The organism is Pannus brasiliensis CCIBt3594, from assembly GCF_036688125.1.
Lineage (GTDB): Bacteria > Cyanobacteriota > Cyanobacteriia > Cyanobacteriales > Microcystaceae > Pannus > Pannus brasiliensis.
Genome location: NZ_JBAFSM010000027.1, coordinates 1 through 57102, shown reverse-complemented (window position 1 = coordinate 57102; position 57102 = coordinate 1). Strand labels below are relative to the sequence as shown.

Here is a 57102-nt window from a genome sequence, read left to right as displayed (position 1 = left end):
CTTCGGAAAATCGATATACCCTTCCTTCTCGAAAGAATACCAATCCTTCATATCCGCGGGAGGATTCAACGGCCAATTATTGGCGAACCGTTCCACCAGATCGGGATTACTAATATAGTCACGACCGAACGCGATCAGATCCGCGTCTCCCGATTGAATCATCTCCTCCGCCGTTTCTTTCGTGTAGCCACAATTGCCGATAATCGCGTTCTCGAAAACCGATCGGAACTCCGCGAGCGTCATCGGTTCACCCTTTTCATGAAACCCGAAAGCCAACCCGTCGAGTATATGTAAATACCCTAACTTACACTCGTTTAACCGTTCCGCCACGTAAAGGAAAGTTTCCCGGAAATCGTCCGAACCCATGTCATTGTAAACCCCGTTCGGAGAGAGACGAACCCCGACCCGATGCGCGGGAAAAACCGTCAGAATCGCTTCGACAATTTCCTGTAAAAAACGGTAGCGATTTTCCAAACTCCCGCCGTAGATATCCTCGCGATGGTTGGTCGAAGATTGGAGGAAAGTATCGATTAAATACCCGTTCGCGGCGTGAATTTCCACCCCGTCAAAGCCCGCCTCTTTCGCCCGTTGTGCCGCGCGCCGGAAATCCTCGACAATCGCGGGAATTTCCGCGGTTTCTAACGCTCTAGGAACCTCGTGGGGCTGTTTCCCGATCGGGGTGTGAATTTCCCCAGAAATGGCGATCGCCGAAGGAGCCACCGGTAACTCGCCGTTATGAAAACTACTATGAGAGGCGCGGCCGCAGTGCCATAACTGGCAGAAAATCGGCGTTCCTTTCATCCGGGTCACTTTGGTGACGATTTTCCACGCTTCCGCCTGTTCGTCCGTGTAGATCCCCGGCGTATTCAACCAACCGATACCCTGTTCGGAAATCACCGTCGCTTCGGTGATTAATAGGCCCGCGCTCGCCCGTTGTTTGTAATACTCGGCCATCATCTCGTTCGCGAGTCGTTTTTCCCCGGCCCTAGCGCGGGTCATCGGCGCGAGAACGATACGATTCTCTAAAGATAGGTCTCCTAGTTGAAATTGGCTCAAAAGAGTGAGCGAGGCGGTAGCGCTAGTCATGTCGGTTACGGATAAAAGGATTAGGGGGATTTTACGTCCCCTAGCTAAAATCGTACATCACGCGCGCGGGTGATCCGTCCGGCCGGTTGAAACGTCGGGTACTGACCGATAGAATGATAGGGTATTTCCCCGATCGCCACAGAGCGAGGATTCCCGCGATGGATACCCGAACCGAAATAGAGTCGAGACCGGAGATTGAATCGGAACGACCGAGTTCGCTAGAATACCCGAATGCCGACGACTACCGGATTACCGAACTCGTACTCAGTGGCGAGGACGCGGAAAGGTTTCTCGAAACGGTTTTCAATCCCCCCCCTCCGAATGAAGCGTTTAAAAAAGCCGTGTTAAACTATAAAAAATTCCTGCGGGGAGAATTGCCGTAATCATCGAACTTTTCGATAATTCTCGACATCAGCGATCGAAATCTTCTCGCGATCTTACACCATTCTCTACAGATAGATTTTTTTCGGTACTTTTTATAGACACATTAGATGAAGAAGCCGTCATATTTTATCGAAAATATCGAGCGCGTTTTGCTCAGAATTTTCTGACCGAAAAGCTCGATTTACTATTCAAGAAGATTCAAGAAATAATTGAGAGTGAATTACATGGTTAAAATTATCGATCGAAAATCGTTAGGCGTTCAACCCGTGTACGATATCGGGGTCGAGACGGATCATAATTTCCTGCTCGCCAACGGAACGATCGCTTCCAATTGTTTCAACAAATCCCACTCGACCGCCTACGCTTACGTCACCTATCAAACGGCGTACTTGAAAGCGAATTATCCGGTCGAGTACATGACCGCCCTGCTGACCGCCAGTAGTGACAATCAGGACAAGGTGGAAAAGTACCGGGAAAACTGTCAGAAAATGAACATTGTTGTCGAGCCGCCCGACATCAATCGATCGAATAAACATTTTACCCCGATCGGCGAGAGTATTCTCTTCGGGTTATCGGCGGTGAGAAACTTGGGCGAGGGGGCGATCGATGTGATTTTACGGGCCCGAGAGGAAGCGGGCGGAAAGTTTGAATCCCTCGCGGATTTCTGCTCGCGGGTCGATCTGCGCGTGGTCAATAAACGGGCGTTAGAAACGTTAATTTATTGCGGCGCGTTCGATAAAATTCAACCGAACCGAAATCAACTCATTCACGACATCGAACTCGTGGTCGCCTGGGCGCAAAAACGCGCCAAGGAAAAAGAAAGCGGTCAAATGAATATCTTCGATATGTTAGGGAGCGCGGACGTTGCGGAAAATAGCGGGGAATCGGAGTTTGAACAGGCTCCGAGCGCGCCACCGGTCGAGGATTTTTCCCTACAGGAAAAACTGAAGCTAGAGAAAGAGCATTTAGGGTTTTACGTTTCCGAACATCCCTTGAAAGCGGTACAGAAAGCGGCCGGTTTGCTCGCTCCCATCAATCTCGCGGATCTAGAAGAACACAAATCGAGAAAAAAAGTCAGCGCGATCGTTTTATTGGCGGCGGTGAAGAAAATCATGACCAAAAAAGGAACCCCGATGGCTTTCCTCACCGTGGAAGACGCGTCGGGACAGTCGGAAGCCGTGGTGTTTTCCGATACCTACGAGCGGGTTCAGAAACTTCTCGTCGATGACGCGCACCTGATCGTCTGGGGCAAGGTCGATCGCCGGGAAGATAAAGTACAGTTAATTATCGAGGACGCGGAACCGATCGAGACGGTGAAAATGGTCCTGGTTAACCTTTCCCCGGCCGAGGCGCTCGATCCTCACCGTCAGAATCACCTGAAAAGTATCCTTCAATCGGGCGATCGTCAAAAAGCGAGAGTTCCCGTGATCGCCACCATCGGCTCGGGAACCCAGCGTCAATTTATACGGTTAGGGCAAAATTACTGGGTTCAGGATGGGGGATCGACAGAAGAAGTCTTAAAGAGCGCGGGCTTTGACGCGACAACTCAACCCCTGGTCGGCAAGTAAATCCCGCTCTTCCAGCACCCAGAAGCCATTGCGCCGCCAATACTGTTCCTGTAACGCGCTTTCGATCTCTTCTTCCGGAACCAATCCCCTCTCGATCAGGATCTCGCCTAATCTTTTGGACTGGCTCTCTTGTAGGCGAATCCCTTCCGCTAACTGCTCGGAAGAGATGGCGTGGTTTTTCACGAGAATTTCACCTAACCGCATAGGGATGTTCCAAATGTCAACTACCTTTTTACAGGATACTATAGGTACTCATCCTATAGGATGATGATCGCGGAAAATGTGCCGGGGAATTCTGTAAAGATTTTTTTAGCTTTATCGGTATGACGGATCTCGATCGCCTGTTCCGAACCATTGAAACCCTTGTCCTGTGTCACTCTCCTAGTGGTGTGGAGGGGGAGATCGATCGCTTCCTACTCGATCGATTCCGCGAACTCGGATTAGAAACCCGGCAGGACGCGGCCGGGAACGTGATATCCCGTATACCGGGACGCGACGCGAGCCGGAAAATCGCCATCACCGGACACAAGGACGAGATCGGGGCGATCGTCAAGGAAATTCAAGCGGACGGCACGATACAGGCGCGAAAACTGGGGGGATCGTATCCCTGGATCTACGGCGAGGGAGTGGTGGATATTCTCGGCGATCGGGAGACGATATCGGGGATACTTTCTTTCGGATCGCGCCACGTCTCCCACGAATCGCCGCAGAAAGCCCAGCAGGAAAACACCCCCGTCACCTGGGAGGACGCGTGGATCGAGACGAAATGTAGCCCGGAAGAATTGGCCGCTTTCGGGGTGCGTCCGGGTAGTCGGGTGGTGGTCGGAAAACACCGCAAACGACCGATCCGCCTCAAAGATCATATCGCCAGTTACACCCTCGATAATAAAGCGTCGGTGGCCATCCTCCTCGCGCTCGCGGAAACGGTACGGGAACCCGCGTTCGACGTGTATCTCGTCGCCTCCGCGAAAGAGGAAGTCGGGGCGATCGGGGCGTTATTTTTCAGCGCCAATCAGCGACTAGACGCGTTAATCGCGCTGGAAATCTGCCCCCTTTCCCCGGAATACCCGATCGAGGACAGTACCGCCCCCGTTTTACTATCTCAAGACGCTTACGGGATTTACGACGAGGATCTGAATCGGGAATTACGGACGGCGGCGGAACGGACGGGAATCCCCCTACAATTAGCGGTAATTAGCGGGTTCGGGAGCGATGCCTCGATCGCCATGAAATTCGGTCACGTCGCTCGGGGGGCCTGTTTAAGTTTCCCGACCCAAAATACTCACGGGTACGAGATCGCGCCCCTCGGTTCGATCGCCAATTGTGTCGCGATTTTACAAAGCTATTGCCGGTCATCTCTCTAAAATCTATCTAGAGAAAGCACTGGAAAGCAATCATTCGTGGTAAGCTACGCGAGAAAGTTCCGTACCCGAAATCGCTTCTGACCTAACCCGATAAAAGATTTATGCTAGTTATTCCCACCGAGATTCCCGATGTATTAATCATCGAACCGAGAGTGTACGGGGACGATCGGGGGTTTTTCTTTGAAAGTTTTAACGAGAGAGCCTTTCAAGAAAAGACCGGTATTCGCTCCCCCTTCGTGCAGGATAATCATTCCCGTTCCCTAAAAAACGTGGTTCGGGGACTACATTACCAGATTCAAAACCCGCAGGGCAAACTCGTTCGCGTCGCGATCGGGAGTGTCTTCGATGTGGTGGTCGATCTCCGTCAAAGTTCCCCCACCTTCGGGCGATGGGTCGGTTGTCTACTCAGTGCCGAAAACAAACGTCAGCTATGGGTTCCCGAAGGATTCGCCCACGGATTTTCCGTTCTTTCAGAATACGCCGATTTTTTATATAAAACCACGAATTATTACGCCCCGCAGTACGAACGGACGATCGTTTGGAACGATCCCGATCTGGGAATCGATTGGAAACTCGACGGGGAGCCTCTTTTAGCGGAGAAAGACCGAGCGGGACAGGCTTTTCGATCGGCCGAGGTTTTCCCGTAAACATCGCGATTCACCGTTAGCTTTCCCGACCGAGAAATTATCTATGCCTAAAATTTTACTCATCGGCGCGCGGGGACAGGTGGGGCGGGAATTACAGTTCACCCTACCCCCTCTCGGCGAGGTCATCAACATCGGACGCGAGGAACTGGATCTAACCGACGGCGAGGGAATTCGCGCCCTCGTCCGGGCTACACGGCCGGAGATTCTCGTCAACGCCTCCGCTTACACCGCGGTCGATAAGGCCGAGAGCGAGGTAGAACTCGCTTATGCCGTCAACGCCGAGGCCCCGAAAATCCTCGCGGAAGAGGCCGGGAGATGCGGGGCGAGGTTCCTGCATATTTCCACCGATTACGTTTTCGACGGTCGGCAAAACACCCCGTATCGGGAAACCGATCCCGTTAACCCCTTAAGTGTCTACGGAAAAACGAAATTACAAGGGGAAGAATTTATCCGAGAGATCGATCCGAACTCGATCGTTCTCCGTACCGCTTGGGTATACGGAATTCACGGGAAAAGTAATTTCGTCAAGACGATGATCCGTCTGGGCAAAGAACGGGAAGAATTAAAAGTAGTGATGGATCAGGTGGGAAGTCCGACGCTCGCGAAAGATATCGCCGACGCGATCGCCGTTCTCTTGAAAAATACCGACACTCCGGGGGGGATCTATCACTTTACCGATAGCGGGGTCGCCAGTTGGTTCGATCTGGCGCGGACGGTTTTCGACGAGGCGAAAACGTTGGGAATCCCGTTAAAAATTCAGCGGGTTATTCCCATCACGACCGCCGAATACCCGACTCCCGCCGTCCGTCCCGCCTATTCCGTCCTTTCCGGTCAAAAAATCCACGATCGACTCGGGTATATCCCCCCCTACTGGCGCGATTCTTTGACATCGATGATGGCCGGGTTCGCGACCCTCTAGGAGAAAACGATCGAAGGATACCGAATCAATACCCGCGAATTTCTTCTATCTAAATTGTATTCCTACCCGCGAGAGTTTATGAAAGCACTGATTTTATCCGGTGGAAAAGGTACGCGTTTACGTCCCCTAACCTACACGGGCGCGAAACAATTAGTCCCGGTCGCCAACAAACCGATTCTCTGGTACGGTATCGAGGCGATCGTCGCGGCGGGAATCACCGATATCGGTATCATTATCAGCCCGGAAACCGGCGATGAAATTCGCGAGAAAACGGGTGCGGGGGAACACTTCGGGGCGAAAATCACCTATATCCTTCAAGAACACCCCGCGGGACTCGCCCACGCGGTGAAAACGGCCCGATCGTTTTTAGGCGATTCGCCTTTTATCATGTACCTGGGCGATAACCTGATCGAAGATCCCCTGACTCCCTTCCTGGAATCGTTTCACGAACAATCCCTCGACTCGTTGATCCTCCTGCGGAAAGTGTCCGATCCCGGTGCCTTCGGGGTGGCGAAAGTGGATGAAACGGGAAAAGTTTTACAGTTAGTCGAGAAACCGAAGAATCCCCCGTCCGATCTCGCGCTGGTGGGGATTTACTTTTTCGCGCCGACGATTCACGAGGCGATCGACGCGATTCAACCCTCCGCGCGCGGGGAGTTGGAGATCACCGACGCGATTCAGGAGTTGATCGTTCTAGAGAAATCGGTAGAGGCATTACAGTTAAGCGGCTGGTGGCTCGATACCGGGAAAAAAGACGATCTTTTAGAGGCGAATCGGATTATTCTCGATACCCGTCTCGAAATTTCCGTCAACGGTCAGCTAGGCGATCGGAGTCAGGCGATCGGCCGGGTACAGATCGGCGAGGGAACTCGGGTAATCAATAGCACGATCCGCGGCCCGGTGATCGTCGGCGATCGTTGCCACATCGAGAATTGTTTTATCGGCCCCTACAGCAGTATCGCCGACGGGGTGAAACTGATCGACACGGATATCGAGCATAGCGTGATTCTGGAGGGGGCGATCGTCACGGGAATCCATCAACGTATCGTCGATAGCGTCATCGGACGGCGCGCGAAACTGGAAATCGCCCCGCGACGGCCGAAAGCGCTCCGTTTTATGATCGGTGACGATTCTCACGTCGAGTTAGTGTGAGATCGATAAACAACCTCTGCCGATAGTCGATCGGAAAATCTCGCCGGAAACCGAGCGAAAAACTTTCGGGAGAATCCTTCCCCCCTCGGAAAAAAACAACGATCCCGGACTCGATCGGGGTAAGAACGCGGGAAAACCCCGATCGAGAGAATTTTTTATCGCCCCGGTTTTCCCCGTACCCCGATCGTTGTAGAATATACTCATCAGCTTCCGGGAGACAGTTATCGGTTAATCCCTATCTCCTCACTCCGGGAACCGGCGGGATTTCCTGCCAAGCTGAAAAAAAAGCTTACGTTACCTTCTATCTTACGCGCTCCTTTGACGGGGGGCGTGTTTTCGCTCGCGAACGCGAACGCCCTCGCGAGCGATAATGGGAGGAAATCCCGGCGCGTCTCGCTCGCGCTCAGTCTATGAAACCACGATTTAAAAATCGCCTCGCCTGGGAACAGGCAGAACGATTGATGCAACCCGCGTTTATTCGGGTTCTGGATAATTTACGGAAACAGTTGGAAAATTCCCCGTGGGCAGGCACTTTTCAAGAGATCGAGACTCCTTACCCCGGTTATCGGCTCTGTTTGACGCGCGGGGAACACTCGACTACCGTAGATCTCTGGGATCTCTGTTTCCGGATCTGTTTTCTCGATTATCCCGCGGACGAGAGCGGGGAAAGCCAGGAGATCGACATCGATACGGCTTTACTCGACGAGACGGGAGAGGTGGACTGGCACGGTCTAGAAACGAAAACCGATCGAGTGATCCGACAGCTATTCGCGAATTTACCCACGGATGAAGTATGAAAGAACAGTTACGGGAAGTTCAGGAGAAATACGGGGCGATTTTTCGGGAAAATCACGACGTTCCAGAAAGTTTTAACCGAGATCGGGACGCGCTTACCGCCGATCCCCTACTGATCGATCGCTCCGATCTCGGTGTCCTCTGGATGACGGGAAGCGATCGCCTGCGTTTCCTCCATAACCAAACCACCAACCGGATCGATAGTATCCGACCGGATCGGGGCATGGAGACGATTTTCGTTAACTCTACCGGGCGAACCCTCGATCTGGCGACCGTTTACGCCACCGAAGACTCGCTCTTGATTCTCGTCGATCCGAACCGTCGCTCGTTTCTCCTCCCGTGGATCGATCGCTACATCTTCCCGATGGATAAGGTGGAAATTACGGACGTTAGCGACAATTTTGGCGTTTTTACCCTGATCGGTGATAGAAGCGGGGAATACCTACAAAAAATCGGGGTTTCCGAGGAGATTTTAGCGGGGGTGGAGGGGGATCATCGAGAGGTTTCCGTGGCGATCGGCCCGATCCGCGTCGCGGTCGGGACGGGATTGGATCTGCCCGGATACACGCTGATCGTTCCGGTGGCGATTCTCGCACCGTTTTGGGAGGAATTGGTGAAAATGGGAGCGATTCCCGCGGGATCGACGGTTTGGGAGACTTTACGCGTCCGACAGGGAAGACCGGCGGCCGATCGAGAGTTAACCGAGGACTATAACGCGCTGGAAGCCGGGCTATGGCGGGCGATTTCCTTCGAGAAGGGCTGTTATATCGGACAGGAAACGATCGCCCGTCTGAACACCTATAAAGGGGTGAAACAGCGGCTGTGGGGAATCCAACTCGATCGACCCGTGGAAGTGGGGACGGCGATCGAGGGAGAAGCGGGGAAAATCGGCGAGATTACCAGCGTTGTCGATAATTTCGCGCTGGGATACGTGAAAACGAAAGCGGGCGGCCCCGGATTAGCCGTGAAGGTCGGCGAGGCGAAGGGGGAAGTCGTCGCGGTTCCCTATTTACGGCACGAGTACCTCTAAAACCGCACGAGGGAATATAACCAGTCGGTAATCAGGCGAGGACAGTTCTTTTTGAACCAACGCAGGGCGAAAACGCGGAAAACCGGTTTCGAGGAACGGGCGATCGCTTTGGAGAGGCTTTTTAAGGGACGGGTGGGAACTTTGCTGTTGATCAGATTCACCGAACCGATATCGTAGAGAGAATCGAGGATGAGTTTAGCCGTGGCTTCCTCGCGCTCGAAAAGATTCTGGAGGAGTAGGAGGATATTGTCTAGGCGTTCCTGTTCGGCTCGTTGTTCTTGGAGTTTTTGTGGGGGGTAGCTACGGGTAGCTACGAGTTGATTCTTCGAGTTAGTCATCGGGATTTCTCGATCGGGGCTGATGCTTTTAACTCTAACCCCGATCGCCGCGGGCGGGTATCCCGAATTTCCTCGATCTCTCGTTTCCGAACCATTATCCCCCGTTCTCGCCCTTTCTCGCCGCTCGGTCAGCGGGCCGAAAGCGGGTTATTGTAAGAGAGTGCGATACGTGTAACGGAGGAACGATCGATGGACATCCTGATTGTCGAGGATGAGATGGAGATCGCCCGCTTGATCCAGCAGACTCTAGAGAGAGAATCGTTTTCCTGTCATGTCGCGCATAACGGGCGGGTGGGATTGGAACTTTTTTACCAAAAACAGCCGGAATTGGTAATTCTCGACATCATGTTACCGGAGTTGGACGGGTTGGAAGTGTGCGCGCGTATCCGGCAGAAACCGGGGACGAAAGATCCCTATATTTTAATGTTGACGGCGCGGGGGGAGGAGATCGATCGAATTATCGGCCTGTCCACCGGCGCGGACGATTATCTAGTGAAACCTTTTAGTCCGCGGGAATTGGTGGCGCGAGTCCGGGCCCTACTCCGGCGAAGTCTCCGTCACGACGCGGGACCGCGCCAACTGCATCGTACCCGTCATTTCTCGATCGATCTCGACGGACATCAAGCCATCCGACAACTCGACGGACAGACAGCGGAAATCCTCGATCTCACCACCCTAGAATTCAATCTCCTCGCCACTTTCGTCAGTTATCCCGGTCGCGTCTGGAGTCGTACCCAGTTGATCGATAATTTGTGGGGAAATGACTTTTTCGGCGATGAACGGGTGGTAGATACCCATATCCGCCGTTTACGGGTGAAAGTGGAACCCGATCCCGCCAATCCGATGTTTATTAAAACCGTGGTCGGCGTGGGTTATAAATTCGAGGACGAGACGGGGTAAATGGTTTTCGGAATTGCCGGTTTCCCGTCGCAATAGGAAGGGATTTTCACGCGATCGCGAAGTCGGTAAATTGTCTCACGTCCGGCGGTTGAAAAGCTAGAACGATCTCGCTATTGGGAATCCCTAATCGCGTGAGTTCGTCGGCGATTCCTTCTTCTGTATAGTCTTCTTCAATATAAATTTTTTCGTTTTTGATGCGAACGTGAACGTGAGTATATCGTCGCCGTTTACTTCCCTCCCAGTCCAAGGTTAACCAAAGATAATGATCGCGCGTTTCATCGAATACTAGGCACGTTTCTAGACGATGATTCGGCGACTGTCGGACTAATCGATCGTATTCCGTGAGAATTTTTTTAATACATTCTCGATAGTGATTTAATTTATCCATGATGCGATCTTCTCTCTTTCATCATTAAAAACAATAAATTTTACACCGTGACGTTTAACAATAGCTTGAATAGCATCTTTTTGAAAGAAATCTTCAAATATCGTGTCACGAATGGCTAAGTAAATTTCATAATTTTGATTAGTTAGTTCTAAAACATCCCTATATATGAGATACTGCCCCAACGCATTTTGAAGATCTCGAATCAGTGAAAAGCTAATAAAACTTTTAATCTCAACCACTATTGTATTCCCTCGTTTTTCAGCGAGCAAAGGTTTTTCGACGAGTAGATCGGCGAATAGATCGACATCCCCAAATTGTAAAAAATAAGGATCGGCAAGGATAACCCAACCATCTTTAATCAAGGCATTTTTAACCGCGTCGTGATAAATATCTTTTGCTGGCATAAATCGATATCGTGTTCGGTGTAAAAGTGAGAGGGCGGAACTGGATTCCGCCCCGTATTCGGAGACTTACACCCCGATCGCCTCGCGTTCGATCGACTGAACCCGATCGAGATACTTCTGTAACTCCTCACCCTCGATTACCTCTTTATTGAGGATTTCTAGGGCGATTTCTTCGAGAAGATCGCGGTTTTTATTGAGGATAGCGAGGGCGGTTCGATGTCCCTCTTCCACGATATCCTTAACCTCTTCATCGATCGCCCGCGCCGTGTCATCGCTAACCATACGACGGGGGTTCATCATGCCATCGCCGAGGAAATTATTCTGTTGACCTTTCTCGTAGGCGAGAGGGCCGAGAACCTTACTCATTCCGTAAGTTGTCACCATTCGTTCCGCGAGATCCGTGGCGCGTTGTAAATCGTTCGCCGCGCCGGTGGTGATGCTACCGAAGACAATTTCCTCCGCGGATCTTCCCCCTAATAATGTCGCGATCTGATCGCGTAATTCCGATTCATCCATTAGGAAACGGTCTTCCGTGGGCATCTGTAACGTATACCCTAGCGCCGCCATCCCGCGGGGAACGATCGAGATTTTCGCCACCTTCCCGCCACCCGGCATAACCGCGCCGACGAGGGCGTGACCTACCTCGTGATAGGCGACGATTTTCTTCTCTTTATCGGAGAGAACGCGGCTTTTCTTCTCTAAACCCGCGACCACCCGTTCGATCGCCTCGTTAAAGTCCTCTTGGGCTACCGTGTTCCGCTGTTGACGCGCCGCCAGTAACGCCGCTTCATTGACGAGGTTGGCTAAGTCCGCGCCCGCGAATCCGGGAGTCCGGGTAGCGATCGCTTTCAGATCCACGTCCGGGCCTAATTTCACCTTACCGGCGTAAATTTCGAGAATTTTCAGGCGGCCGGCGAGATCCGGGCGATCCACGAGTACCTGGCGATCGAACCGTCCCGGCCGTAATAACGCGGGATCGAGGGTTTCCGGGCGGTTCGTCGCGGCGAGGACGATTACCGTCGCGTCTCCGGCGTTGAATCCGTCCATCTCCGTGAGTAACTGGTTGAGAGTCTGCTCGCGTTCGTCGTTCCCGCCGATAAAACCGCCATTCGCGCGGGATTTCCCGATCGCGTCCAGTTCATCGATAAAGATGATACAGGGGGCTTTTTTCTTCGCCTGTTCAAACAGATCGCGAACCCGCGCCGCGCCCGCGCCGACGAACAATTCCACGAACTCGGAACCGGAGATACTGAAGAAAGGAACGTTCGCTTCGCCCGCGACCGCTTTCGCGAGTAGGGTTTTTCCCGTCCCCGGCGGGCCGACTAATAACACGCCCTTGGGAATGCGTGCGCCTATATTGGCGTAACGTTGGGGATATTTGAGGAATTCGACGATTTCCGCGAGTTCGACTTTCGCTTCTTCTACACCGGCCACATCTTGGAAGGTCGTTTTCGTACTATCGCCTTCCACGTAAACTTTAGCGCGGCTTTTCGTGATCGAGAGCGCGCCCGCGGGGCCGCCACCACCGCCGCGATTGAGGAAAAATTGCCAGATAGCGACAAAAATCAGCGGGGGAATCACCCAACCGAGGATACTACCGATCCAGCCGTTTTTCGGCGGGGGCGCGGCGGCGAACTCGACCCCTTTGGCTTCGAGGCGTTTGGGCAATTCTAGGTCAAAAATCGGCGTTGTGCTGTAAATCGGGCCGTATTGCCCCTCTTGGTCGCTTTTCATCTGATAGCGGATCTCGTTCTGTCCCACGGATGCCCGCGCTACTTTCCCGTCTTCCACCTGGTCGATGAAGAGGCTGTAGGGAACTTTCGGGACGGGGGAACCGAAGATCTGCGGGAAAAATAAATTCACCAGCAGGAATAAACCGCCGATCGCCAGTAAAATATTGCCGATCAGCCGGGATTGTGAGGGAGGTTTGCTTTTTACACTCATCGTTACGCCAAATTGATTAAAAGTGGTCTCTACCTCTCTCTATTGTAGGGGTACGGGATCTTCCTTTATCCCCCGCGCGGGGGAACGGCCGGGTAGGGATTCCCGCCATCCGGAAAAAATTTTTCGCCCGATCGAGGATAGATCCCCTACAATACAGACAATTTATCGATACCCTCGAATCATGCTGACTTCCCGGAATAATCCTCTCGTCTCTCTACCGAAAGTAGTACCCGCCATCTCGGAAGACGATCGCTTCAAACAACAACGGATGACGGAAGTTTTATTATTACTCGATAGTTTATTCGAGCGCGAGGAGGCGACGGTAAAAATGATCCTCGATTGTCTCTACGATGTGGGTTCGATTAATTTAATCGATAAGAAATTTCGACGGCGACCGTTAAATCGAATTATGCGGGCGATCGCCCGTCTTTCCAAACCTATTTTTAAGATCTACGCGCTCTATTGGTTTAAAAAGAATTGTCCGAAATTAATCACCAATTGGCTCGGTAATAAAGTGAAATTCAAGTGAGTTTTAGCGGGTGAGATAACTTTCGTCTAATGCCTGTTCCACGGTGACGATCGGTTCTTCGGGAAAGGTATCGATCGATAGTCCACTGGTATCGGCTAGAATGTCTCTCGCGTTTCGATAACATTCAGGGAATACCTCGATCAGATAGTTTTTTAAACTCGGACTCGCTTTAAGCTCATCCTTAATTTGTTGACGAAAATTCCGAATTTCGCCTTTCCATTTATTGGCATTGTACTCTCGTTCTGATTTCCAATAGCCTAATTTCAACAAATGCTCGAAAAGACGGGTTAAAAGATTTTTGACCGCTCTTCTGTCGCTTCTTCCCACGCTTTCTAACTCCTCGATCACATTTTCCCAATCCACTACATCAAATTGTTTCTGTCGTAACTTCTCGATCGTGGTTTCTAGCCAGAGGCAATAATCCCGAGCGTATAAAATATCCGTTTTCGCGGTTTGTATTGTCATGGTTTTCCTCGAAATCTAGAGAGTAAAAATTCGGGACAGATCGATCGAGAGATCGGGAAAGGCTACGGGAGAGAGAAAATCGGCACTCGATCGAGTAAAAACTTCCCTCATTCCGGAGATAACATTTACCCTTGAAGAAAATTTAGCGCTCGCTTCCATCCTCATTTTCCTCCTCCTCGCTTGGATGAATCCGGGGATTCAGTAAACTTCTGACCGGTTTCCCCCCTTTCAGATGTTCCTCGACAATCCGTTCCACATCGCTAGGTTTCACGCGAAAATACCAAGTTTCTTCCGGCAGAATTCGCACCGTCGGACTGGTACTACATTGTCCCTGACAACCGCTCGTCATCACGATCGCGTCTTCCGGAAGATCCGCCAATTCAAAAGCCGAAAGCACTTTCAAAGCGCCCTGCACCGCGCAGGAAGAATGCTGACAGACCATGATAAATTTTTTGCCCGGATAAGTCATATTTTAGAGTTGGAGATAGCGGGTGTATACGGGAATTGTCTCGCGAGCGATCGACAATCCTTCTCCCTTTATAATAGACTTCTCGCGCGATGGGGTCTGGATGCTCTAAAAACTTCAAAACCTGGAATTATACAAGATAAACAAGTTTTTTCTGGGATTTTCAACGATAAAATTCTTTCTCCTTCCTCCTGGCTCCTGACTCCTGGCTCCCTAACCACGCGACAATTTTTCAATTCCGCGAGCGGTCGAATATGCGCGCCCGCCGGCAGTGGGGAAAATCCCCCGCCCGATCGGTTAGAATAGAGTGTTCGGGCTATTCCCTACAGAATTCTTCCTCACACTAGCAATCGGAGTATTAACGCCGTGGTCGTACAAATCGAATCGAATCAAAACTACGAAGCCAAAACCCGCGAGATCGCGAAACAACTCCTCGCCGAAACCCGCGAGAAACGATCGCTTTGGGCGACTTTACAGGATCAGATGCGTTGGGACGATAAATTACTCGGTTGGGCGATGGCTAACCCCAATTTACGGGTGCAGTTATTCCGCTTTATCGACTGTCTCCCGGCCCTGCGTAGCAACGCCGAGATCGCTAACCACCTCCAACAATACCTCGGTGATGAATCGGTAGAACTGCCCGGCGCGCTGAAAGGTATTCTCAACTTCAGCGATCCGCATTCCCCTCCCGCGCAACTAGCCGCCGCCACAATCAGTAAAGCGGTGGAAACCCTCGCGCGCAAGTACATCGCGGGGGAAGACGAGGCACAAGTCACCAAAACCGTCGAACGTCTGCGAAAAGAGAAAATGGCGTTCACCATCGATCTGCTCGGTGAGGCGGTGATCGCGGAATCGGAAACGAAAGCCTATCTACAAGGCTACCTCGACATTATGGAACACCTCGCGAAAGAGGCTACCCGATGGGGACGGGTTCCCGAAATCGACGAGGCGGACGGCGAACGCATACCGCAAGTGCAAGTTTCTGTCAAGCTCACCGCGTTTTATTCTCAATTCGATCCCATCGATCCGGAGGGGAGTCGGGAGAAAGTGAGCGATCGCATCCGTCTCCTCTTGCGTCGCGCGAGGGAATTGGGGGTCGCGATCCACTTCGACATGGAACAGTACGTCTATAAAAATCTCACCCTCTCCATCCTGAAAGATTTATTATTAGAAGAAGAATTCCGAACCAGAACGGATATAGGAATTACCTTACAGGCTTATTTACGAGATTCCGAAGCGGATTTAAAAAATTTAATCGAATGGGCGAAAAAACGCGAATATCCGGTCACGGTGCGACTGGTGAAAGGAGCCTACTGGGATCAGGAAACGATTAAATCGCTCCAGAATCACTGGCCTCAGCCGGTGTATAACGAGAAATCCGCCAGCGATGCTAATTTCGAGCGGATGACGAGCTTATTACTGGAAAATCATCAGTATCTCTACGCCGCGATCGGTAGCCATAACGTGCGCTCTCAAGCTCTCGCCTGCGCCATCGCCGAAACCCTACAGATCCCCCGTCGTCGCTTTGAAATGCAGGTATTGTACGGGATGGGCGATCCCCTGGCGAAAGCGTTAGTCAAGCGCGGACATCGGGTACGCGTCTATTCGCCCTACGGGAAACTATTACCGGGAATGGCGTATTTAATCCGCCGTTTATTGGAGAATACGGCGAATAGTTCTTTCCTCCGGCAGAATTTAGAGGATCGCCCCGTTGACGATCTGATCGCGCCGCCGAAAGTTTTAGGTAACGATAAGTCCGTTTCTAAAGGTTTCCCGAACGCGCCGGATACCGATTACGCGAACGATGAATTACGGGAGAAAGGGAGAAAAGCGTTAGATTTCGTCAAGAATTCCCTCGGGAAAACCTATTTACCCCTGATTAACGGCGAATATGTCTCCACGGAAACGGTGATCGATTCGGTGAATCCCTGTAATCCGATCGAGATCGTCGGTAAGATCGGGTTACTGTCGATCGAACAGGCCGAAACCGCGATCGAGGCGGCGAAAAAAGCTTTCCCCGCGTGGAAAAAAACCCCCGTTCGGGAAAGAGCGGGAATCCTGCGGAAAGCGGCGACTTTAATGGAAAATCGGCGACACGAACTCTCCGCGTGGATCTGTTTGGAAGTGGGGAAAGTCATCCAACAGGCCGATATGGAAGTCTCGGAAGCGATCGATTTCTGTCGTTATTACGCGGACGAGATGGAACGTCTCGACGCGGGACATAATTTCGACGTTTCCGGGGAAAATAATCGCTATATCTATCAACCGCGGGGAATCGCTCTCGTTATCTCCCCCTGGAATTTCCCCCTGGCGATCGCCGTCGGTATGACGGTCGCGGCCTTAGTCGCGGGCAATTGCACCCTCTTGAAACCCGCGGAAACCTCCACGGTAATCGCCGCTAAATTCGCCGAAATTCTCGTAGAAGCGGGCATTCCAAAAGGCGTTTTCCAATTTATCCCCGGTAAGGGTTCCCAGGTGGGCGCGCACATCGTCAAACACCCGGATATTCACCTGATCGCCTTTACCGGTTCGCGGGAGGTTGGCTGTCGCATCTACGCGGACGCGGCGCTCGTCGCCCCCGGACAGAAGCATTTAAAACGGGTAATCGCCGAAATGGGCGGGAAAAACGCGATTATCGTCGATGAGAGCGCGGATCTCGATCAGGCGGTTGTCGGCGCGGTGAAATCGGCTTTCGGCTACACGGGACAAAAATGCTCGGCCTGCTCGCGGATCGTCGTTCTCGATCCGGTGTACGATGCCTTTGTCGATCGATTTGTCGAGGCTACCAAGTCTCTAAATATCGGCGCGACGGATTTACCCGGTACGGAAGTCGGCCCCGTGATAGATGACAAAGCCCAAGCGCGTATCCGCGAGTACATCGAAACGGGCAAACAAGAGGCGGAAGTGGCGTTAGAAATGCCGATTCCGGAAACGGGATATTTCGTCAGTCCGACGGTGTTTAAAAACGTTCCTCCTAGTGCCGCGATCGCCAGCGAGGAGATTTTCGGCCCGGTGGTGGCGATCACGCGGGTGAAGAATTTCGAGGAAGCGTTAGCGGTGGCGAACGGGACGGATTACGCGCTCACCGGCGGCTTATATTCCCGCACTCCGGCGCATATTAACCGAGCGATCGAGGAATTCGAGGTCGGGAATCTGTATATTAATCGATCGATCACCGGGGCGATCGTTTCCCGTCAACCCTTCGGCGGTTTCAAGATGTCCGGGGTAGGATCGAAAGCCGGCGGCCCGGATTACCTCCTACAATTCCTCGAACCGCGTCACGTTAGCGAGAATATCCAGCGTCAGGGATTCGCGCCGATCGAGGGAGCGGAATAAACGAGAATCGGGATGGTCGATCGCCTCGGCCATCCCGCGATTATTGATAGAACGAAATTAATTTTCCTTGAATTCACCCGAGACAAGAATCGATCGACGGTAATCCCCGATCGGGATGTCATGACCGATACCTTAAAACTTTGAGTCCCGACGTGACCGGAAATCAACGGGTTACAAGCCTCTCTATTTAAGGGAAACCGTTTTCGCCGGGAGTTCGCGCTTCCCTTGAAAAACCTGTCTTCTACCCCCTCCAAGCGGGCATCTCGATCCCCCCGCGCCGGCGGCCGTGAAAATCGATCTTCCCCTAGAAATTCACGCTAGAAAACTTTGAATTTTAGACATAGTTATACATAGTTATAAATAGTTATATATAGCTATACATAATTAGCTTTTTCATCAATCTCACCAAACATTATTACCTATCTCGGCTCGTGAAAAATAATTGTTTGACACCTTCCTAAAAATAGGTTATTCTTATAGCCAAAGAAATATATTTCTTTTCTCGAAAACAAAAGGTTTTGAAAATCTTTTGTGCGGTCTTTCTATTTATCCATGATCTCCGAAAATCGATTTCGCTTCATCGAGTAACCTTTGACAAGAAGTTTATCGATCGAGGCGTACTGTATTCGATTATCGAGAAATTTGGATTTTTCAATAGAGAGAAATTTGTTAATTATCGCTACTTTAGTTTTTTTTACTGACATTATGAAAATAGCTATTGTGGTTCCCTATTTCGGTATCTGGCCCGTATGGTTCCCGGCGTTCCTTCATTCCTGCCGCTATAATTCAGATATTGATTGGATTTTTTTTACGGATTGTGAAAAAGTTCCCTATAGGGGTAATAATGTCAAATTTATTTCTTTTACCCTAAAAGATTTTTGCGACCTGGCTTCTCGCGAGCTAGAATTTCCCGTTCATTTCTCTAAAGCGTATAAAATCTGTGAATTCAAACCCGCTTTAGGTTTAATTTTTCAAGAATATTTGACAGACTATGATTTTTGGGGTCACGGTGATATAGACATTGTTTTTGGAAATATACGAAAATTTATTACCAATGATATTTTAGATGAACATGATATGATTACTTCCCTAAGTGCGAATAAACCTCGTCTATCTGGTCATTTTACACTATACAAAAATACCTCAAAAATCAACAAGCTTTTTCAAAAACATCCCATGTATCAAGTACAGTTTCAAGAAGAGAAATATACAGGATTCGATGAAGGAAAAATGGGTCATTTAACGAACAAGTTAATGAAAGAGGGAGAAATAAAAATTTATCGGCCCCGGCAAAGTCTTGTCAACTTTGCCAGCCCTAAAACCGAGAGAGAAATTTACCACGAATCGCATTTACCGATGTACGTGAACCGATGGTGTTGGCGGAAAGGCAAGCTGTACGATGGTCAAGAGGAAATTATGTACTTACACTTTCTGAATTGGAAAAAAACTTTAAGAAAGTGTTATTTCAATTATAGTGATGAACCTGAATTATTTTATATCTCTTACTCTCACATCGGTAATAAATATTCTTGGCCACCGATTCAATCCGTGATAGATAAGCTGAAAGCTCCCCTGATCTATAGCGACTCCTATCGACAAGTAAAGAGATTATTTTCGAGCCAGTCGAGTGGTTAGCTTGTGGAGGATAATCTTTTGGGGTATTGGTGATTCTCGCGTGAACCGAAAAAATCTTTTCAAGGATTGGGAATAGAGCGAATGAGTAAAGTCAGGATACTGGTTAAAACCGCCACAACTACGGGAATAATTAGCGATTTCGCACCCTTGAGATCGGAGACATCTTTAATCAAAGCGTCTTGAGTGCCTTCTACCTTCTCCAATCGCTTATCAATATTTTTGATTTCGGTTTTAACTTCCGCCATATCTATCTTGAGATCGGTGAGATCTTTTTGTAGCGTGTCTAATGTTTCCCCGATCTTTGTCAGGATAACTTCTAGGGAATCGTTGACGGGGGATTGACTCATCGGTGTTCGGGAGAGAGTTCGATCGAATCAATAATATTGTACACAAACGATCGAACCCGTCCCATCACCCTACCCCTCCGCGATTAGTTGTAATAACTCTTCGGTGGAGAGTTTGCCGCTCGCGTCGGTTCCCTCTAATAAACTATCGGCTAGATCGCGTTTGTGGTGGTGGAGATCGACGATTTTTTCCTCGATCGAATCCTTGGCAACTAATCGATAGATCGTTACCGGACGCTTCTGGCCGATGCGGTGCGCGCGATCGGAAGCCTGATCCTCTACCGCGGGATTCCACCAGGGATCGAGATGGATCACGTAATCGGCCGCGGTGAGATTTAATCCCGTTCCCCCGGCTTTTAAACTAATCAGAAATACGTCTCCCTCTCCGGCTTGAAACGCTTTTACCCGTTTCTGTCGATCGCTCGCCGGGGTACTACCATCGAGGTATTGATATTTTATCTCCCGTTTATCCAGATAATCGCGAACGATCGAGAGATGATCCACGAATTGACTGAACACCAACGCCTTATGATGGTTCTCCAATAATTCATCGAGAACTTCCCCGAATCGGGTCAATTTAGACCCCGGTAAATCCATATCCGGCATTACCAGCTTCGGGTGACAGCAGGCCCGGCGTAATTTCATGATCTCCGCGAGTACCTGTAGATGTTTCGCGCCGGCGGTACTGTCGCTCTCGCTTAATCTCTCCACGGCCTGACGACGTAACGCCTCGTAAAACGCCTTCTCCTCGACGCTTAATTCGATCGGCACCAGAATCTCGGTACGCGGCGGTAATTCGGCGAGAACTTGGTTTTTCGTGCGTCGGAGGAGGAACGGCCGCACCAGTTTTCTCAAGCTTTCGCGGGCGGTTCTATCATTGTATTTCTCGATCGGCGTGGCGAAACGTCGATCGAAACTCTCCTGCGAACCGAGTAAACCCGGATTAATAAAACGGAAAAGATTCCATAATTCCCCTAAATGGTTCTCGATCGGCGTTCCCGTGGCGATCATTTTAAAATCCCCTTGCAGGCTCATCGCCGCTTTCGATCGCTTGGTCGAGAAATTCTTGATCGCCTGCGCCTCGTCGAGAACGATCGTCCGCCATTCTACCCCGGCCAGCATGGTCGCGACCTCTTCCTGCTGTAACAGACCGTAACTACAGACCAATAGATCGAATGGTTGCAATCGATCGATCACCCCCTGGCGATCGCCCGTTCCCAATTGCACGATATTTAAGGTAGGCGCGAATCGTTCCGCCTCCGCGATCCAGTTCAAACATACCGAGGTCGGGGCGATCGCGAGAGTCGGCCCCTCCGGCGCGCGCGCGAGGATTACCGCTAGAGCTTGTAAAGTTTTTCCCAATCCCATGTCATCGGCCAGACACGCGCCGGCCCCCCACCGCGCCAACCGCGCCAACCAGCGGAACCCGTCTAATTGATAGTCGCGCAATTCCGCCTGTAGGGTCGAGGGAAGTTCCGGCGTAAAATCCTGACTTTCCCGGAATTTCTGCAAATTCTCCCGCCAACGCTTATCGGTCTTCAATTCCCCGACTTCCTCGGTGAGATCCGCGAAAACGGGAGAGACGAGGGGATGGAACCGGAAACCGTCGCCGGACTTCTCCGAGAACGATCGCAATTCTGCCAGCCGTTCCCGAAAAGCCTCCGTTAGGGCGAGAAATTGCCCGTCCCCGAGCGCGATAAAACGCCCCGGCGATCCCTCTAACAATTTCATCAACTCCTGCATACTCAGCACCGATTTCTCGTCTAAACGCAGTTCACCACTGACCGCGAACCAATCGCGCTGACTTTGAATTTTCAGGTGTAAATCCTTCAAACCGGCCTGTCGCGTCACCCGCCATTTTTCCCCTTCCGGCCATTCCAAGACGACGTTATCGCTTAATTCCCGCAGTTCTAGCAGTAATTCCAGACAATCCTCGGGATTTTCGATCAACCATTCCCCGTGTTCTTCCTCGAAACTGATTAAAGTCGGACAGGCATCGATCGCCGTTCGCGCTAGACTTTTCTCTAAAGCCAGATCCCGCTTCGTCTGTACCCTTTCCCCGTCGATCTCGGCGATTACCGTTTCTCCCCCTTTCCCCGGCCGGAAATAGGGGCCGCCACCCGCGAAAGGACGGGTTAAAACCGACACTTTCAAGCCTTCCCCGGCCGGTAAGAGGTGAACCCGCGGCTTACTATCGGCCTCGACTTCCCGCGCGGCCACCCCTCCCCCGATATCCGAATGTACCGTCACCAGACCGGAAACGGCGTTAATCGCGGTCAGGACTTTCTCCCGCGCGCTTTCCGGGACTTCTAATCGGTTGGTTTTGCCGATAATGTCGGCGATGCGTCGGTGTTCCGGTTTAACCTCGATAACTTTCAGCCGCGTGGGGGTTTCTTTGATCAGGAGAAATTCTTCTCGATCGCTCAGATCTGGCGAGAGAGATAGGATTAACTTACCGGATTTCTGTTTCGCGATCCGCAGTTCCGGTTCGCCGCCGACGATTTCCAGGCGGGTTCCGGCGGAATCTTCCCAAAATACGAGGGGATGACCGACGAGATCGACGATCGCCCGCCGATCGAAGCGATACTCGGTCTGTCCGTAATACCCGGATTCCACTTCGATGTGGCCGCAAACTTTGAGATCCTGCGGGGTTAAATAATCGAGTTCGCCGGCTTTTCGCAGACGTTTGAGGGCTACGGGACGGCCGCGACTCCAGCTTCCCCGCGCGTCGAGTTTCTGTTCCTTCGGTTGCAGGAGGTAATCGCCGGAATAGAGGGTGATAAACCAGGCTAGGCGTAAAGTCGCGCTTGATTTACCGGCGGACGGTGTTTCCGCGCGGAGATTGGCCAGCGCGCTCAGGCTCAGTTCCCAGGGTTCTCGCGGTTGAATGGTGTCTACTAGGGGCGAGGGGAGATCGCGATCTTCAACGACTTCTACCGCTAGGGTTTTATCGAGTCGGAACAGTAACGCGCCGGTTTCCCGCGCTAACCAATGGTAGCCCGATCGCTTGGCATCTTCGTAGAGGGGGAGCAGTAAACGGGGTAAATGTTTTTTGGCGATGTGGGCATCCATCCAATAGAGACACATACTACAGAGTAAGGTCTCTAGACAGTGGCTGACCTCGTGGGGGGCGATCGCCCCGTCGATTACCGCGTCTTTCGCCCGCGTATCCCCCTGTAGGGCCGCGATTAGCTTTTGCAGACGGGAATAGATCTCGCCGAAGGGATGTTCGGTATTCCGGATGGCCCAACTCGTGTATTCTGCGGCCTCGGCGATACGTTCCGGGGTTCCCTCTTTCAGTAGGGCGAAAATAAAGAAGAGTCCACTGAGGGAGGGGAAGTAAATTTTCTGTTTTCCCGTGGTTTTTTTGAGCGTTTTCAGGGCGACGCTGTATTCCTCGATCGCTCTCGCGTTCTCGCCTTTGATAAAGGCCAGCCAACCCCGTAACGAACCGATCTCCGCCTGTAGGGGGTCGGAAAAGGATCGATCGAGATACCGTCCCGCCTTCTCGAACTGTCCCCGCTCGATCGCCTGTTCCGTCCACAAACAGATCTCGTAAGTCGTCGGATCTTCCTGACAGATTTCCTCTAACCGCGAGAAAGCGGCTTCGGCGTTAGCGAGTTCCCCGAAGGACTTGACAAGAATGCCAGTTAATGCTAAGGCTTGTAACTCTTTCGGTTGTGTCCGAAACCAATCCAGATCGAAGGGATTCTCGCACACGAGAACGATAATATCTAATAAATAGAGATGGTCGTCGGAATAACTGGTTTTTCGGTAATCTTCGATCAGTTTTTCGAGGGATTCGAGATCGCGACGGTAAATACTCAAACGGGCTTCTCGAATCAATTGTCCCGGACTGTCAAAGCTCAAGGCTTTATCCCAGCGGGCGCGGGGTTGCGGGAGTTTGCGTTTGATAATCGCGGCGAATGACTCGAATTCCCCCTCGGCAATACTATCGCGGGTGGCGATCTCGACGAGGAGGGGGTGACAGCGCGGCCCGTATCCTTTTTCCTGTAGGAGGATTCCGGCTTCCACGAGGCGATCGATATGGGGTTTCAGACTGCTGACGTTAAAGAGTCGGTTTCTCTCGTCGCGGTAAGCGGTTTGATTGAAACATTCGAGAAAGCTGGTACGGGCAACCGATTCGTAGATAACGGAGAAAAGACGGACGATCGCGCGTTCGATCGCGGGTAATTCGCGGTAACGTCCGATGAGTTGGTCGCGGAGTCGATCGAGATCGTTCATGGGTCTTTCGGGGAGCGATCGAGATGGCTAGATATTTAATTTTAGGACGGATATCGATCGATTCCACGGTTCGGAGGTTCGATCGAATGGACTGAATCGTATCTAGATCCGGAAATCCGCGGGATTCCGGCGGTAACTCCAGTCCTCCCGCGTCGAATTTTAACTCTAGTCCCGGTTCGATACTGTTGAAGATTTCTCGCCGCATTTCTCAATCCGTTCCTTCCACTCGGATCTCGTTAATACCACGGCGATTCTAGTAATACGGCCATATCCCACCTCACGATCAATAGATATCGCGGATTTGTTCGATCGAATTCGCCGTTTTCAGTGCCGAGAGAATCGCTTCTAGAGTTTCCACGCTCTCGATCCCCTCGATTTCGGGCAATAACTCCAATCCCTCCGCCCCGAATTTAATCTCTAAAACTGTCGCGATGCCCGATAATAATCCTTCCTGGCGACCTTCTTGAAGACCTTCCTGACGACCTTCTTGAAGACCTTCCTGACGACCTTCTTGAAGACCTTCCTGGCGACCTCTTTTCTCGCCTTCTTTCAAGATCTCGTTATACCACGGCGATTCTAGTAATACGGCCATATCCCACCTCATGATCTGCTGTACTATCCGGCTTTCTAATACAAACGTAGCAAAAAACGCTAGTAACGGCTCTAATTCATCGAGTCGTTCATCCTGTCTCAACCGTCGTAACGCTTCCCGAACTCTCGTTTCCTCGCCCCCTCCCTGTAAAATCGGTACGAAGGGCAGTAAGGACGGGAGCGGTCGATCGAATACTTCCATCGCGTCCACCTCCCAGAGATTGATCACCCGATAATCCTGCCGCGCGATTAACCCCTCACAGGAGGATTCGTATCGATCGACTATTACCGTATCGCCACTCGGTGGCAGAATATTCACTAGAACGGGATAGGTGGGAAGTTCGTACTTTTCCTCGGCGAGCGCGGCGTAAGCTCGTATCCGTCGCGGCATTCGATCGTTGTAACGCAATTGTAATTCGTTGAGAACGAGAAATTCGCGCTCCGTGGCGGGAGAATACACCCGCACGAGAACATCACTTTCCCGACTCAACCACTGAAAATCGGAGTCGATAATCTCCGTCGCGGTGATTCCCGCGATTCCCGTCACCCATCGTACCCAGCTATCGGGGTCGAGTCCGATGAGACGTTTACTACCGATATCGGCTTTTTTCGTCATGATGGTCGAGAGGATCGCGGGGCGAACTAAAATCCCATCACCCCGGCTACCGTCTGTAAATCGGGCACGATACCGGCTTTCAGTTGATTATTGCTATGTTTCACCGCGGAATCGGGATCTTTCAAGCCGTTACCGGTGAGGACGCATACCACCGTCGCGCCGTCGGGAACCTGTTCGCGTACTTTTAATAACCCCGCGACGGATGCGGCGCTGGCGGGTTCGCAGAATACCCCCTCTTGACTGCCTAAAATTCGATAGGCCTCCAGAATTTCCTCGTCGGTGACGGCGTTAAACTGTCCCTGACTGGCGTGGCTGGCGGCCCAGGCTTTTTCCCAGTTGGCGGGGTTGCCGATGCGGATGGCGGTAGCGATCGTTTCCGGGTGTCCCACCGGTTGCCCGGAGATAAAGGGCGCGGCGCCGGCGGCCTGGAAACCCATCATTTTCGGCAGTCGATCGCATTTGCCGATCTGGTGATACTGACAGAATCCCATCCAATACGCGCTAATATTGCCCGCGTTGCCCACCGGAATACACAACCAGTCGGGAGCGTTGCCCAACACGTCCACGATCTCGAACGCGGCGGTTTTCTGTCCCTCTAAACGGTAGGGATTGACCGAATTCACCAGCGTGACGGGGTAATTTTCCGATAACCGTCGGACGATGGTTAACGCGTCGTCGAAATTGCCGTTAATGGCGATCACTTCCGCGCCGTAAAGTAAAGCCTGCGCGAGTTTCCCTAATGCGACGTAACCATCGGGAATAATCACGAAAGCGCGCATTCCGGCCCGTCTAGCGTAGGCCGCCGCCGCCGCCGAGGTATTGCCGGTACTCGCGCAGATTACCGCCTTCGCGCCCTCTTCCTTGGCTTTGGAAATCGCCATCGTCATCCCGCGATCTTTAAAACTTCCCGTCGGGTTCAATCCGTCGTATTTCACGAAAACCTTGACATCACGCCCGATTTGTGCTGAGAGATAGGGCGCGGGGATGAGGGGAGTATTGCCCTCTAACAGCGTGATTACCGGCGTTTTCTCGCTCACCGGTAGGAAGGAACGGTATTGCTCGATCAGTCCGCGCCATCCGCCGGTATTCGTGGGGGTGGAGACGGGGGAGGGGGCGGTCGATCGAGGGAAGAGGTTCATAAAAGTAATTGACAGGGGGACGGTCTTGCGGGTGGGTTTGTAGATAAAAGCCCGAATTTCTATTTTATCGGAGGGGGGGATCGATCGATCCCCCGAAACGGCATTAAATATCGAGATCGGCGAGATTCAATCGGGTTCCGTAGGTTTCGATGAACTCGCGACGGGGCGCGACCCGATCGCCCATTAGAATGGTAAACAGTTCCTCGGCCTTGGCCGCGTCCTCGATTTCCACTTGTTTTAAGGTGCGGGTTTCCGGGTTCATGGTGGTATCCCAGAGTTGCGCGGGCATCATTTCCCCTAACCCTTTAAAACGCTGGATCGTGTAGTTCGCGTTGGCGGGAAACTCGGCGATTCTCTGCTGGAGTTCTCGATCGCTATAACAGTAGGAATGGTTTTTCCCGCGTTCCAATTTATAGAGGGGAGGACAGGCGATGTACACGTATCCCTGCTCGATTAAACTCTTTTGATAGCGATAGAAAAAGGTTAACAAAAGAGTCCGGATGTGCGCGCCATCTACGTCAGCGTCAGTCATCAAAACGATGCGATGATAGCGCAATTGCGAGGCATCGAAATCTTCGCCTTTAATGCCTAATCCGAGGGCGGTAATTAACGATTGAATCTCGTTATTTTTATAGATCTTCGCGTCGTCGGTTTTCTCGATGTTGAGGATTTTTCCCCGTAGGGGTAGAATCGCTTGAAAACGACGATCTCGCCCCTGTTTCGCGCTATTGTGGACGAAAACACCGGAAGATAGGGCGAAGTTATGGGTATGGGGAACCTCGATATCGTAGACATCGAATTTTTCTTCGATTCGCTCGATCGAAACGACTCGATGGTTATAGTTCGCCACGGCTTCGAGCGCTTGAATTTCATTCCCATCGAAGTACCGACTACAGAAAGAATCGAATCGTAGAACCGATTTGTCTTTCGTTTGCAGTCGATAATTTTGATAGGCTTCTAAATCCACGAAACCCCGATCGATCTCGATCTGTTTCAAGGTCGCCAGCGTTTTTTGATAGTAGGTTTTCTCTAACGCCGCGCGTCGTTTCGATCGAAATTCCTCCGTCCATTGTTCCTTGGTTTTTTCCCGCCGCCATTCTAACAATTCCCGATCCTGCCATTGCTGTTTCGAGGCGAGTGAATATTCCTCGCGTCGTTCGGGATGTTCGATAAAATGTTGACGGACGCGTTCGGCTTGTACCTGACGATTTTCCCCGTCACGCCAGTATCGCTGTTGCGCTCGATAGAGTTGTTCGGTGTTTTGTTGGCGATAGTCTTCATTGCTTTCGTAGAAGGCGCGCCATTTCTCGGTCATGTAGGCTTTATATTCCTCTACCTCCCATTGCGCTTTCGCTTGTTCCGAGAGAATCTGTCGGGTTTCGGGGTCTAGCATTCGCTGACTCATCATCGATCGAAATTCCTCGGTCTGACGGAGTTGGCGACATTTCTCGATCACGTCGGGACGATGTAACGTTTTCTCGATGTGATGGCGATGCAAGGCGAGATAATCGGCAGAGGATAGCCGTTGAAGATTGGTGGGATTGTTATTGAGCTTGTTGAAATCGATATGATGACAGTGTTCCCCTTCTTCTACGCTATAGACTCCCCGCCAACGGTTATACCAATCCGCGACGAGATGGGTGAATAGCCAAGAATCCGACGCGGGATTCCAAACCATCTCGTAACCCTCGATCGTGCTCCCCGGTTCTCCCGTGTCCGATAATTTTCGATACAGGGGCATCAGAGAATCATCGGGGGTTAACGACGTTGCGGGTTTATAACTCCCGTCCCGTAACATGAACCGATGATCGGGGGTACAGATAATCGTCTCGCCGTTATCGAGGGTGACTTTAATGACTTCGGCGTTCTTTTTGGTGATTCGGGCATTAATCACCCGTTCTACGCCGATCGTACCGTCGTGACGGATGGTATAGCAGAAATGCTCTTTCCCTTCCGCTTGTTCGGCGACTAGCTGTTTAAAGCTGATCGATCGACCGTCGGCGAGGGCGATTTCGGTATCTCCCTGAAAACACCCGCCCGCGCTATCGCCTTCCACGATGTAAATTTCCGATCTTTCCGGGTCTCTCTCGCTACAATCGGCTAATTTCCCCGGTAAGGGCGAGGATTCTAACACCGATTTGCGTCGCACGAGATCCCGCGCCCGGCGCGCCGCCTCGGCCGCCTTGAAAGCCTGTACCGCTTTCTCGATAATCGAGTCGGCCACCTGCGGATTCTGTTCGAGGTAGTCGCTGAGGGTTTCGCCGACGAGGGAATCGACAATCCCCCGGACTTCGGTGTTACCGAGTTTCGTTTTCGTCTGTCCCTCGAATTCGGGTTCGGGAACTTTGACGGAAATGACGGCGGTTAAACCTTCCCGGACGTTTTCCCCGGCGAGATTCGGTTCGTTTTCTTTAATTTTGTTGCGTTTGCGGGCGATATTATTCAGCGTCCGTGTGAGAACGGCTTTCAAGCCCTCTAGGTGCGTTCCGCCGTCGATCGTGCGAATATTGTTGGCGAAACCGAGGATATTATCGCTATAGGCATCGATACTCCACTGAAAGGCTACCTCGATCGTGATGCCGTTTTTCTCGCCCTGTACATAGATAATGTCTTTGTGTAGGGTTTCCTTTTCCCGACACATATAGGCCACGTATTCCTTGATCCCCCCCTCGTAACAGTAGGTTTCGACGTGGGGTTCCTCGGGACGGTTATCGCTGAAGGTGATTTTCACGCCCGCGTTCAGGTACGCGAGTTCCCGCAAGCGTCCGGAGAGGGTACTGTAATCGAACTCGATTCCCTGGGTGAAGATTTCCGTGTCGGGGAGGAAGGAAACGCGGGTTCCGGTTTTCGTTTCCGAACTCGGGTTAGTTTCTAGGGTGGTGACGGGGATACCTCGTTCGTAGCGTTGGGTATGGATTTTTTGATTCCGCCACACCGTTACCTGTACCCATTCCGAGAGGGCGTTAACGACGGAGATACCGACCCCGTGGAGACCGCCGGATACTTTATAACCGCCACTGCCGAATTTACCGCCCGCGTGGAGGATGGTGAGAACCGTTTCTAGGGCGGATTTTCCGGTGGTCGGGTGGACATCGGTGGGAATGCCGCGCCCGTCGTCCGTGACCGTTACCGAACCGTCGGCGTTGATATCGACCTCGATATGGGTGCAATAGCCCGCTAACGCTTCGTCGATCGAGTTGTCCACGACCTCGTATACTAAGTGATGCAATCCCCGCGGCCCGGTCGTCCCGATATACATCCCCGGCCGTTTCCGCACCGGTTCCAGACCTTCCAGAACTTGTATCTGCTCCGCGCCGTAGTTAGTTGTCATAAATTTCCTCGAAAAAGGCTTTCTATCCTATCCGACCCAGCGAATAGCAAAATCCTTAAAAATTCTAACACACGAGGGTTAGAGACGACAGAAATGCCCTTGGAGAAGAAGATTTTTTAGGGATACGAGGAAGGGCGAGAGTCGGAGAGACCGTAAACGATTCGGTACTTTTGTTCTCATAGAGGGAATTCTGGAGAGATTCGCGCTCTTCAAGGAGATCGAGGGGTATCTCGCCCGATATTGAAGTATATTTCTTTCCGTTTTCCCGTTTTTACTCTTTTTTCGCGGGGATTATCCCGTTCGTGTTTTTCGCATCACTCGTGACGGGGGAAGAATCCGTCGATCCGGTTGACCTCGATGCTGGCTTTCTCTCGGTCGTTTCGATCGATATCGTAAACCTTTATAACTAGAGAAGAGATCTCTAGAATCGATCGATACCCTTGACGCGTTTTATTTACGACCAATTCAGTAAGGATCACCTCGATCGGTTTCTCGGACCGCGGGGACTGGTAGAAACCTCTAAAACCATCTCCTCAGAAATTCGGGAGATCGATGTTTGGTTTGTTCCGAATTCCCCGGAATCGCCGGAAGAACTCGGATTACTCGGCCGATTCGCCCGTACTCCCTCGATCTTTGAACCTTACCGCGATCCGGTGACCCGATCGGAAATTTTGGACTGTCTCGCCAAACTCTCGGTAATGCGGGAAAACTTGCAGAGAGAAGCGAACCGCCAAAAACAACGACTCGCGGAGAGCGATCGACCGAGACTGTGGATTTTAACGCCCACGGCGAGTATAGCGACGATCGAGGGGTTCGGCGGCCACGATAACGCGGAATGGGGACCCGGAGTGTATTTTTTACCTCGATTCTTCCGGACGGCGATCGTGGTCATCCATCATTTGCCCGCGACTCCCGATACCTTATGGTTACGATTACTAGGACGGGGAAAAGTCCAAAGAAAGGCGATCGATGAAGTGGAAAATCTATCGCCGACCCACCCCTTCCGATCGGCTACCCTAGAATTGTTATACAACCTGCGGAAAAATTTAGAAGTCGCGACGGAACCGGTCGCGGAGGATCGGGAATTAATTATGAGACTGGCCCCACTCTATCAAGAGGATCGACAACGAGCCATTCAAGAAGGTATCGAACGGGGTATCGAACAGGGTATCGAACGGGGTATCCGACAGGGAGAGTTAAATCTTGTCCTACGGCTTCTCGATCGCCGGTTCGGGACGATCTCCGAAAGTTCGAGTCGGAAAATCCGTCAATTACCCGTGGAGCGTTTAGAAGCGCTCGGATTAGCCCTTTTGGATTTCCAGAGTGAAGCGGATTTAGTCCGTTGGCTCGATCGCTAATTTCCGAAGCGAACTAAAAATCGAGAATTATCCCCGAGAACGCTTTGATGAGTCCCGAAGTGAACCTCGGGTTTTTAGCTCCCGTATTCGAGAGGCGGTTCGATCGAACGACATCCAGTATTTTTGTCCTACAGTCGGGGATTTTCGCTATATTTTCGCTCTTCCATTACAATGATCGTGTTTTCGCGCTCCGGGTGGGGGAGATGATGCCACGATTGAACGTTTTTTTCTCTTTTTTCTCGGTCTTGTGTCTCGCCCAAGTCTCGATCGCTTCCGAGAATCGTCCGATGTCACAAATTCCCTCGGTGAGTCAACTGCGGGACGTATCACCGACGGATTGGGCTTACGAGGCGTTAAGCGGCCTGGTCGAAAGGTACGGTTGCGTGGTGGGGTATCCCGATCGTACCTTCCGAGGCGATCGAGCGTTAACCCGTTGGGAATTCGCGGCCGGGGTGAACGCGTGTTTGAATTCGATCGAACGATTACTACAAGAGGGAATCGCGGTCACTCGCGCGGATCTCGATAAATTAAAGCGTCTCGCCACGGAATTTCAAACAGAATTAACCGCTTTAGGCGCGAGAGTCGAGAATTTAGAAACCCGAACCGCGTTTCTGGAAGATCGTCAATTCTCCACGACGACGAAACTACAGGGAGAGGTGATTTTCGCCCTTAGTAACGCGTGGACGGACAGGCAGGCCGTCGATTCTAATTTTCCCAACCTTTCCCCCGCGGAACAAGAGGCACTACTCGATCGACCCGTGGGAAATCAGACCACTTTTAGCGATCGGGTTCGTTTGAGCCTTAATACCAGTTTTACGGGAACGGATCGGCTCAGAATCCGTTTACAGGCTAGTACCGTCCCTAATCTCGCCAGGGCGACCGGTAGCGACATGGCGCGCCTGTCTTTCGATGCCGGTTCTCTCTACGACAACAATAATATCGCTCTCGATGACTTATATTATGTCACCCGTTTCGACAAGGCTCAGATCTGGATCGGGACGCTAGGACTCGATCTCGACGATGTTTTCTCTGTCGTCAATCCTCTGCTGGAAAGTAGCGCGACGGGGGCGTTATCCCGGTTCAACCGTCGGAATCCCCTCGTTTATCGCGGCCCGGAAGGCGCGGGAGTGGGGGTGAAATACAGTTTCCTGCCCTCTCTGGATGTGACCGCTCTTTATCTCGCCGATGCCGATCGCGCGGGCAATCCCACCCCTAGCAACGGGCTATTTAACGGAAACTACAGTGCGGGCGTACAATTCAACCTTAAACCCACGAAATCCCTAGAATTCGCGGTTACTTACCTACACGCGTACTTCGGCCGGGGTTCGGTGAATATCTCCGGGAATACCGGCAGTCCCATCACCCGCGATCCGTTTCAAGGGACGGCCGCGGCGACTCGGGACTCGATCGGCGTACAGGCATACTGGCGAATGAGCGATCGCTTTAATCTCGGCGGTTGGGTTGGCTACGGGACGGCGGACGCGAAAGGGATCGATTCGTCCGCGGAACTCTGGACGTGGCAGGCGAATTTATCCGTTGTCGATATCGGGAAAGAGGGGGCGATTTTTACCCTCGCCGGGGGACAACTGCCGCGCGCCGGAAATGTGGAGGGTTTCACGAGCGATTTGAACACTTCCTATCTCGTCGAGGCGCAATATTCCTATCCCATTACTAACAATATTCTCTTAACTCCTGGCGTTTACACGATTTTCAACCCGAATCACTATAGCCCGAATCCCGCTATCTGGGTAGGCGTTTTGCGAACTACTTTCCGTTTTTAACTTCATTTTCGAGCCTCGAAAATATTTTAAAAATTGGAGTTTTACAAGAGAAACGTTTCGGGATTAATAAGCTTAAGAAGCTTACGATTTTCGGGCGGAAATCCGAGTCTTTTTCGGGGGGACTAGCCTCCCGCCCCCCCGTGTAAGGGCGTGAAAGGGAGGTTACTAGAAACTCTGTAAAGTTTTGCGGGGGTAAGTGGATTGTGGTCTGATACCTCGCGAGTTTTGGATGGAAGAGTGCCTCTCACCTACGGAATTCCAAGGATTTCAGTATTTTGGTAAACGGGGAAATGTCACTATCCGAATTGTGTCGAGCGTTTGACATCGATCTCCCACACTTTCATCCCTTACCTTCTAGAGAGCTTTTTCTCTCGCGAGATTAACAAAATTAAACTATTTCGGGAATTCGGTTAAGGGGCGGTTCTACCGGTCTTCGATTAGCCGTTGATCGGGATACTTTATTGATTTTTTATCTATTTATTGGTTTTTGTATTATTTTAAAAATAAACCAGCTTTCTTAGAAGTTTCTTACATTCTTCCGTTTTTTCGCTTTCGTTTTATTTTCAAAATAAACCATTTTTCTTAGAAATTTCTTACATTTTTCCAGTAGATTACCTAAACATAAACGTCGTCGTGTTTTCGGGAATTCATTTGCCCGCGACGGGGGAGAATCGAACCGAAAACCCGATGTTTACAAGGCGACAGGGGGCGATCGTCCCCCGTCCGAAATCACTAACCAGGAGTCTACTAAAAATGATATCCGATTACGAAACGCAACCCGATCCATCGGAAATTACCGAGCCGCCGATCGATCCGTCCGCTTACCCGTCGTTATCCGAGGATGAAGCGACAAGAGCGACATCGGCCAGTAGTTCTATCGGCACGTTGGTGTTGATGAGCGGACGGGAGGCCGCGAAAACGATCGGCAGAGCCTACCACAAGGCGAATCCGAACGCGGCAACCCGATCGGCGACATCGAGCGGGTTCGAGTGGGCGGGTGTCGCCTTCGATGTGATGGGCTTGGCCGGAGGGGCGCTCGGATTGGGCGCTTCCCCGAACGAATCTTGGATCTTGACCTCGATCTCGATGAGGAACGACGCGAGAATTGTCATCGTCCCCCAGCTAATTAACGCGAAGTTCGATTCCAACAAACCGGGCAGGGTCAGCCAATCTCCGGGGATACTCTTGCCCGGTGACGAAACCGTCTGCAAATTTTATAAGGATAGTGACGAAACAAGACACTATACCCTGTTTCGATTCGCGGTGGCCTCGCTCAACCCGGCTATCACGAATTGTCTTATGGTCGATCTCCTCGTATATCAGTATCACGAAGGCGGAGGCGACGACATTAAAGAAACCTGTTCGCACTTCCTGCGTACTGTCGCGATTCGCGATCAGAACGGGAATAATCTCATCGAGCGGACTGCCAAAAGCGGGAACAATGTTCGCCAAGATCCCCCGTGGCCGGTGCTACCCAACTACTACTATCAGTTTACGGGCGCTAACAACCTTTGGCCATCGTTCGGTGTATCCGCGCTCTCCACGAACGTGTGGTACGGGCAAACGGGCAACAATTCCTTAAGAATCGTGTTCACCCCGCACCCGGATGGCTATTAATAACCCGAATCGGGCCGGTTCACGAACCGCGACCGGCTCGCCCGATGGTTAACGAAACGATCGAACATTTTTACTTAGGAGACATACTATCGATGGTGACTAATAGTTTTGCGGACGCTTGTCGTGCCGCGAATATCGCGAAACAGGCCTGGCTGAAAAAAAACGCGACGGAGGATACGGAAACGCGCTTCGCTCTGGCCGCGGCGCAGGCCGGGATCTCGATGATCGGCGGCGTGGCTTCTCTGATCAAGGGGATCAAGGCGAAAACGGCACAAAACAACGTGAAATATACCCTAGCGATCCGCAACCTCACGCCCTTCATGCTCGTGATCCATTCTACCCAACAGGCTTTTAAGGGAGAGGGCGTGTACCCGATTATCAAGCCGGACGAAACGACGGAATGGGTGATTACTAGGCACGGTAACAGCGACCGGACGGATGGTCTCCGAATCGGGGAACGAATACGCGTCGGCCTGTCGATCGTGACGGACGAAGGGGACAGTAACGCCGACACCCACGCGTTCTATTTCGAAATTACAGATGGTGTCAGTGACCCGATTCCAAGTATCGGTGGTATTAGCCTTATCGATATGACAAGATTTATCCGTTTGGGAAGCGTGTCTTGGGGCTTGAACTATTGGGAATACGATCCCATTTTCAGCGTCGTCCCTATGGAGCCAGACTCGCCCGAGGCTCTTAAAGCGGTTTACTACACCGCGCCGCCGCAAGAGGATTACCCCGCGCCCCTGATGGTGACCGCCGTGCCGGTTTCGGAACGACGCGAGGAACTACGGCTCGAAATCACCTTTCTCTGCGCCCTCCCGCAATAGGAACGAGCGACGGGGAAGGCCACTCTAAGAATAAAGAGGCGATCGATGGATCTTCTCGATCGCCCCTCTCCACGCTCAACCCGCTCTCTTGCCCGTAGGAGATCGAGGGGATAACCGTCAGGATCTCGTAAAAAAAACAGTAACCGACGGAATCACCGAAATCCGTCGGTTCTCGCGACGCGAACTAGAAAAAGCGATCGCTCACGGTACACTGACCCTGATAGCGTAGCAGATGATCGCAGAGTACGAGGGCCATCATCGCCTCGACCATCGGGACGGCGCGGGGTAAAACGCAGGGATCGTGTCTTCCCTTGGCCGCGAGGGTGGTTTCCTCTCCCGTTTTGGTGACGGTTTTCTGTTCTTTGCCGATGGTGGCGGTCGGTTTAAAGGCCACGCGGATAATAATATTCTCGCCGTTACTGATGCCGCCCTGGATGCCGCCCGATCGATTGGTGGTGGTGCGAATATCGCCGCTCTCGTCGATATAGTATTCGTCGTTGTGTTCGCTTCCCGTTAACAACGTCCCCGCGAAACCGGAACCGATTTCAAAGCCTTTACTCGCGGGTAGGGATAGCATCGCCTTGGCGAGTTCCGCTTCTAATTTATCGAAAACCGGTTCCCCCAATCCCTTCGGCACGTTGCGCGCGACACATTCTACCACGCCACCGATCGAGTCTTTATCCCGACGGATTCGATCGATCAACTCGATCATCTTTTCCGCGTCCGCGGCCGAGGGACAACGGACGATATTACTCTCCACCTCGTCTAATGTCACCGTATCCGGATCGATCGTGGCCTCGATGTCTTTAATCCGCTTCACGTAGCCGATAATCTCCGTATTCGCCACGGATTTCAGGATTTTCTTGGCGATCGCTCCCGCCGCGACCCGTCCGATGGTCTCTCGCGCCGAGGATCGTCCCCCTCCTTTCCAGTTGCGGATGCCGTATTTCGCTTCATAAGTCGCGTCCGCGTGGGAGGGGCGGAATTTCTCGGACATCTCGCTATAATCTTGCGATCGAGCGTCTTTATTGCGGACGAGAATGGCGATCGGCGTTCCCAGCGTTTTCCCCTCGAACACCCCGGAAACGATCTCGCAGATATCGTCTTCCCGACGCGGGGTAACGATCCGACTCTGCCCCGGTTTCCGACGATCTAACTCGAATTGAATCTCTTCCTCGGAGATTTCCAGTCGCGGCGGACAACCATCGACTACTACCCCCACCCCACCCCCGTGGGACTCGCCGAAAGTGGAAATCCGAAATAACCGTCCGAATGAATTACCCATAATAAACCTTGAGAGAGGAGTCAGGAGGCAGGAGTCAGGAGTCAGGAGTCAGGAGTCAGGAGGCAGGAGGCAGGAGATAATAATTTTTTTAATCGAATACAATACCGTGTTTTTTCCTAAAATCCGAGCTTTCAAAATTTTAAATTTTCCCGAATCCGATCCCGCCAACGATGGAAATAGAGGGAGGTGGACGAAAAGCCGGAGATTGTCGGGCTTGACCGTCGTGAAGACCCGATATCCTATTGTAACCGAGTTGTTTCGCCTTATTCTTTCCGGCGATCGAAAAGCGATCGAGTACAAATCTCCCGTTAAAAAAAGGACGATTTCGGGTAAAAGCCGATACTCCCACCCGAAATCATCCTTCTGCCTCGTGCCTGTTGCCTCTTGCCTTCTTAAGCCCCGATCAAGCTCTGTAGGGCGCGGCCCATGTTATTCGGTTTCATCGCTTCGGTGGCGGCGGTGGGTTCGTAGCCGCAATGTACCATACAGTCGGCGCATTTAGGGTTTCCACTGTCGCGGCCGTAATTTTCCCAATCGGTTTCGTCTAACAATTCCTGGAAGGTTTTGTAATAGCCCTCGTTGAGTAGGTAACAGGGTTTCTGCCACCCGAACAGGCTATAACTGGGGCTTCCCCAGGGAGTGCAATCGTAATCCCGATCGCCGATTAAAAAGTCGAGAAATAAGGGATTATGGTTAAAATTCCATTTTTTCTTACCCGATTTCCAGGGAGAAAGAATTTCTTTAAATAATGCTCTCGTTTGTTCGCGTTGCAGGAAACTATCTTGATCCGGCGCCCACTCGTAGCTGTAACCGGGGGAGATCATCATCCCGTCGATACCGAGGGTTTCCAGGAAATCGAAGAATTCTTGCATTTCTCGGGGATCGCTTCCCTGAAAGACGGTGGTATTCGTCGTGACGCGGAATCCTCTCGCTTTCGCCACCTTGATCGCGGAAACGGCTTTATCGAAGGTTCCGTCTCGATCGACACATTTATCGTGATGTTCCCGCAAACCGTCGAGGTGAACGCTAAAGGTGAGATAGGGCGAGGGGGTGAATTTATCTAAACTTTTTTCCAGTAAAAGGGCGTTGGTGCAGAGGTAAACGAATTTTTTCCGCTGGACTAATCCCTTGACAATTTCATCGATCTGTGGGTGTAAAAGGGGTTCGCCACCGGGGATAGAAACGACCGGCGCGCCGCATTCCTCGACCGCGGCGAAACATTCCTCCGGGGATAGATGCGCGCGGAGGACTTCCGGGGGATGCTGGATCTTGCCGCACCCGGTGCAGGCTAGATTACAGCGAAAGAGCGGTTCGAGCATCAAAACGAGCGGGAAACGTTTCCGACCGGATAAGCGTTGTTGGATGATATAAGAGCCGACTACTAAAGCTTGTTTGAGTTGAACTGCCATTTCCTCGCACCGATAGAGAATTTCTTGCTATTATAGACGGCTCGCGCGGGTCGCGGGTTGCGTTGCCGATCGCTCATGCTCGATAATTCGGTAGGGGAAAAATTCTTAGCGATCGCCCCGTCTATGGAAAATTTACTATGAAGAAACTGTTAGAGGGATTGGAAAAGTTCCAGCACGGGTATTTTGACGAACATCGAGAATTATTTGAAGAACTCGCCCACGGACAGAAACCGAGAATTTTATTTATCACCTGTTCCGATTCGCGGATCGATCCCAATCTGATCACGCAGGCGGGTGTCGGGGAATTGTTCGTGATCCGCAACGCGGGCAATATGATCCCCCCCTACGGCGCGACGAATGGAGGGGAAGGGGCCTCGATCGAGTACGCGATCCAGGCGCTCGGAATCGAACAGGTGATCGTCTGCGGTCACTCCCACTGCGGCGCGATGAAGGGGTTGTTAAAGTTGCAGAGTTTGGCGGACGAAATGCCCCTCGTTTACGATTGGCTGAAGCAGGCGGAGGCGACGCGCCGACTGGTCAAGGATAATTACAAGGAATTGCAGGGAGAGGAGTTAATCGAGGTCACGGTGGCCGAGAACGTTCTCAATCAGTTAAGTAATCTCCAAACCTACCCGATCGTCCGCTCGCGTCAGCATCAGGGGAATCTCACCCTCCACGGCTGGATCTATCGCATCGAGACCGGGGAAATTCTCGCTTACGATCCCGTTTTACACGATTTCGTCGCGCCGTTTAGCCGGATTCCCACGCTAGAGCCTGAATTTAACCTACACCCCAGTTGTCACCTGCGGACGACCGATCCCTTTAAAATTTCCCAGGAGTACATCGACGCGCGACCCCAAACGGTAGCGGCGACCCCGACGGGTAACGGACGGGCGATCGAGAAAACGACCGTCACGAGCAAGCCCGGCCACACCTATCTCAATCCGGAACAGTCCGATCGTATTTATCGCGGTTCGAGAGCGTGAGCGGGAGTTAGGAGGCAGGAGGCAGGAGGCAGGAGGTGAGGGAGGGAAAAGGTGAAAGGGTAAAGGTGAAAAAAGTAAGAAAGCTCTTTTCCCTTTTCCCCGAAAAATCTCCCTATCTCCCCCTTCCCTTTTCCCCAAAACTCCCCCATCTCAGATCTTTCCGGATAGACCGAGATGGGCGGCGAGAAATCGGGCGATTTCGGGGGCGGGTAGGGGAGAACTGATGAGATGACCTTGAACGCGCTCACAGCCTAAACCTTTGAGGATTTCTAACTGTTGTTGGGTTTCTACCCCCTCGGCCACGACGATCTGGTTAAAGCATTTTCCTAGGGCGAGCGCGGCGGAGACAAAAGAGCGATTCTGGCGTGTTTTGGCGATATGTTTGATGAGATCTTGAGCGATCTTCAGTTTTTGAATCGGTAGCTCGCCGAGGTAGCCGATCGAGGCTTGGCCGATCCCGAAATCATCTAGAGATAAACCCACGCCGATCTGTTCGAGTTCGTGGATGATCCGGTAGGTTTCGGCCCTGTTAACCAGAAAATTCGTCTCGGTCATCTCGATTTCCAGACAATTCGCCCGCAATCCGGTGTCGGAAAGAACTCGGGCGACCATTTCCGGGAAGCGGGGATCGTGGAGTTGTCGGGGGGAGACATTGATCGAGATCGGGGTGGACAGGAGTTCGTTAGTCCGCCAACAGATCGCCTGTTGACAGGCATTCTGTAGTACCCAACGACTGAGGAGAAAGATGGAATCGGTTTCTTCGAGTAACGGGAGAAATCGAGCGGGGGAGATCGGCCCGTACTGGGGGTGTTTCCAGCGTAATAAAACTTCTAATCCCTCGACCTCTCCCCGGCGGATATTCACCTGCGGTTGGTAGTAGAGAGAGAGTTCGTTATTCTCGATGCCTTTTTGCAGGAAATATTCGAGTTTGAGCGATCGGCCGGTTTTGTTCTCGCTTTCCGCTCGCTCGATCTCCCGCCCTTCCCGTCGCGTTCCCTTGATCTGTTTTACCTGGCTTTCCAGTTGTCGGAGGAGGGTTTGACTTTCTTGTCCGTCGCGGGGATAGAGGACGGAAGCGATCGTGATCGGGACGGCGAGACTACGGTTCTCGATCTCGTAAGGGGGCAGGAGGGTTCGGGAAATTCTCTCGACAATTTTTTCGAGATCGCCCTCTTCATTCATCTGGGGCAGGAGAATCATAAATTCATCCCCTCCCCAACGGGCCACGATATCGCCGGATCTCGTGCTTTCTTTCAACCGGAGACCGATCGCTCGCAGGAGGGTATCGCCGATATGATAATCCCATTTATTATTAATTTCTTTAAATTGTTCTATATCGATAAATAATACACCTAAAAGCTGTTGACCTTGAACGGCATTTTTCAACGCGATAAATAGATGTTCGTTAAAGAGATGTCGGTTGGGGAGGTCGGTTAAGGAATCTAGATAGCCCCGATCGGCGATCGTTTCCGTGAAGCTAACCCCGTTCTCCCGTTCGATAATAAGGGTGCTTTTGTCCGGGTAATCGGTCGGGAATAGTTCATCCTCTCGCCGGGTGAGGGTATCTCCGCTCGTATCGTTGGAAATGGGGTTTTCCGGGTCTTGTAGGGGGACGATTTGATGATAACTGGCGTTGATCTCGCAACCGAAGTTAATTAAATCTCCATGTTTCAGTTCGTGAACCGAACATTTTGTCCCGTTGATATAGAGACCGTTATGGCTTTTATTCCCTTCGAGATCTCCATCGACTATCCAATAGGAAAAGCCCTCTCGATCGGTTCCTTTCTTGACGAGAGTGGCGTGATGTCGGGAAGCTTGTTTGGAGTGAAGGACGATGTGATTATCGTACTTTCTTCCCATCGTGTATTTCACATCCTCCAGGGATAACGTTCTCCGTCCGGATTCATCCTCGATGACTATAATATGGAGAATATGGCCAGAATCGTTGATCATCGCGCGCTCACCTTGGCGAAACAATAGGATTAAACAATTCGATCGGGAGTCGGGGGTCGCGGGGTGCCGTCGAGAAGAGAGGTTCGCCCCCCGGTAGAAGATGTTGAGTACGGCGATCGGGCGATACCGCGCCGATGCCGTTCCCCCGACTCTCCGAATCCTTAACGGGAGCGGCGCGAGGTCTGCTCCGGCGATCGTTCTTTCGCGATCTTCCGGGTTCCCCCCGCCCGCCCCTCGAATGTCAAGTATACTACGCTACATTTTACCGACAAAACTTCGAGCGGGATTTCTTTATTCTTCTAGATCCGGGCCGGGAGCGATCCCGGACACTGTTGTTGGAGGAGGTGCGTCGCGTCTTCCGTCGCCAGGGGACGGCTGAACCAGAAGCCCTGGGCCTCCTCGCAGTTCAACTTCTGCAAGATCTCCAACTGTTCTAGCGTCTCGATCCCCTCGGCAACTACCCGGAGATGTAAATTTTTTCCCAGGGAGATCAGCGCGGATAGGATGGCCAAAACTCTAGAGTCCGCCCGTAAAGATTGGATAAACCCCCGATCGAGTTTCACGATCTGGAACGGAAATTTCTGGAGATAATTGAGGGCGGTATAGCCCGTCCCGAAATCGTCGAGGGCGAGCTGGACCCCCAGTTCCCGAAGGCGCGCCAGGGTCGAACCCGCGATAATCTCGTCCTGTAAGATACTCGTCTCGGCGATCTCGATCTCCAGCAGGGAAGGGTCTAAACCGGTGGTCGAGAGGATTTCCGCGACCATCGCGACGAGGCCGGGATCTTGGAATTGACGGGGGGAGAAATTCACGGCGATCGGTACGGGAAGTAACCCGGATTCCTGCCAGAGTCGATTTTGTTGGCAGGCGGTGCGGAGAACCCACTCGCTTAAGGGAACGCCGAGATCGGTCTGTTCCACGAGGGACAGTAATCGCTCGATCGAGACATCGCCGATCTCGGGGTGATTCCAGCGGAAAAGCGCCTCCATCCCCGTGATCTGTCCGGTGTTGAGATCGACCCGCGGCTGATAGTGTAGGTCGATCGAGTTCTCGCTCAAGGCCTGATGGAGTAGGGTCTCCAATTTCAGCATGAGAGAGGCTTTCGAGGTCATGGTATCGCGATAGAACTGATAGCGATCCCGCCCGGTGTCTTTCGCCCGATAGAGCGCGGCATCGGCATTTTTCAGGAGACTCTCCCCGTCCTCGCCATCTTGGGGGTAGACGGCGATTCCCAGGCTGGCCTTCATGTATAGTCTCTGTTCCTGAATGTCGAAGGGGTGTTTTAATTCCTCCGAGATCCGTTGTGCCAGCTTGAGCGCCTCCTCGCTACCGCCGATCCGGTGCAGGAGAATGGTGAATTCATCCCCCCCCCAACGGGCGAAAACGTCCCCGGAGCGGAGGCAACCGCCGATCCGCCGGGCGAAACTTTGCAGGACGAGATCGCCGAAACTGTGACCGAGACTATCGTTGACGTTTTTAAAGCCGTCCATGTCCAGGAAGAGTACGGCCATCGGGTAGCGGCCCGCGCGGGCCTGTTCGATCGCCCCGGCGAGTTGTCGCTCGAAGCAGGTGCGGTTGGGTAAACCGGTCAGGGGATCGTGGAAGGCTTGATATTTCAGTTTCTGTTCGGTACGTTTGCGTTCGGTGATATCGAAAATATAACTGCGGATCGATCGATTTTCGCTGAGATAGTGAACGTACTGCTCGAATACCTCGTCGTTAACGATAATTTCCCGGAGGAGCAAACTCCCCTCGGTGTTGTGGGAATTTTCCAACAGACCGCGGATGAGGGGATGGGCAAGCGCGTCCTGTGGTAGCGTCGGGAATTTGAGATTGGCGGCGGGATTGAGGTAGATCAGCCGTCCCTCGAAACCGATCTCCACGATCGGGTTCGGGCTTAATTCGGGAAAGGAGGCCAACCGCAGGAGATCCCGCGGGTCGAGACGGTCGAGTTCCCGCTCCGCGCTGACCAGGGTGGATTTATAGTTCTCGCCACCCGCGGGATTCGGGTCGATCGATTCCTCGCTCTCGATCGGCTCGTCGGGATTGAATAGCCCGATTTCCCAGGCATTCGAGAGGATATAATAGCTCGCTCTCGCCCGTCCCCCGAAGAAAACCACGTCCCCGTGTTTCAGGTCGTGACTCTCGCGGGGATTTCCGTTAATAATTAGCCCGTTTGTACTTCGATTTCCCTCTAGATCGCCGTCCACGATCCGATAACAGTAATGGTCGCCGTTGGGGGTTTTCTTGATTTTCAACAGTGTAGCGTGTTGACGGGAAACCACCCGATCGTATATCACGATCTCGTTCGTCGATTCTCGCCCGATCGAATAGGTTTGTTCTTCGAGGGAAATGATCCGTCGGGCTTTCTGATCTTCGATAACGAGTACGTGGCGAAACTGGGGAAAGTTACTCATCTGTCTGTAGTAGCGCGACGGAGTCCACTATCTAAGCATTCCCCATGTTCTTCCGAAAACTAACAGGTTTGTAAAGATTATATTAAGCGGACGAGAGAAATGGTGCTTGAGGGTGTATAGGCGTGAAAAATGCTGAAACGGAAAGGCGGGGAGATGGGGAAGGTGAGGGGGGTGAGGGAGTTTTTCGGGAAAAGATTACGTTTAATCCCCTTCCCCTTTCCCTTTCCCCTACATCCTACTCTTTAGGTATCGGGAGTCCGATCGAACCCTTCCCCATCGACGGAAGAATCGATCGACCCGAATCGTTACCGTAGAGAGAAAGACACCGGATCACGCCACACCGTAACGACGATGACGACCCCGATCGAGAGCGATCGAACCTACCGTCCCCTAATCGTGGCGGCATTTCTCATCGGGGTGGGACAGGGAGGATTTTTTGACGGGATCGTTTTCCATCAATTGCTTCAATGGCATCCTCTATTCAGCGAGGTTCGATCGACGGTAACGATCGCCGACTTAGAGATCGATACGCTCGGGGATGGTTTATTTCATCTCTTCGATCGGATCGTTACGGCGATCGGTATCGGGTATCTCTGGCGCGTCTGTCGCGATCGTCTTTCCCCGCTTTCTACCCCGGTTTTTCTCGGTTCCCTAGCGATCGGCGCGGGAACGTTTAACGTCGTCGAGGGAATTCTCGATCATCATCTTCTCGGGATTCACCACGTTAAACCCGGCCCCTATCAACTCTTTTGGGATCTAGGATTTCTCGCGATCGGGTTCGTCGCGATCGTCGCGGGATGGTCGATCGTCCGACAATTTTCCAAGCGATAACGGGGTGTGGGAATCGCTGTTATACGGGATCGGGGAAATGTCGATCGTGTTGGGACTTCTTCGGGCTTTCCTACAATTTCGCGCTTCGGAATTTGGATTAGATATTCGTCATTTTAAAAAAATGTTGACGCGTTAGCGATAACGTAACGCGCCAAAACTGAATAGGTTCTTACTCGCGAACCGGAACCGCGGAAGTCGCCAGCGACTCGACAATACTCCGAACCGCGGCCACCATCGCCACCTCGTCACCGAGTTGGTTGATAGCCGAACCGATTCCGATACCCGACGCGCCCGCGGCGATCGCCATCGGAGCGGTCACATCCGACAGGCCGGACGCGCACAACACCGGAACCTTCACCGCGCGGGAGATTTCCCGGGCCGCCGCTAAAGTGGGGGCCGCTTTCTCGATCAGGCCGAGAACGCCCGCGTGAGTCGGTTGGCTACTGGTTCCACCCTCGGTTTGGATGATGTCCGCGCCCGCGACGACTAACGCCTCGGCGAGACGTACCTGCTCGTCGAGGGGCAGGATATGGGGAACCGTCACCGAGAGGGTGATTTCCGGCAATAGGGCGCGGGTTTGCCGGGTGAGCGCCAGTACCTCGTCCGCCTCGAAACGGCGACCGGTCGCGTAGAAACTATCGAAATTCCCGATCTCGATCAGGTCCGCGCCCGCGTTCACCGAGGCGACGAATAATTCGGGTTCTACGGCGGACACACAAACGGGTAAATTTGTCAAGGTTTTCACTTCCCGCACCAGTTCGGGAGAGGCGGCGATGTCGAGGAAGGTCGCGCCCCCGGCCGTGGCGGCTTTGACGACGGGAAGAACCCGCGCGCGATCGAGGTTATTCAAACCGCTAATCACCTTGAGCGCGTTCCGGCGGGCGAAAGCCTGTTGTAGTTGAAAAATCATAGGTTTCCTGGCCAATCATCAAAAAAATATTATCCCACCCTCTCGATGGTCGAGGGTGGGATTATCAAATTCTAGCGAGTCCGGTTTAGTTGGCGATCGAGTCTTGTTGATTTTTTCGCTTCAGCGATTGCAGTTGTTGCAGGAGAACCTCGATTTCCGCCTCGAGATGGAGGTATTTGACCTGTTGATCGACTTGGTAGGCGGTACGAATATGCTTGAGCGCGCTAGATTCGGTCGTTAGTACAGTTGTCATCGCTGTCTTTTACTAAAAAAACTTTATGTCCGATTATTTCAATTCGTGTATATTACCTTAATAATATTAAAAATCCAACCCCCTTATGGTAGGTTTTCCGACTGTCACAGGCGAGAAGGGGGGAAAATTCTTGACGCGAGGGGCAACGCAGTAGGCTATACTCAGTCGCGATAACCCATTCCTCTGACGATACATGGTAGCGGTAGCAATTTTGGCGGCGGGTAAGGGAACCCGCATGAAGTCCGATCTTCCGAAAGTATTGCATCCCCTCGGCAGTCGATCGCTCGTCGAACGCGTCCTGGAAAGTTGCGATCGGGTTAACCCTCTCCGCAAACTGGTGATCGTCGGTTATCAGGGCGATCGGGTACGCGAAACGCTACAGGCTCGGGAGGGCATCGAATTCGTCGAGCAAACCGAACAGCTAGGAACCGGTCACGCGGTCCAACAACTGATCCCCCATCTCCAGGACTATTCCGGCGATTTATTAGTCTTAAACGGCGATGTTCCCCTCCTGCGCCCGGAAACCCTAGAAAACCTTCTCCGCGTCCATAAAAGCCACGGTAACGCGGCCACGCTGTTAACCGCCAATCTTCCCAATCCCAAAGGTTACGGACGCGTCTTCTGTGACGGACAGAATCTCGTTAAAGAGATCGTCGAGGAACGCGACTGTACCGACGCGCAACGTCAGAATCACCGCGTTAACGCCGGGATCTACTGTTTTAACTGGTCGGCCCTCGCGGGAATCCTGCCGGAATTAACCCCGAATAACGATCAGGGCGAGTATTATCTCACCGACGTGGTGGCCCATCTCGATCGGGTCATGGCCGTGGACGTGGAGGACTTCCGCGAGATTAACGGCATTAACGATCGCAAACAACTCGCCACCGCTTACGCCATCCTACAAACCCGCGTCAAAGACCGTTGGATGGCCGCGGGAGTCACCATCATCGATCCGGATAGCGTGACGATCGATGATACCGTGATCCTCGAACCGGACGCGATTATCGAACCGCAAACCCATCTCCGCGGCAAAACCGTTATCGGAGCCGGTAGTCGGATCGGGCCGGGTAGTTTGATCGAGAATAGTCGGATCGGCGCGAATGTTCACGTTCTTTTTTCTGTTATTTCTGATAGTCAGGTGGATTCCGGCTGTCGTGTCGGCCCCTACGCGCACCTCCGCGGGGAAGCCAATATCGGAGCGAATTGTCGGGTGGGAAATTTCGTGGAGATCAAGAAAAGTAGTCTCGGCGAGAAAACCAATGTCGCCCACCTTTCCTATCTGGGAGACGCGACCCTCGGAACGCGGGTAAACGTCGGTGCGGGAACGATTACCGCCAATTACGACGGGGTGAAAAAACATCAAACCCTCATCGGCAACGGCACGAAAACCGGCGCGAATAGTGTCCTCGTCGCGCCGATCGCTCTCGGGGAAAATGTTACCGTGGCCGCGGGTTCCACGATTACCAAAGATGTCCCCGATAACGCTCTCGTTATCGCCCGCGAGCGTCAACGCTCGATCGAGAATTGGGCCGGGCCGACCAAAGGGGAAAAGTAGGGTAATCGCGAGAGACGCGCGATCGGGCTAACGGATTATAAAGATAATCCTTTCTCGTAGGTTGGGTTGAACGAAGTAAAACCCAACTTAACTTTTATCCGATCGAAAAAGTCTTTACTTTCTCGCTTTTAGCCTAGACTCTCTAAGCCGGAATGCTAACGATAGCACCCTCGATCGAGCGTAAATTCGCGCCCGTCCCGAAAAACCGAGTTATAATAACGGAGAGTCTTTCCCAATATCTACAGGTATGCGCTATAAAGTAAAACTGAAAGAAAGCGAGGAAGGTTACGCGATCTGGTGTCCGAGCCTACCCGGATGTTGGTCGCAGGGAGAAACCAGAGAAGAGGCTCTAGAAAATATTAAAGATGCCATCCAAGCCTATTTAGAAACCGTGGAAGAGTTAAATAAAGATGCCGAATCGCTGTATGTAGAAGTGGGATAATCATGCCGAAACTACCGGGGATTCATCATCTAAGAGCGATTAAAGCTTTTGAAAAGGCGGGTTTTCAAGTGATTAGACAGGGGAAACATATTACCATGACCGATGGCGATCGCGTTCTCGTCATTCCGAGAGCGAATCCGGTCAACGCCTATACAATGGCCGGGATAGTTCACGAGGCGGGACTGACGATCGAAGAGTTCAAACGACTTTTATAATCGCCGTGAACTGTCGGGAGGTAAATCGCGCGGAGATCGAGAAAACTAGCCCCGACGAGAAAACCCCTGCCGCTCACCTTTCCCCCTACACCCTACACCCTACACCCGTCCCGAAGGAGCCGGGTAATTCTAGGGCATCCATTCTAAAAAGATCCCCACCGTACTATCTTTCCGCGCGCGGGAATTTTGCGCTTGAATATCCGCCGCGAGACGGATGTTTTTCGTGACCGCGTAACCCACCGAAAAGGTCGTTACTCCCACCTCGTCCTGTCCCCCCGGCGAGATAAAACTCTGACTCGCCGTAATATCGCCGGCCCCGGTGCGAGAGAGGGCTAATTTGAGCTTCAGGCCGACGTTTACCCCGTCGGTCGAGTAATTTCCCGTCTGAATATAGCGATAGCCCACCATCGGCGCGATATTGACGTAATCCCCCAGGGGTAAAACGTAGTATTGCACGTTCGCGCCCGCCGCCGTCCGATCGCCGTTAAACGCGGCCTGATAGTCCCCGCTAAGGGTTAACCCCGTCCGACCGAAAAACACGTCCTCCACTCCAACGCTGATACCGCTCGCGTTATCCGACGAGGGAAAATTCACGTATCCCAAACGGATACGGGTGCGAAAGGCGGGATCTTTCCGAATTTCCTCGGCGATATCGGGGATTTTCTCTCGCCAACGCTGTAAGGTCGGGCTTTCTTGAATAATTCGCGGGTCGATGTCGAGATTCGGGGTCGGTTCCGCCAAAACGGGAGCGATCGCTGTAAAACTGAACAGTAGGCCGATCAAACAGCGGCAGAGATCGGTAAACGGCATAATGTCTCGATCGTGAAGGAATCTTCCCTATGTTGCCATCCCGTGACCTCCCGACGCTACCGAAGGAATCCGGATGGAGTTTGTATCGCGTTCGACTTTCCGCTACAAATTGACCGGGGCCGATCGGGTAAAGGTCTCCCCTTTTAACGATTTCTCGCGCCGGACGTAATCCCTTCCCGCGTTACAATGCGAGATCGCCAACGATTCGCGCGTTTTTCGATCGGGAGAACAATCAGTAGAAGATAAATTGTCTTTTTCTGTGATTTTTAGCCAGAAAATTCTTTGTTATCGCTCCTGACTCCTGACTCCTGACTCCTTAACCACACGACAATCCTTGAATTCCGCGAGAGGTCTTATGACGGGAACGATCGATCGAACCTCGATTCTCGAACGAGCGAGTCAACTGGACGGAAAGGATCTACCGCCCGCGGATAAGCTCGTCGAAGCCCTTCTAGAAACGGAGAGAGAGGGGAAGAAAAACAAAGAAATGATTTCCTTTGATCGCCTGCTCGGGACTTGGCGATTACAATTTATCACGGGGACGAAAAAAGCGCGCGGCCGGGCGGGAATCGTCTTAGGAGCGGGTCGTTACGTCCCCCGATGGCTGAAAATCCAGATCGCCTACACCCGTCGGGAAACCGGGGAAAACGCGGGAGAAACGGGAACGATCCGCAATCAAGTAGAATTCGGTTCGCTGAAATTAACCGTATCGGGCCCCGCGAAATTTCTCCCGCGTCCTAAACTGCTCGCTTTCGATTTCACCCGGATGACGGTGACGGTTTTCGGGTTAACTTTATATTCCGGCTTTATTCGCGGAGGGGAAGAAAGCGAGCGGCAATTCGATCGAGCGGGAATTCAAAAACAAGCCTTTTTCGCCTATTTTTACACGGGCGATCGAGCGATCGCGGCGAGAGGACGCGGGGGAGGATTAGCCTTGTGGGCGCGCGAGTGATGGGAAGATGGGGGAGTTTTTCGGGAAAAGGCTATCGGTAATTTCTTCCTTTTTATGCGATTCTCCCGCCCGAACGCCAAAAAGCTGATAGCTGATAGCTCATAAGAATAAAGAGGGAAATTATGGAATACTCGATCGAGATAAATAGCGGGAACTTTCAAAGCGAGGTCATTGAGAAATCGTACCTCGGCACGATCGTACTAGATTTCTACGCTGTGTGGTGCGGCCCCTGTCAGATCGTCCGTCCCCTGTTAGAAAAATTGGCGATCGAGTATAATTTCACGCTCGTTAAAGTGGATATCGATAAAAATCCCGATCTAGCGAATAAATACGGGGTAGAAGGGGTTCCCGACGTGCGGATCGTTTCTAACGGCGAGATCTTGCCCGGATTTGTCGGCGCTTTGCCGGAGGAACAATTGCGGGATCTTTTCTCGCGTTTGGGATTGCGATCGACTCTAGAATCGGGACTCGCGGAAATTCAAGAAGCGATTTCCCTCGGCGATTTTCCCACCGCTAAAAAAGGATTCGATCGACTGTTTCAAAAATACCCGGAGGAACCGCGGGTATCTTTATTAGCGGTACGATTCCTCGTCCGTCTGGGGAAACCGGAAGAAGCGAGACGAATACTAGAAACGATCCGCGATAGCACTCCGGCCGTCACGGGATGGAAAACCCTGTTAGATTTCTCCCTAGCCGACGCGAGCGATCGAACCGATCTCGATACTCTATTTTTCGAGGGAACGCGATTCGCCCTACAGGAAGAGTACGAGAAAGCGATGGAGCGATTTTTGCAGATTGTCGAGGAAAGCCGTAAATACCGCGGCGATGGAGCCAGAAAAGCCCTCGTAGCTATCTTTAATATCTTGGGAATGGATAACCCCGCGGTGAAAGAATACCAACAGAAATTGACATTCCTGCTGTATTAGATCGCCGGCGAAAACTAAAAGAGTATACGATAAACAGAAGACAAGGGGAGAGAATTTTTTATCTAGATTCTATCCCCGATCGCTCCTGCCGGACTAAAAAGTAAACGTGGTCCGGATCGTCCCGATCACGAGGGTGGAATTGTTATCGTTATAATCGGGCGCGGTGATCACGATTAATCCGGGAGTGATGGCGATATTATTCGTGATCGCCCATTGATAGAATCCCTCGATATGGAAGGAAGTATTCGGATCGTTCGTCCGGCTTCCATCGCTCAAGCGGATCGAGGAATTCGACACCCACGGTTGCATCCCGAAAATAAGTCCCGCCACGTTTCCCTCTTTGAAGAGATCGGGAAAAGCGAACGTTACCGCCCAATTCCAGATATCGAGCGTCCCTCGGTCTAACTGTCCGTCCAGGGTACTCAAGGTCGTCGCTTTCGTATAGCCGCCCCAACCGCCCAACACGAACCCGTCAACGATTCTCCAACTAAACTCTAGCCCGTAACTATCGTTAGTCGTGGGAACCGGCTCGCCGAAAAGATCTTCGGTGTAGAATTGAAAGTTCGATCGCTGGCTACCCGTTCCCGTATCCAGAAGATTATACGCGTGAAGGTAGGTCAGTCCGATACCGAAATTGTCGCTCGGAATATAGTCCAACTGAATAATCGTGCTATAGGAACCGTTAAATAAACCATTACCGGGGTTAGGATCGTTGGCATTTCCCGCGAGATAACCCGCATCGATTTCAAAAACCCCGAATTTTCCCTGAAAACCTAGCCCGGTTTGACCGGACTGATAATAAATCGGGTTCCGGGTTCCGAAAGAGGACAGCGCGCCACTTCCCCCGTCCCCGTCTAAAAAGTTGAGGGTGTCGGTGAAATCGTCTTTCGCGCCCCCGAAGGCTTCTAACCAGAGGTTAATATTTTCGGCTACGGGAAAGCGGTAATAGAGAACTTCTAACGCGAGATCGTTGTCGTCGGGTTGCGTGAAGGCGAGGGTACTTTGAAAAGTTCCCGTGGTTTCGGCGAGATCGGGAATATTCCCCGTGGCGAGACGGGTATAGAGTAAATCTTTACCCGTGAAGCTGGTATTTAATTCCAGACGCGCGCGATAACCGAAAGCCGGGACCTGCGGGATCGATTCTCCCCCGTTTTTCTCCCCGGCCGCGACCCCGTACATCGCCATCACCACTTCCCCGGCTAACTTAGTCGTGGTGGAGAATTGATGATCTTCGAGAAAGGCGGCGCGATTTTCTAGGTTATCGATTCTCGCGCCCATCGCCGCCAATTCGCTCTGAAATTCGCTGGCTAATCGTTTTAGCTTATCGATATCCTCTTTAGCGACCGCTACCCCGTCCTGAATCATTCTCTCCAGGGTATTCAGACAGGCGTTTAACCCGGCCGCGAACTCCCAACGGGTCAGCGCGCGATCGCCTCGAAAGGTTCGATCGGGATAACCGACAATACACCCGTACCGCTCGACCAGACTTCTCAGTGCCTCGTAAGCCCACGCGCTCGGCGATACGTCCCGCAGTTGGTTCACGCTCGTTACCTGCGCCATCGGATTCGTCTGTAATTGGTCGAGACCGTTTGCGAGAACGGGAGTCGCGCAACCGACGAGAGCGAAGGCTGTTGCCAACGTTTTCCAGCTTTTCATGGCTACCTCACACCAGACTGATGATTTTTATTGCCTTATCCTTCCGTCAAGGCTTTTTTATTATTACGAATCTTTCGCAATTAGTAAAGATGGGGCGATCGGCTCGAACTCCCGATATACGGTTAATGTCAGGATTCTCCAATAGAAATAATTTTTAATAAATCAAACCTCTAGAGGGGGGGGGAGAGCGATCGGGAAAACATTCGCCGCGGTCTCGCTACGTGACTTATCCTCCTTCGGGTAGAGAACAGAGCGATCGCCGTCGTGATACGATTGAAAGTTGCCGCTTTTAACAGCCGTAAAACCTAATCAATACACATTTTTCGGGTTTTTCCCGTCAATCTTTATCCTTTTTTAATTTTTCAGTCGATCGATGAGCGTCACCATCCGACAGGTCGCCTACACCGAGGAGATAGTTGCCATTCAAGCCATCCGTCGCGAGGTGTTTCAAGAGGAACAGGGAGTCCCCGCGGAATTGGAGTTCGATGGACTCGATGAAGATTGCTGGCACCTTTTAGCCTATTTCGGGAAAAATCCCGTCGGTACGGCGAGAATTCGGAACTTAGATAAGGAAACCGCGAAAATCGAGCGGTTAGCGGTTTTGAAATCGGCGAGGGGTTCGGGAATCGGTCGGCGGTTGATGGAACGGGCGATCGATCTCGCTTCTAATAATCCGGACACGTCGCGCGTCGTTATCAACGCGCAGGAATACGTGAAAGGATTGTACGAGAAATTAGGCTTCGAGGTGGTGGGCGATCGATTCGACGAGGCTGGCATCCCTCACGTTAAGATGGTGAGGGTAACGCGCGCGGAGATCGATCGATAGTACGGAAAAACTGAGAAGATGGCGGGGAAATCAGACAAAACTTTCTAAAATCTTGGCAAGAACTCGCACGAGATGAAAATGAAGAAAATTCGGCGAAAGAAAACACGAGAAGCTGTTAAATCTACCGATAAACCGTTACGACCTTTCGGATTGTGCGCGGGAGAATTTACCGTTCCCGATGATTTCGACGAGCCTTTACCCGAAGAGATACTGCAAGAATTCGAGGGTAAATGGAAATTTTTCTAGTAGCTCGATCGGTTGAATCGGGGCGACGAACCCCAACACCAAGAGCGTGCAGATAGTCAGCCTATCAAACTTTAAAAATTTATTGACCGAAAATAAATTCCCCGTTCTAGTGAACCTCGAAGTCAATAAAACGGGGGATTTCGATTAAGCTTTCGACGCTAAGGGATCGGGAATACTGGGGGAAGGAGCCTCGAATTCACCCGTTACCACGTATTCTAGACGCAGTTTCAGCCAGGTGATAAACTGCTCGTTTAAAGAAAGGATCGCGGCGGCGGGTTGCGGGGTTTTCGCCTTGATTTCGGCGAACGCGGGGGTTTCTAGAAACGCGGGTTGTTTGACTTGCCAGAAATCGATTTCTTTTCCTTTGTCTTGATAATCGCGAACTCTTTCCTTGAAAACTTCCTCGAGGGGTTCCTCTTCAAACAAAAACTTCTGACTCGCTACCAAATAATAATAAGTTGTCATGATTGTCGATCCTAAGTTTGATTAAAATTCGCCTCGCATGGCCAGCTTCATCTCCCGGACGGCGCGTTCTAAACCGACGAACACGGCCCGGCTGATAATCGTGTGACCGATATTCAATTCTTCCATATTCGGTATACAGGCCACGGGATACACGTTCCAATAGGTCAAGCCATGCCCCGCGTTAACCCGTAAACCGAGGGAAACCGCCAACTCACAGCCGTTTTTCAGGATTTCTAGTTCCCGATCGCGATCGATCTCCCCGCTCGCTTCCGCGTATTTCCCCGTATGCAGTTCGATAAATTTCGCCCCCGTTTTCGCCGACGCGTGAATTTGGTCGGGATCGGCATCGATAAACCAACTGACGGGGATTCCGGCGGACTGCAATCGATCGACCACCGAGGAGAATCGATCGAGATTGCCGACGATATCGATGCCGCCTTCCGTGGTCACTTCCTCGCGTCTCTCGGGGACGAGGGTGACGTAATCCGGTTTAATATCGAGGGCGATGGCGATCATTTCCTCGGTCGGCGCCATTTCCAGATTCAGGTGAGTTCGCACCGTCTGCCGGAGAAGCCGCGCGTCCCGATCCTGGATATGGCGGCGATCCTCGCGCAGGTGAATGGTAATCCCATCGGCCCCTCCCATCTCGGCCAAGACCGCGGCCGCTACGGGATCGGGTTCTACCGTCCGTCTCGCTTGGCGAATGGTGGCGACGTGATCGATATTGACACCCAGAGTAAGCAAAGTTGAACGCCTCCCGATCGTGAGTCCAACTTTCTATTTTACGCTAGATGCCGGGGATGTTTAACCCGCTGGTGAGTTCTTCCATCTTCGATCGCATGGTGTCGGTCGAGGCGATGTAGGCGTTTTTCATCGCCTGTAGGATCGAGGCCGAAACCACCGTCGCGTCTTGGGAGAGGAGGGAAGGATCGATCTCCAGGCTTCGGGGTTCTTGGTTGCCACTGAGATAGACTTTCACCAGTCCATCCTCGCTCTCGCCGAGGATATCCATGTTTTCCAGTTCTTCTTGGAGTTGTTTGGCTCCTTCTTGGACTTGCTGGGCTTTTTTGAACGCTTCTTGCAGTTCTTTAATCTTGCCGAGGCCGAATCCGAATCCTTGTCCTTGTGCCATAATGCTTCGTGGGGTGGGGTTCAGGTGAAATGTTCGTGAATACCGCTCGCGATGGAGATCGATCGATATCTTACGGATAAGCGTACCGGAAATTCGGGTACGGAAAGAGGGGGATAATCCCCCTCCCGTTACCGTTATACCGCTACCGGCACTTGCGGCCAACGCCCGATCGCCTTGCCGACGACCGCTAACTCGGTGATCAGTCGATCGAATCTTTCCGGGGTCAGCGATTGCGGCCCGTCGGAGAGCGCTTTCGCGGGGGTGGGGTGTACCTCGATCATCAGGGAATCCGCGCCGGCCGCGAGGGAAGCCATCGCCATCGTCGGCACGTATTCCGATTTGCCCGTCCCGTGACTGGGATCGATCATGATCGGCAGGTGGGTCAGGGTGCGTAATACGGGAATCGCCGCCAGGTCTAGGGTATTACGGGTGTATTTGCTGTCGAAGGTGCGGATACCGCGCTCGCAGAGAATCACGTTACTGTTTCCCGCCGCGAGGATGTATTCCGCCGCCATCAGCCAATCCTCGATCGTCGCCGCCATACCGCGTTTTAAGAGAACCGGTTTCGACTGCGCGCCGACTTTTTTCAATAGGGAAAAATTCTGCATATTGCGCGCGCCGACCTGGATCACGTCGGCGACCTCGGCGATGACATCGAGATCGGCCGCGTCCATGACCTCGGTGATGATACCCAACCCGCTCGCGTCTCTAGCGGCGGCCAGTAACTCCAGCGCGCTCTCGCCGTGGCCCTGGAACGCGTAGGGAGAGGTACGGGGTTTGAAGGCTCCCCCGCGGAGGAATTGCGCGCCGGCGGCCGCGACCCGTTTGGCGGTTTCCACGATCATCGCCTCGTTTTCCACCGAACAGGGGCCGGCGACGATGTTAACGGGATGATTTCTCCCGATCGCCACGTCGCCGTTGGGGGTGGGAACGATCACCTCGCTGTACTCGCCGTGGCGGTATTCCAGACTCGCCCGTTTGAAAGGTTGCTCGACCCGGAGGACGGTTTCGATCCAGGGGCTAAATTCCTGGATTTGGAGGGGATCGAGTTCTCGGGTCTCCCCGACTAAACCGATCACGACTTTATGTTTCCCGACGATTTTTTCGGGGCTTAATTCCCAATTTTGGAACTCGGCGCAGACCCGATCGATCTCGCTTTCCGGGGAACCTACTTTCATCACGACAATCATGGGCGTTGACCTTATGCTGTTATAGAGATATAGAGATTCTGTAAACTTTTTCGGGAACGATCGAGCGAAATCCTCTAGTTTTCTTCCACTTCTTTTTTCCCCGATCGCCACGCGGCGATCGTGCGGCCGAAATTGGCTTTAAAATCTTCCCATCCCAGCCACGATCCGGGCCGATCCTCGTCCCAAGAAGCCGAGAAAATCCCGTAACTCAAACCGATAAACCCCAGCCCGAACAAACTTAAACTGACTACGAAAGCCACGTAAGAGGGAAGTTCCAGGATGTCGTGACTGACGATCCAGTAAAAGAGAAAGAAAGTGGACACCCCCAGCGCGGTGGGAATGCCACAGAAAAAGGCCATCCGTCGGGCCATGCGTTGACTCACCACTCGCGGGATCGCTTTCAGACTGGTTTCGGGAAGGGATTCCTTCGCCGGCGATGGCGCGACGGCGGGCGCGACGACATTGGGGGCGACTTTCGGGACTTTTTTCTTATTCTTACGGGGTTCAAAGGGTAATCGGTCTTTTTTCGATTCGGGAGGCATAGGGGTACGGGGCTTTTTTAGCTTAACGGCGGATACCGAGGCGACCGATCAGAGTTTGGTAGCGCTCCCGATCTTTTTTCTGGATGTAGGAGAGTAGTCCGCGACGACGGCCGATCAGTTGGAGCAGTCCGCGACGGGAGGCGTGATCTTTGGGGTTGGCTTTGAGGTGTTCGGTGAGTTGGTTGATTCTCTCGGTGAGAAGGGCGACTTGTAGATCGGGCGATCCGGTGTCGGTCTCGTGGGATTGGAATTGACCGATCAGTTCTTGTTTGCGGGTTTGGGTTAGTGTCATCGGCTTCGATACATGAGGTAAACACTGCAATCTATCATAATACCACGCCCCGCTCGATCGAGAAAATCGATCCGATCGATCGCGGAGTTTGTATCTGGGGGCTACCCGTGGGAAAGCGGCGGGATTCGAGATTTCCCTAGCTCGTCCAGCGCAGGATCTTGGCGATCTGTTCGCAGAGAATTTCCGAGGCGAAGGGTTTCTGGATCACTCCCGCGACGTTCATCTCGGTCAAGCGTCGTCGATCGAGCGATTGTGTTTGGGCGGTCAGCGCGATGACGGGAGTGGTTCGGTGGGTCGGGAGCGATCGCAGGGACTCGAAAATCTCGAACCCATCGCTATCCGGCAGGGAGATATCGAGCAAGATCGCGTCGAAAGGTCGGGCGATCGCTTTCCGGAGCGCTTCAGCCCCGGTCGTCGCGGTATCGACCCGCCAATCGGTAAAACAGTCGATCGCCAGTTCCACGATCTCCCGCAGGTACGGATCGTCATCAACCACGAGAATATGTTTGGTCATCAGACTTCTTGCGGAATTCAACAATTGTCGTGTGGTTAGGGAGTCAGGAGTCAGGAGTCAGGAGTCAGGAGTCAGGAGTCAGGAGTCAGGAGT

At 52.3% G+C, this 57102-nt stretch carries 55 protein-coding genes (1 of these 55 only partly in view); 27 read left to right on the top strand and 28 right to left on the bottom strand.

Annotated elements, in window-relative coordinates; all coding sequences use genetic code 11:
- On the bottom strand, window positions 1–1086 hold the 5' portion of the coding sequence (locus V0288_RS14645) for an alkene reductase (RefSeq protein WP_332865862.1). It extends 9 nt beyond the left edge of the window; only the first 1086 of its 1095 coding nucleotides appear in the window; its start codon is at window positions 1084–1086; its stop codon lies beyond the left edge, outside the window.
- Window positions 1087–1244: 158 nt separating this feature from the next.
- Between V0288_RS14645 and V0288_RS14640 the strand changes: the two genes are divergently transcribed.
- Both V0288_RS14640 and V0288_RS14635 read left to right on the top strand, forming a co-directional pair.
- The gene (locus V0288_RS14640) at window positions 1245–1469 is read left to right on the top strand and encodes a type II toxin-antitoxin system TacA family antitoxin (RefSeq protein ID WP_332865861.1); all 225 of its coding nucleotides are present in this window, start codon (window positions 1245–1247) and stop codon (window positions 1467–1469) included.
- Between the two features lie 225 nt (window positions 1470–1694).
- The gene (locus V0288_RS14635; RefSeq protein ID WP_332865860.1) at window positions 1695–3038 is read left to right on the top strand and encodes a helix-hairpin-helix domain-containing protein; all 1344 of its coding nucleotides are present in this window, start codon (window positions 1695–1697) and stop codon (window positions 3036–3038) included.
- Here the strand turns inward: V0288_RS14635 and V0288_RS14630 are convergent.
- Window positions 2988–3242 carry a cyclic di-GMP-binding domain-containing protein, MshE-related gene (locus tag V0288_RS14630; protein WP_332865859.1) on the bottom strand — a complete coding sequence of 85 codons (255 nt, stop codon included), beginning with the start codon at window positions 3240–3242 and terminating at the stop codon, window positions 2988–2990. The genes V0288_RS14635 and V0288_RS14630 overlap by 51 nt on opposite strands.
- 119 nt (window positions 3243–3361) lie before the next feature.
- On the opposite strand from V0288_RS14630, the gene V0288_RS14625 reads away from it, so the two are divergent.
- The 6 genes from V0288_RS14625 (at window position 3362) to ygfZ (ending at window position 8945) form a co-directional block, all read left to right on the top strand.
- A complete protein-coding gene (locus V0288_RS14625; protein WP_332865858.1) occupies window positions 3362–4402 on the top strand; it encodes a M42 family metallopeptidase in 1041 nt (346 codons plus the stop codon).
- Between the two features lie 101 nt (window positions 4403–4503).
- Window positions 4504–5049, top strand: a complete 546-nt coding sequence (gene rfbC, locus V0288_RS14620; protein WP_332865857.1) for a dTDP-4-dehydrorhamnose 3,5-epimerase — start codon at window positions 4504–4506, stop codon at window positions 5047–5049.
- Between the two features lie 43 nt (window positions 5050–5092).
- Window positions 5093–5968 (top strand): dTDP-4-dehydrorhamnose reductase, encoded by an 876-nt coding sequence (gene rfbD / locus V0288_RS14615; protein ID WP_332865856.1) that lies wholly within the window; start codon window positions 5093–5095, stop codon window positions 5966–5968.
- A 78-nt stretch (window positions 5969–6046) separates the two neighbouring features.
- Window positions 6047–7120, top strand: a complete 1074-nt coding sequence (locus V0288_RS14610; RefSeq protein ID WP_332865855.1) for a glucose-1-phosphate thymidylyltransferase — start codon at window positions 6047–6049, stop codon at window positions 7118–7120.
- A 410-nt stretch (window positions 7121–7530) separates the two neighbouring features.
- Complete coding sequence (locus V0288_RS14605; protein WP_332865854.1) at window positions 7531–7917, top strand: hypothetical protein; 387 nt, start codon at window positions 7531–7533, stop codon at window positions 7915–7917.
- On the top strand, window positions 7914–8945 hold the full coding sequence (gene ygfZ, locus V0288_RS14600) for a CAF17-like 4Fe-4S cluster assembly/insertion protein YgfZ (protein ID WP_332865853.1): 1032 nt from the start codon (window positions 7914–7916) through the stop codon (window positions 8943–8945). Before V0288_RS14605 ends, ygfZ begins: the two co-directional genes overlap by 4 nt.
- On the opposite strand, the gene V0288_RS14595 is transcribed toward ygfZ, so the two are convergent.
- Window positions 8942–9283, bottom strand: a complete 342-nt coding sequence (locus V0288_RS14595) for a hypothetical protein (protein ID WP_332865852.1) — start codon at window positions 9281–9283, stop codon at window positions 8942–8944. The genes ygfZ and V0288_RS14595 overlap by 4 nt on opposite strands.
- Window positions 9284–9305: 22 nt before the next feature.
- Here V0288_RS14595 and V0288_RS14590 point away from each other — a divergent pair, with 22 nt between their 5' ends.
- Together V0288_RS14590 and V0288_RS14585 are read left to right on the top strand one after the other, a co-directional pair.
- Window positions 9306–9458, top strand: a complete 153-nt coding sequence (locus tag V0288_RS14590) for a hypothetical protein (protein ID WP_332865851.1) — start codon at window positions 9306–9308, stop codon at window positions 9456–9458.
- A gap of 14 nt (window positions 9459–9472) precedes the next feature.
- A complete protein-coding gene (locus V0288_RS14585) occupies window positions 9473–10183 on the top strand; it encodes a response regulator transcription factor (protein ID WP_332865850.1) in 711 nt (236 codons plus the stop codon).
- 46 nt (window positions 10184–10229) lie between these two features.
- Here the strand turns inward: V0288_RS14585 and V0288_RS14580 are convergent, their stop codons facing one another.
- From V0288_RS14580 to ftsH4, 3 genes are all read right to left on the bottom strand, one after another.
- Window positions 10230–10571 carry a XisI protein gene (locus V0288_RS14580; RefSeq protein ID WP_332865849.1) on the bottom strand — a complete coding sequence of 114 codons (342 nt, stop codon included), beginning with the start codon at window positions 10569–10571 and terminating at the stop codon, window positions 10230–10232.
- Entirely contained in the window at window positions 10559–10975 is a 417-nt protein-coding gene (locus V0288_RS14575) for a XisH family protein (protein WP_332865848.1), read from the bottom strand. Before V0288_RS14575 ends, V0288_RS14580 begins: the two co-directional genes overlap by 13 nt.
- Window positions 10976–11041: 66 nt before the next feature.
- Window positions 11042–12919, bottom strand: a complete 1878-nt coding sequence (gene ftsH4, locus V0288_RS14570; RefSeq protein ID WP_332865847.1) for an ATP-dependent zinc metalloprotease FtsH4 — start codon at window positions 12917–12919, stop codon at window positions 11042–11044.
- Window positions 12920–13100: 181 nt separating this feature from the next.
- Here ftsH4 and V0288_RS14565 point away from each other — a divergent pair, with 181 nt between their 5' ends.
- The gene (locus tag V0288_RS14565; protein ID WP_332865846.1) at window positions 13101–13448 is read left to right on the top strand and encodes a hypothetical protein; all 348 of its coding nucleotides are present in this window, start codon (window positions 13101–13103) and stop codon (window positions 13446–13448) included.
- Between the two features lie 3 nt (window positions 13449–13451).
- Here V0288_RS14565 and V0288_RS14560 read toward each other — a convergent pair whose 3' ends face one another.
- Entirely contained in the window at window positions 13452–13913 is a 462-nt protein-coding gene (locus tag V0288_RS14560) for a DUF29 domain-containing protein (RefSeq protein ID WP_332865845.1), read from the bottom strand.
- A 142-nt stretch (window positions 13914–14055) separates the two neighbouring features.
- Window positions 14056–14382 (bottom strand): (2Fe-2S) ferredoxin domain-containing protein, encoded by a 327-nt coding sequence (locus tag V0288_RS14555; RefSeq protein ID WP_332865844.1) that lies wholly within the window; start codon window positions 14380–14382, stop codon window positions 14056–14058.
- A gap of 363 nt (window positions 14383–14745) precedes the next feature.
- Between V0288_RS14555 and pruA the strand changes: the two genes are divergently transcribed.
- From pruA to V0288_RS14540, 3 genes are all read left to right on the top strand, one after another.
- Window positions 14746–17715 carry an L-glutamate gamma-semialdehyde dehydrogenase gene (pruA, locus tag V0288_RS14550; protein ID WP_332865843.1) on the top strand — a complete coding sequence of 990 codons (2970 nt, stop codon included), beginning with the start codon at window positions 14746–14748 and terminating at the stop codon, window positions 17713–17715.
- A gap of 12 nt (window positions 17716–17727) precedes the next feature.
- On the top strand, window positions 17728–17859 hold the full coding sequence (locus V0288_RS14545; RefSeq protein ID WP_332865842.1) for a hypothetical protein: 132 nt from the start codon (window positions 17728–17730) through the stop codon (window positions 17857–17859).
- A gap of 522 nt (window positions 17860–18381) precedes the next feature.
- Window positions 18382–19350 (top strand): DUF6625 family protein, encoded by a 969-nt coding sequence (locus V0288_RS14540; protein WP_332865841.1) that lies wholly within the window; start codon window positions 18382–18384, stop codon window positions 19348–19350.
- Between the two features lie 59 nt (window positions 19351–19409).
- Here V0288_RS14540 and V0288_RS14535 read toward each other — a convergent pair whose 3' ends face one another.
- From V0288_RS14535 to gyrB, 5 genes are all read right to left on the bottom strand, one after another.
- The gene (locus V0288_RS14535; RefSeq protein ID WP_332865840.1) at window positions 19410–19697 is read right to left on the bottom strand and encodes a hypothetical protein; all 288 of its coding nucleotides are present in this window, start codon (window positions 19695–19697) and stop codon (window positions 19410–19412) included.
- Between the two features lie 69 nt (window positions 19698–19766).
- A complete protein-coding gene (locus tag V0288_RS14530; protein WP_332865839.1) occupies window positions 19767–23939 on the bottom strand; it encodes a DEAD/DEAH box helicase in 4173 nt (1390 codons plus the stop codon).
- A 283-nt stretch (window positions 23940–24222) separates the two neighbouring features.
- Complete coding sequence (locus tag V0288_RS14525; protein ID WP_332865838.1) at window positions 24223–25146, bottom strand: Rpn family recombination-promoting nuclease/putative transposase; 924 nt, start codon at window positions 25144–25146, stop codon at window positions 24223–24225.
- 26 nt (window positions 25147–25172) lie between these two features.
- The gene (gene thrC / locus V0288_RS14520; RefSeq protein ID WP_422661984.1) at window positions 25173–26285 is read right to left on the bottom strand and encodes a threonine synthase; all 1113 of its coding nucleotides are present in this window, start codon (window positions 26283–26285) and stop codon (window positions 25173–25175) included.
- Window positions 26286–26388: 103 nt separating this feature from the next.
- A complete protein-coding gene (gene gyrB / locus V0288_RS14515; protein WP_332865837.1) occupies window positions 26389–29616 on the bottom strand; it encodes a DNA topoisomerase (ATP-hydrolyzing) subunit B in 3228 nt (1075 codons plus the stop codon).
- A gap of 440 nt (window positions 29617–30056) precedes the next feature.
- Between gyrB and V0288_RS14510 the strand changes: the two genes are divergently transcribed.
- From V0288_RS14510 to V0288_RS14495, 4 genes are all read left to right on the top strand, one after another.
- The gene (locus V0288_RS14510) at window positions 30057–30974 is read left to right on the top strand and encodes a DUF4351 domain-containing protein (protein ID WP_332865836.1); all 918 of its coding nucleotides are present in this window, start codon (window positions 30057–30059) and stop codon (window positions 30972–30974) included.
- A 287-nt stretch (window positions 30975–31261) separates the two neighbouring features.
- A complete protein-coding gene (locus tag V0288_RS14505) occupies window positions 31262–32755 on the top strand; it encodes an iron uptake porin (RefSeq protein WP_332865835.1) in 1494 nt (497 codons plus the stop codon).
- Between the two features lie 687 nt (window positions 32756–33442).
- Window positions 33443–34372, top strand: coding sequence for a hypothetical protein (locus tag V0288_RS14500; RefSeq protein WP_332865834.1), 930 nt, complete (start codon window positions 33443–33445; stop codon window positions 34370–34372).
- Between the two features lie 92 nt (window positions 34373–34464).
- Window positions 34465–35202 (top strand): hypothetical protein, encoded by a 738-nt coding sequence (locus V0288_RS14495; protein ID WP_332865833.1) that lies wholly within the window; start codon window positions 34465–34467, stop codon window positions 35200–35202.
- A gap of 184 nt (window positions 35203–35386) precedes the next feature.
- Here the strand turns inward: V0288_RS14495 and aroC are convergent, their stop codons facing one another.
- A complete protein-coding gene (gene aroC, locus V0288_RS14490) occupies window positions 35387–36487 on the bottom strand; it encodes a chorismate synthase (protein ID WP_332865832.1) in 1101 nt (366 codons plus the stop codon).
- Between the two features lie 392 nt (window positions 36488–36879).
- Window positions 36880–37896, bottom strand: coding sequence for an adenosyl-hopene transferase HpnH (gene hpnH / locus V0288_RS14485; protein ID WP_332865831.1), 1017 nt, complete (start codon window positions 37894–37896; stop codon window positions 36880–36882).
- Window positions 37897–38033: 137 nt separating this feature from the next.
- Between hpnH and V0288_RS14480 the strand changes: the two genes are divergently transcribed.
- Window positions 38034–38882, top strand: a complete 849-nt coding sequence (locus V0288_RS14480; protein WP_332865830.1) for a carbonic anhydrase — start codon at window positions 38034–38036, stop codon at window positions 38880–38882.
- A gap of 150 nt (window positions 38883–39032) precedes the next feature.
- Here V0288_RS14480 and V0288_RS14475 read toward each other — a convergent pair whose 3' ends face one another.
- Both V0288_RS14475 and V0288_RS14470 read right to left on the bottom strand, forming a co-directional pair.
- A complete protein-coding gene (locus tag V0288_RS14475) occupies window positions 39033–40835 on the bottom strand; it encodes an EAL domain-containing protein (RefSeq protein WP_332865829.1) in 1803 nt (600 codons plus the stop codon).
- A 299-nt stretch (window positions 40836–41134) separates the two neighbouring features.
- Window positions 41135–43252 (bottom strand): EAL domain-containing protein, encoded by a 2118-nt coding sequence (locus tag V0288_RS14470; RefSeq protein WP_332865828.1) that lies wholly within the window; start codon window positions 43250–43252, stop codon window positions 41135–41137.
- A 351-nt stretch (window positions 43253–43603) separates the two neighbouring features.
- Here V0288_RS14470 and V0288_RS14465 point away from each other — a divergent pair, with 351 nt between their 5' ends.
- Window positions 43604–44083, top strand: a complete 480-nt coding sequence (locus V0288_RS14465; protein WP_332865827.1) for a DUF2243 domain-containing protein — start codon at window positions 43604–43606, stop codon at window positions 44081–44083.
- A 169-nt stretch (window positions 44084–44252) separates the two neighbouring features.
- Here the strand turns inward: V0288_RS14465 and V0288_RS14460 are convergent, their stop codons facing one another.
- Both V0288_RS14460 and V0288_RS14455 read right to left on the bottom strand, forming a co-directional pair.
- Window positions 44253–44993, bottom strand: a complete 741-nt coding sequence (locus tag V0288_RS14460; RefSeq protein ID WP_332865826.1) for a DUF561 domain-containing protein — start codon at window positions 44991–44993, stop codon at window positions 44253–44255.
- An 85-nt stretch (window positions 44994–45078) separates the two neighbouring features.
- On the bottom strand, window positions 45079–45246 hold the full coding sequence (locus V0288_RS14455; protein WP_332865825.1) for a hypothetical protein: 168 nt from the start codon (window positions 45244–45246) through the stop codon (window positions 45079–45081).
- Between the two features lie 193 nt (window positions 45247–45439).
- On the opposite strand from V0288_RS14455, the gene glmU reads away from it, so the two are divergent.
- The 3 genes from glmU (at window position 45440) to V0288_RS14440 (ending at window position 47458) form a co-directional block, all read left to right on the top strand.
- Window positions 45440–46801 (top strand): bifunctional UDP-N-acetylglucosamine diphosphorylase/glucosamine-1-phosphate N-acetyltransferase GlmU, encoded by a 1362-nt coding sequence (glmU, locus tag V0288_RS14450; RefSeq protein WP_332865824.1) that lies wholly within the window; start codon window positions 45440–45442, stop codon window positions 46799–46801.
- A gap of 247 nt (window positions 46802–47048) precedes the next feature.
- Window positions 47049–47243, top strand: a complete 195-nt coding sequence (locus V0288_RS14445) for a type II toxin-antitoxin system HicB family antitoxin (RefSeq protein ID WP_332865823.1) — start codon at window positions 47049–47051, stop codon at window positions 47241–47243.
- 2 nt (window positions 47244–47245) lie between these two features.
- Window positions 47246–47458, top strand: a complete 213-nt coding sequence (locus tag V0288_RS14440) for a type II toxin-antitoxin system HicA family toxin (protein WP_332865822.1) — start codon at window positions 47246–47248, stop codon at window positions 47456–47458.
- A gap of 129 nt (window positions 47459–47587) precedes the next feature.
- On the opposite strand, the gene V0288_RS14435 is transcribed toward V0288_RS14440, so the two are convergent.
- Window positions 47588–48268 (bottom strand): hypothetical protein, encoded by a 681-nt coding sequence (locus tag V0288_RS14435; RefSeq protein WP_332865821.1) that lies wholly within the window; start codon window positions 48266–48268, stop codon window positions 47588–47590.
- A gap of 355 nt (window positions 48269–48623) precedes the next feature.
- On the opposite strand from V0288_RS14435, the gene V0288_RS14430 reads away from it, so the two are divergent.
- On the top strand, window positions 48624–49220 hold the full coding sequence (locus V0288_RS14430) for a hypothetical protein (protein ID WP_332865820.1): 597 nt from the start codon (window positions 48624–48626) through the stop codon (window positions 49218–49220).
- 122 nt (window positions 49221–49342) lie between these two features.
- Entirely contained in the window at window positions 49343–50146 is an 804-nt protein-coding gene (locus tag V0288_RS14425; protein WP_332865819.1) for a tetratricopeptide repeat protein, read from the top strand.
- 93 nt (window positions 50147–50239) lie between these two features.
- On the opposite strand, the gene V0288_RS14420 is transcribed toward V0288_RS14425, so the two are convergent.
- On the bottom strand, window positions 50240–51802 hold the full coding sequence (locus V0288_RS14420) for an iron uptake porin (RefSeq protein WP_332865818.1): 1563 nt from the start codon (window positions 51800–51802) through the stop codon (window positions 50240–50242).
- Window positions 51803–52175: 373 nt separating this feature from the next.
- Here V0288_RS14420 and V0288_RS14415 point away from each other — a divergent pair, with 373 nt between their 5' ends.
- Together V0288_RS14415 and V0288_RS14410 are read left to right on the top strand one after the other, a co-directional pair.
- Window positions 52176–52628, top strand: a complete 453-nt coding sequence (locus V0288_RS14415; protein WP_332865817.1) for a GNAT family N-acetyltransferase — start codon at window positions 52176–52178, stop codon at window positions 52626–52628.
- A gap of 78 nt (window positions 52629–52706) precedes the next feature.
- Window positions 52707–52874, top strand: coding sequence for a hypothetical protein (locus V0288_RS14410; protein ID WP_332865816.1), 168 nt, complete (start codon window positions 52707–52709; stop codon window positions 52872–52874).
- Window positions 52875–53018: 144 nt separating this feature from the next.
- On the opposite strand, the gene V0288_RS14405 is transcribed toward V0288_RS14410, so the two are convergent.
- The 7 genes from V0288_RS14405 to V0288_RS14375 form a co-directional block, all read right to left on the bottom strand.
- Window positions 53019–53339: an MgPME-cyclase complex family protein gene (locus V0288_RS14405; RefSeq protein ID WP_332865815.1), complete on the bottom strand. Its 321-nt coding sequence runs from the start codon at window positions 53337–53339 to the stop codon at window positions 53019–53021.
- Window positions 53340–53360: 21 nt separating this feature from the next.
- Window positions 53361–54083, bottom strand: coding sequence for a pyridoxine 5'-phosphate synthase (locus tag V0288_RS14400; protein ID WP_332865814.1), 723 nt, complete (start codon window positions 54081–54083; stop codon window positions 53361–53363).
- Between the two features lie 43 nt (window positions 54084–54126).
- Window positions 54127–54471 carry a YbaB/EbfC family nucleoid-associated protein gene (locus tag V0288_RS14395; RefSeq protein ID WP_332865813.1) on the bottom strand — a complete coding sequence of 115 codons (345 nt, stop codon included), beginning with the start codon at window positions 54469–54471 and terminating at the stop codon, window positions 54127–54129.
- Window positions 54472–54605: 134 nt separating this feature from the next.
- The gene (aroF, locus tag V0288_RS14390) at window positions 54606–55661 is read right to left on the bottom strand and encodes a 3-deoxy-7-phosphoheptulonate synthase (RefSeq protein WP_332865812.1); all 1056 of its coding nucleotides are present in this window, start codon (window positions 55659–55661) and stop codon (window positions 54606–54608) included.
- Between the two features lie 74 nt (window positions 55662–55735).
- Entirely contained in the window at window positions 55736–56203 is a 468-nt protein-coding gene (locus V0288_RS14385; RefSeq protein ID WP_332865811.1) for a PAM68 family protein, read from the bottom strand.
- A gap of 22 nt (window positions 56204–56225) precedes the next feature.
- A complete protein-coding gene (gene rpsO, locus V0288_RS14380) occupies window positions 56226–56495 on the bottom strand; it encodes a 30S ribosomal protein S15 (protein WP_332865810.1) in 270 nt (89 codons plus the stop codon).
- A 136-nt stretch (window positions 56496–56631) separates the two neighbouring features.
- A complete protein-coding gene (locus tag V0288_RS14375) occupies window positions 56632–57009 on the bottom strand; it encodes a response regulator (RefSeq protein WP_332865809.1) in 378 nt (125 codons plus the stop codon).
- Window positions 57010–57102: the final 93 nt, after the last annotated feature.

Bases quoted from the DNA above. Each gene is read 5' to 3' on its own strand.
- V0288_RS14640 (WP_332865861.1), top strand. From the start codon at position 1,245: ATGGATACCCGAACCGAAATAGAGTCGAGACCGGAGATTGAATCGGAA.
- V0288_RS14635 (WP_332865860.1), top strand. From the start codon at position 1,695: ATGGTTAAAATTATCGATCGAAAATCGTTAGGCGTTCAACCCGTGTAC.
- V0288_RS14630 (WP_332865859.1), bottom strand. From the start codon at position 3,242: ATGCGGTTAGGTGAAATTCTCGTGAAAAACCACGCCATCTCTTCCGAG.
- V0288_RS14625 (WP_332865858.1), top strand. From the start codon at position 3,362: ATGACGGATCTCGATCGCCTGTTCCGAACCATTGAAACCCTTGTCCTG.
- rfbC (WP_332865857.1), top strand. From the start codon at position 4,504: ATGCTAGTTATTCCCACCGAGATTCCCGATGTATTAATCATCGAACCG.
- rfbD (WP_332865856.1), top strand. From the start codon at position 5,093: ATGCCTAAAATTTTACTCATCGGCGCGCGGGGACAGGTGGGGCGGGAA.
- V0288_RS14610 (WP_332865855.1), top strand. From the start codon at position 6,047: ATGAAAGCACTGATTTTATCCGGTGGAAAAGGTACGCGTTTACGTCCC.
- V0288_RS14605 (WP_332865854.1), top strand. From the start codon at position 7,531: ATGAAACCACGATTTAAAAATCGCCTCGCCTGGGAACAGGCAGAACGA.
- ygfZ (WP_332865853.1), top strand. From the start codon at position 7,914: ATGAAAGAACAGTTACGGGAAGTTCAGGAGAAATACGGGGCGATTTTT.
- V0288_RS14595 (WP_332865852.1), bottom strand. From the start codon at position 9,283: ATGACTAACTCGAAGAATCAACTCGTAGCTACCCGTAGCTACCCCCCA.
- V0288_RS14590 (WP_332865851.1), top strand. From the start codon at position 9,306: ATGCTTTTAACTCTAACCCCGATCGCCGCGGGCGGGTATCCCGAATTT.
- V0288_RS14585 (WP_332865850.1), top strand. From the start codon at position 9,473: ATGGACATCCTGATTGTCGAGGATGAGATGGAGATCGCCCGCTTGATC.
- V0288_RS14580 (WP_332865849.1), bottom strand. From the start codon at position 10,571: ATGGATAAATTAAATCACTATCGAGAATGTATTAAAAAAATTCTCACG.
- V0288_RS14575 (WP_332865848.1), bottom strand. From the start codon at position 10,975: ATGCCAGCAAAAGATATTTATCACGACGCGGTTAAAAATGCCTTGATT.
- ftsH4 (WP_332865847.1), bottom strand. From the start codon at position 12,919: ATGAGTGTAAAAAGCAAACCTCCCTCACAATCCCGGCTGATCGGCAAT.
- V0288_RS14565 (WP_332865846.1), top strand. From the start codon at position 13,101: ATGCTGACTTCCCGGAATAATCCTCTCGTCTCTCTACCGAAAGTAGTA.
- V0288_RS14560 (WP_332865845.1), bottom strand. From the start codon at position 13,913: ATGACAATACAAACCGCGAAAACGGATATTTTATACGCTCGGGATTAT.
- V0288_RS14555 (WP_332865844.1), bottom strand. From the start codon at position 14,382: ATGACTTATCCGGGCAAAAAATTTATCATGGTCTGTCAGCATTCTTCC.
- V0288_RS14545 (WP_332865842.1), top strand. From the start codon at position 17,728: ATGGTCGATCGCCTCGGCCATCCCGCGATTATTGATAGAACGAAATTA.
- V0288_RS14535 (WP_332865840.1), bottom strand. From the start codon at position 19,697: ATGAGTCAATCCCCCGTCAACGATTCCCTAGAAGTTATCCTGACAAAG.
- V0288_RS14530 (WP_332865839.1), bottom strand. From the start codon at position 23,939: ATGAACGATCTCGATCGACTCCGCGACCAACTCATCGGACGTTACCGC.
- V0288_RS14525 (WP_332865838.1), bottom strand. From the start codon at position 25,146: ATGACGAAAAAAGCCGATATCGGTAGTAAACGTCTCATCGGACTCGAC.
- thrC (WP_422661984.1), bottom strand. From the start codon at position 26,285: ATGAACCTCTTCCCTCGATCGACCGCCCCCTCCCCCGTCTCCACCCCC.
- gyrB (WP_332865837.1), bottom strand. From the start codon at position 29,616: ATGACAACTAACTACGGCGCGGAGCAGATACAAGTTCTGGAAGGTCTG.
- V0288_RS14505 (WP_332865835.1), top strand. From the start codon at position 31,262: ATGTCACAAATTCCCTCGGTGAGTCAACTGCGGGACGTATCACCGACG.
- V0288_RS14500 (WP_332865834.1), top strand. From the start codon at position 33,443: ATGTTTACAAGGCGACAGGGGGCGATCGTCCCCCGTCCGAAATCACTA.
- V0288_RS14495 (WP_332865833.1), top strand. From the start codon at position 34,465: ATGGTGACTAATAGTTTTGCGGACGCTTGTCGTGCCGCGAATATCGCG.
- aroC (WP_332865832.1), bottom strand. From the start codon at position 36,487: ATGGGTAATTCATTCGGACGGTTATTTCGGATTTCCACTTTCGGCGAG.
- hpnH (WP_332865831.1), bottom strand. From the start codon at position 37,896: ATGGCAGTTCAACTCAAACAAGCTTTAGTAGTCGGCTCTTATATCATC.
- V0288_RS14480 (WP_332865830.1), top strand. From the start codon at position 38,034: ATGAAGAAACTGTTAGAGGGATTGGAAAAGTTCCAGCACGGGTATTTT.
- V0288_RS14475 (WP_332865829.1), bottom strand. From the start codon at position 40,835: ATGATCAACGATTCTGGCCATATTCTCCATATTATAGTCATCGAGGAT.
- V0288_RS14470 (WP_332865828.1), bottom strand. From the start codon at position 43,252: ATGAGTAACTTTCCCCAGTTTCGCCACGTACTCGTTATCGAAGATCAG.
- V0288_RS14465 (WP_332865827.1), top strand. From the start codon at position 43,604: ATGACGACCCCGATCGAGAGCGATCGAACCTACCGTCCCCTAATCGTG.
- V0288_RS14460 (WP_332865826.1), bottom strand. From the start codon at position 44,993: ATGATTTTTCAACTACAACAGGCTTTCGCCCGCCGGAACGCGCTCAAG.
- V0288_RS14455 (WP_332865825.1), bottom strand. From the start codon at position 45,246: ATGACAACTGTACTAACGACCGAATCTAGCGCGCTCAAGCATATTCGT.
- glmU (WP_332865824.1), top strand. From the start codon at position 45,440: ATGGTAGCGGTAGCAATTTTGGCGGCGGGTAAGGGAACCCGCATGAAG.
- V0288_RS14445 (WP_332865823.1), top strand. From the start codon at position 47,049: ATGCGCTATAAAGTAAAACTGAAAGAAAGCGAGGAAGGTTACGCGATC.
- V0288_RS14440 (WP_332865822.1), top strand. From the start codon at position 47,246: ATGCCGAAACTACCGGGGATTCATCATCTAAGAGCGATTAAAGCTTTT.
- V0288_RS14435 (WP_332865821.1), bottom strand. From the start codon at position 48,268: ATGCCGTTTACCGATCTCTGCCGCTGTTTGATCGGCCTACTGTTCAGT.
- V0288_RS14430 (WP_332865820.1), top strand. From the start codon at position 48,624: ATGACGGGAACGATCGATCGAACCTCGATTCTCGAACGAGCGAGTCAA.
- V0288_RS14425 (WP_332865819.1), top strand. From the start codon at position 49,343: ATGGAATACTCGATCGAGATAAATAGCGGGAACTTTCAAAGCGAGGTC.
- V0288_RS14420 (WP_332865818.1), bottom strand. From the start codon at position 51,802: ATGAAAAGCTGGAAAACGTTGGCAACAGCCTTCGCTCTCGTCGGTTGC.
- V0288_RS14415 (WP_332865817.1), top strand. From the start codon at position 52,176: ATGAGCGTCACCATCCGACAGGTCGCCTACACCGAGGAGATAGTTGCC.
- V0288_RS14410 (WP_332865816.1), top strand. From the start codon at position 52,707: ATGAAGAAAATTCGGCGAAAGAAAACACGAGAAGCTGTTAAATCTACC.
- V0288_RS14405 (WP_332865815.1), bottom strand. From the start codon at position 53,339: ATGACAACTTATTATTATTTGGTAGCGAGTCAGAAGTTTTTGTTTGAA.
- V0288_RS14395 (WP_332865813.1), bottom strand. From the start codon at position 54,471: ATGGCACAAGGACAAGGATTCGGATTCGGCCTCGGCAAGATTAAAGAA.
- aroF (WP_332865812.1), bottom strand. From the start codon at position 55,661: ATGATTGTCGTGATGAAAGTAGGTTCCCCGGAAAGCGAGATCGATCGG.
- V0288_RS14385 (WP_332865811.1), bottom strand. From the start codon at position 56,203: ATGCCTCCCGAATCGAAAAAAGACCGATTACCCTTTGAACCCCGTAAG.
- rpsO (WP_332865810.1), bottom strand. From the start codon at position 56,495: ATGACACTAACCCAAACCCGCAAACAAGAACTGATCGGTCAATTCCAA.
- V0288_RS14375 (WP_332865809.1), bottom strand. From the start codon at position 57,009: ATGACCAAACATATTCTCGTGGTTGATGACGATCCGTACCTGCGGGAG.